The organism is Streptomyces sp. NPDC086519 (assembly GCF_040686075.1).
In the GTDB taxonomy this organism is placed as follows: Bacteria; Actinomycetota; Actinomycetes; order Streptomycetales; family Streptomycetaceae; genus Streptomyces; species Streptomyces shenzhenensis.
The window spans coordinates 1-55,158 of the sequence record NZ_JBFBJL010000054.1 but is presented as its reverse complement, the minus strand read 5'-3'; the positions used below and the strand labels follow the sequence as shown (position 1 = coordinate 55,158).

General features: G+C 70.3%; 61 protein-coding genes (1 of these 61 only partly in view). 50 read left to right on the top strand and 11 right to left on the bottom strand.

From position 1 onward, the window contains the following. From rplW to truA, 28 genes are all read left to right on the top strand, one after another. Window positions 1–225, top strand: the 3' portion of a protein-coding gene (gene rplW, locus AB0P24_RS36340) for a 50S ribosomal protein L23 (RefSeq protein ID WP_181801296.1). It extends 195 nt beyond the left edge of the window; only the last 225 of its 420 coding nucleotides appear in the window; the start codon falls outside the window, past its left edge; it ends in the stop codon at window positions 223–225. Between the two features lie 38 nt (window positions 226–263). Then, the gene (gene rplB / locus AB0P24_RS36335) at window positions 264–1,100 is read left to right on the top strand and encodes a 50S ribosomal protein L2 (protein WP_093499642.1); all 837 of its coding nucleotides are present in this window, start codon (window positions 264–266) and stop codon (window positions 1,098–1,100) included. Window positions 1,101–1,112: 12 nt separating this feature from the next. After that, a complete protein-coding gene (rpsS, locus tag AB0P24_RS36330) occupies window positions 1,113–1,394 on the top strand; it encodes a 30S ribosomal protein S19 (RefSeq protein WP_003948639.1) in 282 nt (93 codons plus the stop codon). A 44-nt stretch (window positions 1,395–1,438) separates the two neighbouring features. Beyond that, window positions 1,439–1,786 (top strand): 50S ribosomal protein L22, encoded by a 348-nt coding sequence (gene rplV, locus AB0P24_RS36325; RefSeq protein WP_003974262.1) that lies wholly within the window; start codon window positions 1,439–1,441, stop codon window positions 1,784–1,786. Continuing rightward, window positions 1,786–2,613 (top strand): 30S ribosomal protein S3, encoded by an 828-nt coding sequence (rpsC, locus tag AB0P24_RS36320; protein ID WP_046732371.1) that lies wholly within the window; start codon window positions 1,786–1,788, stop codon window positions 2,611–2,613. Before rplV ends, rpsC begins: the two co-directional genes overlap by 1 nt. Window positions 2,614–2,618: 5 nt before the next feature. Next, complete coding sequence (rplP, locus tag AB0P24_RS36315) at window positions 2,619–3,038, top strand: 50S ribosomal protein L16 (RefSeq protein WP_007494765.1); 420 nt, start codon at window positions 2,619–2,621, stop codon at window positions 3,036–3,038. After that, entirely contained in the window at window positions 3,038–3,262 is a 225-nt protein-coding gene (gene rpmC / locus AB0P24_RS36310; RefSeq protein ID WP_030174543.1) for a 50S ribosomal protein L29, read from the top strand. Before rplP ends, rpmC begins: the two co-directional genes overlap by 1 nt. Next, the gene (rpsQ, locus tag AB0P24_RS36305; RefSeq protein ID WP_365801615.1) at window positions 3,262–3,576 is read left to right on the top strand and encodes a 30S ribosomal protein S17; all 315 of its coding nucleotides are present in this window, start codon (window positions 3,262–3,264) and stop codon (window positions 3,574–3,576) included. Before rpmC ends, rpsQ begins: the two co-directional genes overlap by 1 nt. 97 nt (window positions 3,577–3,673) lie before the next feature. Continuing rightward, entirely contained in the window at window positions 3,674–4,042 is a 369-nt protein-coding gene (rplN, locus tag AB0P24_RS36300) for a 50S ribosomal protein L14 (RefSeq protein WP_359396279.1), read from the top strand. Between the two features lie 2 nt (window positions 4,043–4,044). After that, on the top strand, window positions 4,045–4,368 hold the full coding sequence (rplX, locus tag AB0P24_RS36295) for a 50S ribosomal protein L24 (RefSeq protein WP_030967306.1): 324 nt from the start codon (window positions 4,045–4,047) through the stop codon (window positions 4,366–4,368). Further along, on the top strand, window positions 4,368–4,925 hold the full coding sequence (gene rplE, locus AB0P24_RS36290; protein ID WP_093499638.1) for a 50S ribosomal protein L5: 558 nt from the start codon (window positions 4,368–4,370) through the stop codon (window positions 4,923–4,925). The genes rplX and rplE overlap by 1 nt, the downstream gene beginning before the upstream one ends. A gap of 5 nt (window positions 4,926–4,930) precedes the next feature. Further along, complete coding sequence (locus AB0P24_RS36285) at window positions 4,931–5,116, top strand: type Z 30S ribosomal protein S14 (protein ID WP_003948630.1); 186 nt, start codon at window positions 4,931–4,933, stop codon at window positions 5,114–5,116. Window positions 5,117–5,329: 213 nt separating this feature from the next. Continuing rightward, a complete protein-coding gene (gene rpsH / locus AB0P24_RS36280; RefSeq protein WP_089099428.1) occupies window positions 5,330–5,728 on the top strand; it encodes a 30S ribosomal protein S8 in 399 nt (132 codons plus the stop codon). 24 nt (window positions 5,729–5,752) lie between these two features. After that, window positions 5,753–6,292, top strand: a complete 540-nt coding sequence (rplF, locus tag AB0P24_RS36275) for a 50S ribosomal protein L6 (RefSeq protein WP_089099427.1) — start codon at window positions 5,753–5,755, stop codon at window positions 6,290–6,292. A gap of 3 nt (window positions 6,293–6,295) precedes the next feature. Beyond that, on the top strand, window positions 6,296–6,679 hold the full coding sequence (rplR, locus tag AB0P24_RS36270) for a 50S ribosomal protein L18 (RefSeq protein WP_365801612.1): 384 nt from the start codon (window positions 6,296–6,298) through the stop codon (window positions 6,677–6,679). A gap of 36 nt (window positions 6,680–6,715) precedes the next feature. Beyond that, complete coding sequence (gene rpsE, locus AB0P24_RS36265) at window positions 6,716–7,321, top strand: 30S ribosomal protein S5 (protein WP_003992370.1); 606 nt, start codon at window positions 6,716–6,718, stop codon at window positions 7,319–7,321. Continuing rightward, complete coding sequence (gene rpmD / locus AB0P24_RS36260) at window positions 7,321–7,503, top strand: 50S ribosomal protein L30 (RefSeq protein ID WP_003974250.1); 183 nt, start codon at window positions 7,321–7,323, stop codon at window positions 7,501–7,503. The genes rpsE and rpmD overlap by 1 nt, the downstream gene beginning before the upstream one ends. Before the next feature lie 2 nt (window positions 7,504–7,505). Beyond that, entirely contained in the window at window positions 7,506–7,961 is a 456-nt protein-coding gene (gene rplO / locus AB0P24_RS36255) for a 50S ribosomal protein L15 (RefSeq protein ID WP_030233862.1), read from the top strand. 187 nt (window positions 7,962–8,148) lie between these two features. Further along, window positions 8,149–9,462 carry a preprotein translocase subunit SecY gene (gene secY / locus AB0P24_RS36250; RefSeq protein ID WP_365801609.1) on the top strand — a complete coding sequence of 438 codons (1,314 nt, stop codon included), beginning with the start codon at window positions 8,149–8,151 and terminating at the stop codon, window positions 9,460–9,462. Continuing rightward, entirely contained in the window at window positions 9,462–10,127 is a 666-nt protein-coding gene (locus AB0P24_RS36245) for an adenylate kinase (protein WP_365801607.1), read from the top strand. Before secY ends, AB0P24_RS36245 begins: the two co-directional genes overlap by 1 nt. A 117-nt stretch (window positions 10,128–10,244) precedes the next feature. After that, entirely contained in the window at window positions 10,245–11,081 is an 837-nt protein-coding gene (gene map / locus AB0P24_RS36240) for a type I methionyl aminopeptidase (RefSeq protein ID WP_365801605.1), read from the top strand. Window positions 11,082–11,365: 284 nt separating this feature from the next. Further along, on the top strand, window positions 11,366–11,587 hold the full coding sequence (infA, locus tag AB0P24_RS36235; protein WP_003948620.1) for a translation initiation factor IF-1: 222 nt from the start codon (window positions 11,366–11,368) through the stop codon (window positions 11,585–11,587). A 61-nt stretch (window positions 11,588–11,648) separates the two neighbouring features. Continuing rightward, window positions 11,649–11,762 carry a 50S ribosomal protein L36 gene (gene rpmJ, locus AB0P24_RS36230; protein ID WP_003998809.1) on the top strand — a complete coding sequence of 38 codons (114 nt, stop codon included), beginning with the start codon at window positions 11,649–11,651 and terminating at the stop codon, window positions 11,760–11,762. Window positions 11,763–11,952: 190 nt separating this feature from the next. Continuing rightward, a complete protein-coding gene (gene rpsM / locus AB0P24_RS36225; protein WP_031167100.1) occupies window positions 11,953–12,333 on the top strand; it encodes a 30S ribosomal protein S13 in 381 nt (126 codons plus the stop codon). A 70-nt stretch (window positions 12,334–12,403) separates the two neighbouring features. After that, complete coding sequence (gene rpsK, locus AB0P24_RS36220; protein ID WP_003956432.1) at window positions 12,404–12,808, top strand: 30S ribosomal protein S11; 405 nt, start codon at window positions 12,404–12,406, stop codon at window positions 12,806–12,808. A 243-nt stretch (window positions 12,809–13,051) separates the two neighbouring features. Continuing rightward, window positions 13,052–14,074 carry a DNA-directed RNA polymerase subunit alpha gene (locus tag AB0P24_RS36215; protein ID WP_003966937.1) on the top strand — a complete coding sequence of 341 codons (1,023 nt, stop codon included), beginning with the start codon at window positions 13,052–13,054 and terminating at the stop codon, window positions 14,072–14,074. A 206-nt stretch (window positions 14,075–14,280) separates the two neighbouring features. After that, window positions 14,281–14,784, top strand: a complete 504-nt coding sequence (rplQ, locus tag AB0P24_RS36210) for a 50S ribosomal protein L17 (protein ID WP_365801603.1) — start codon at window positions 14,281–14,283, stop codon at window positions 14,782–14,784. A gap of 127 nt (window positions 14,785–14,911) precedes the next feature. Further along, window positions 14,912–15,757 (top strand): tRNA pseudouridine(38-40) synthase TruA, encoded by an 846-nt coding sequence (truA, locus tag AB0P24_RS36205; protein ID WP_365801601.1) that lies wholly within the window; start codon window positions 14,912–14,914, stop codon window positions 15,755–15,757. 4 nt (window positions 15,758–15,761) lie between these two features. On the opposite strand, the gene AB0P24_RS36200 is transcribed toward truA, so the two are convergent. From AB0P24_RS36200 to AB0P24_RS36175, 6 genes are all read right to left on the bottom strand, one after another. Further along, entirely contained in the window at window positions 15,762–17,789 is a 2,028-nt protein-coding gene (locus tag AB0P24_RS36200; RefSeq protein ID WP_365801599.1) for an acyltransferase family protein, read from the bottom strand. Between the two features lie 32 nt (window positions 17,790–17,821). Next, on the bottom strand, window positions 17,822–18,922 hold the full coding sequence (locus AB0P24_RS36195) for an NDP-sugar synthase (protein WP_365801597.1): 1,101 nt from the start codon (window positions 18,920–18,922) through the stop codon (window positions 17,822–17,824). 14 nt (window positions 18,923–18,936) lie between these two features. After that, the gene (locus AB0P24_RS36190; protein ID WP_365801595.1) at window positions 18,937–20,163 is read right to left on the bottom strand and encodes a hypothetical protein; all 1,227 of its coding nucleotides are present in this window, start codon (window positions 20,161–20,163) and stop codon (window positions 18,937–18,939) included. Between the two features lie 22 nt (window positions 20,164–20,185). Further along, window positions 20,186–21,637, bottom strand: a complete 1,452-nt coding sequence (locus AB0P24_RS36185) for a glycosyltransferase family 2 protein (RefSeq protein WP_365801594.1) — start codon at window positions 21,635–21,637, stop codon at window positions 20,186–20,188. A gap of 264 nt (window positions 21,638–21,901) precedes the next feature. Beyond that, window positions 21,902–23,281: a glycosyl hydrolase gene (locus AB0P24_RS36180; RefSeq protein WP_365801593.1), complete on the bottom strand. Its 1,380-nt coding sequence runs from the start codon at window positions 23,279–23,281 to the stop codon at window positions 21,902–21,904. Window positions 23,282–23,554: 273 nt separating this feature from the next. Then, on the bottom strand, window positions 23,555–24,433 hold the full coding sequence (locus AB0P24_RS36175) for a hypothetical protein (protein WP_365801591.1): 879 nt from the start codon (window positions 24,431–24,433) through the stop codon (window positions 23,555–23,557). A 370-nt stretch (window positions 24,434–24,803) separates the two neighbouring features. On the opposite strand from AB0P24_RS36175, the gene rplM reads away from it, so the two are divergent. The 4 genes from rplM to AB0P24_RS36155 all read left to right on the top strand — a co-directional run bounded on the left by rplM (window position 24,804) and on the right by AB0P24_RS36155 (window position 29,410). Then, on the top strand, window positions 24,804–25,247 hold the full coding sequence (gene rplM / locus AB0P24_RS36170) for a 50S ribosomal protein L13 (protein ID WP_076087999.1): 444 nt from the start codon (window positions 24,804–24,806) through the stop codon (window positions 25,245–25,247). Window positions 25,248–25,289: 42 nt separating this feature from the next. Beyond that, complete coding sequence (rpsI, locus tag AB0P24_RS36165) at window positions 25,290–25,802, top strand: 30S ribosomal protein S9 (RefSeq protein ID WP_181801315.1); 513 nt, start codon at window positions 25,290–25,292, stop codon at window positions 25,800–25,802. 180 nt (window positions 25,803–25,982) lie between these two features. Continuing rightward, window positions 25,983–27,341 (top strand): phosphoglucosamine mutase, encoded by a 1,359-nt coding sequence (glmM, locus tag AB0P24_RS36160; RefSeq protein ID WP_365801589.1) that lies wholly within the window; start codon window positions 25,983–25,985, stop codon window positions 27,339–27,341. Between the two features lie 137 nt (window positions 27,342–27,478). Next, window positions 27,479–29,410 carry a glycosyltransferase gene (locus AB0P24_RS36155; RefSeq protein WP_365801587.1) on the top strand — a complete coding sequence of 644 codons (1,932 nt, stop codon included), beginning with the start codon at window positions 27,479–27,481 and terminating at the stop codon, window positions 29,408–29,410. Window positions 29,411–29,443: 33 nt separating this feature from the next. Here the strand turns inward: AB0P24_RS36155 and AB0P24_RS36150 are convergent, their stop codons facing one another. Then, a complete protein-coding gene (locus AB0P24_RS36150) occupies window positions 29,444–30,364 on the bottom strand; it encodes a DUF389 domain-containing protein (RefSeq protein ID WP_365801585.1) in 921 nt (306 codons plus the stop codon). A gap of 16 nt (window positions 30,365–30,380) precedes the next feature. After that, window positions 30,381–31,349, bottom strand: a complete 969-nt coding sequence (gene coaA / locus AB0P24_RS36145; RefSeq protein WP_365801583.1) for a type I pantothenate kinase — start codon at window positions 31,347–31,349, stop codon at window positions 30,381–30,383. A 313-nt stretch (window positions 31,350–31,662) separates the two neighbouring features. Here coaA and glmS point away from each other — a divergent pair, with 313 nt between their 5' ends. The 7 genes from glmS to tsaE all read left to right on the top strand — a co-directional run bounded on the left by glmS (window position 31,663) and on the right by tsaE (window position 40,139). Beyond that, the gene (glmS, locus tag AB0P24_RS36140) at window positions 31,663–33,510 is read left to right on the top strand and encodes a glutamine--fructose-6-phosphate transaminase (isomerizing) (protein WP_365801581.1); all 1,848 of its coding nucleotides are present in this window, start codon (window positions 31,663–31,665) and stop codon (window positions 33,508–33,510) included. A 16-nt stretch (window positions 33,511–33,526) separates the two neighbouring features. Beyond that, window positions 33,527–33,898, top strand: coding sequence for a holo-ACP synthase (locus AB0P24_RS36135; protein ID WP_365801579.1), 372 nt, complete (start codon window positions 33,527–33,529; stop codon window positions 33,896–33,898). Between the two features lie 64 nt (window positions 33,899–33,962). Next, the gene (locus AB0P24_RS36130; protein WP_365801577.1) at window positions 33,963–35,414 is read left to right on the top strand and encodes an NAD(P)H-hydrate dehydratase; all 1,452 of its coding nucleotides are present in this window, start codon (window positions 33,963–33,965) and stop codon (window positions 35,412–35,414) included. A 661-nt stretch (window positions 35,415–36,075) separates the two neighbouring features. After that, entirely contained in the window at window positions 36,076–36,927 is an 852-nt protein-coding gene (locus AB0P24_RS36125; RefSeq protein ID WP_365801575.1) for a L,D-transpeptidase family protein, read from the top strand. 141 nt (window positions 36,928–37,068) lie between these two features. After that, window positions 37,069–38,277 carry an alanine racemase gene (gene alr, locus AB0P24_RS36120; RefSeq protein WP_365801573.1) on the top strand — a complete coding sequence of 403 codons (1,209 nt, stop codon included), beginning with the start codon at window positions 37,069–37,071 and terminating at the stop codon, window positions 38,275–38,277. Window positions 38,278–38,398: 121 nt separating this feature from the next. Beyond that, entirely contained in the window at window positions 38,399–39,661 is a 1,263-nt protein-coding gene (locus AB0P24_RS36115; RefSeq protein WP_365801571.1) for an alpha/beta hydrolase, read from the top strand. After that, a complete protein-coding gene (gene tsaE / locus AB0P24_RS36110) occupies window positions 39,627–40,139 on the top strand; it encodes a tRNA (adenosine(37)-N6)-threonylcarbamoyltransferase complex ATPase subunit type 1 TsaE (protein ID WP_365801569.1) in 513 nt (170 codons plus the stop codon). Before AB0P24_RS36115 ends, tsaE begins: the two co-directional genes overlap by 35 nt. 421 nt (window positions 40,140–40,560) lie before the next feature. Here tsaE and AB0P24_RS36105 read toward each other — a convergent pair whose 3' ends face one another. Beyond that, window positions 40,561–41,124, bottom strand: coding sequence for a hypothetical protein (locus AB0P24_RS36105; RefSeq protein ID WP_365801567.1), 564 nt, complete (start codon window positions 41,122–41,124; stop codon window positions 40,561–40,563). 125 nt (window positions 41,125–41,249) lie between these two features. Between AB0P24_RS36105 and tsaB the strand changes: the two genes are divergently transcribed. Genes tsaB through AB0P24_RS36085 form a run of 4 tightly spaced genes read left to right on the top strand, consistent with a single transcriptional unit; the run spans window position 41,250 to window position 43,786 of the window. Next, entirely contained in the window at window positions 41,250–41,906 is a 657-nt protein-coding gene (gene tsaB / locus AB0P24_RS36100) for a tRNA (adenosine(37)-N6)-threonylcarbamoyltransferase complex dimerization subunit type 1 TsaB (protein ID WP_365801565.1), read from the top strand. Between the two features lie 17 nt (window positions 41,907–41,923). Then, complete coding sequence (gene rimI, locus AB0P24_RS36095; RefSeq protein WP_365801633.1) at window positions 41,924–42,448, top strand: ribosomal protein S18-alanine N-acetyltransferase; 525 nt, start codon at window positions 41,924–41,926, stop codon at window positions 42,446–42,448. After that, window positions 42,441–43,529: a tRNA (adenosine(37)-N6)-threonylcarbamoyltransferase complex transferase subunit TsaD gene (gene tsaD, locus AB0P24_RS36090; protein ID WP_365801563.1), complete on the top strand. Its 1,089-nt coding sequence runs from the start codon at window positions 42,441–42,443 to the stop codon at window positions 43,527–43,529. Before rimI ends, tsaD begins: the two co-directional genes overlap by 8 nt. Beyond that, the gene (locus AB0P24_RS36085) at window positions 43,526–43,786 is read left to right on the top strand and encodes a hypothetical protein (RefSeq protein WP_365801561.1); all 261 of its coding nucleotides are present in this window, start codon (window positions 43,526–43,528) and stop codon (window positions 43,784–43,786) included. Before tsaD ends, AB0P24_RS36085 begins: the two co-directional genes overlap by 4 nt. 337 nt (window positions 43,787–44,123) lie before the next feature. Here AB0P24_RS36085 and AB0P24_RS36080 read toward each other — a convergent pair whose 3' ends face one another. Further along, window positions 44,124–46,436 (bottom strand): glycoside hydrolase family 3 N-terminal domain-containing protein, encoded by a 2,313-nt coding sequence (locus AB0P24_RS36080; protein ID WP_365801559.1) that lies wholly within the window; start codon window positions 46,434–46,436, stop codon window positions 44,124–44,126. Between the two features lie 169 nt (window positions 46,437–46,605). On the opposite strand from AB0P24_RS36080, the gene AB0P24_RS36075 reads away from it, so the two are divergent. From AB0P24_RS36075 to AB0P24_RS36055, 5 genes are all read left to right on the top strand, one after another. Beyond that, window positions 46,606–47,637 (top strand): LacI family DNA-binding transcriptional regulator, encoded by a 1,032-nt coding sequence (locus AB0P24_RS36075; RefSeq protein ID WP_365801557.1) that lies wholly within the window; start codon window positions 46,606–46,608, stop codon window positions 47,635–47,637. Between the two features lie 170 nt (window positions 47,638–47,807). Continuing rightward, window positions 47,808–49,115: an endo-1,4-beta-xylanase gene (locus AB0P24_RS36070; protein ID WP_365801631.1), complete on the top strand. Its 1,308-nt coding sequence runs from the start codon at window positions 47,808–47,810 to the stop codon at window positions 49,113–49,115. 95 nt (window positions 49,116–49,210) lie between these two features. Continuing rightward, window positions 49,211–50,266 carry an LCP family protein gene (locus AB0P24_RS36065; RefSeq protein ID WP_365801555.1) on the top strand — a complete coding sequence of 352 codons (1,056 nt, stop codon included), beginning with the start codon at window positions 49,211–49,213 and terminating at the stop codon, window positions 50,264–50,266. Between the two features lie 171 nt (window positions 50,267–50,437). Further along, a complete protein-coding gene (locus tag AB0P24_RS36060) occupies window positions 50,438–50,794 on the top strand; it encodes a YciI family protein (RefSeq protein WP_365801553.1) in 357 nt (118 codons plus the stop codon). A 43-nt stretch (window positions 50,795–50,837) separates the two neighbouring features. After that, window positions 50,838–52,103: a sigma-70 family RNA polymerase sigma factor gene (locus AB0P24_RS36055; protein ID WP_365801551.1), complete on the top strand. Its 1,266-nt coding sequence runs from the start codon at window positions 50,838–50,840 to the stop codon at window positions 52,101–52,103. 6 nt (window positions 52,104–52,109) lie between these two features. Here the strand turns inward: AB0P24_RS36055 and AB0P24_RS36050 are convergent, their stop codons facing one another. After that, complete coding sequence (locus tag AB0P24_RS36050; protein WP_365801549.1) at window positions 52,110–53,297, bottom strand: class I SAM-dependent methyltransferase; 1,188 nt, start codon at window positions 53,295–53,297, stop codon at window positions 52,110–52,112. A 90-nt stretch (window positions 53,298–53,387) separates the two neighbouring features. On the opposite strand from AB0P24_RS36050, the gene AB0P24_RS36045 reads away from it, so the two are divergent. Continuing rightward, window positions 53,388–54,275, top strand: a complete 888-nt coding sequence (locus AB0P24_RS36045; protein ID WP_365801547.1) for a polysaccharide deacetylase family protein — start codon at window positions 53,388–53,390, stop codon at window positions 54,273–54,275. After that, window positions 54,272–55,075 carry a polysaccharide deacetylase family protein gene (locus AB0P24_RS36040; RefSeq protein ID WP_365801545.1) on the top strand — a complete coding sequence of 268 codons (804 nt, stop codon included), beginning with the start codon at window positions 54,272–54,274 and terminating at the stop codon, window positions 55,073–55,075. Before AB0P24_RS36045 ends, AB0P24_RS36040 begins: the two co-directional genes overlap by 4 nt. Window positions 55,076–55,158 lie beyond the last annotated feature (83 nt).

The following is a 55,158-nucleotide window of genomic DNA, read 5'->3' as shown; positions in this document are numbered from 1 at the left end:
AACAAGTACACGTTCATCGTCGACCCGAACGCCAACAAGACCCAGATCAAGCAGGCCGTCCAGGCGGTCTTCTCGGTCAAGGTCACCGGGGTCAACACGATCAACCGCCAGGGCAAGCGCAAGCGCACCCGCACCGGCTTCGGCCAGCGCGCGGCGACCAAGCGCGCGATCGTGACCCTCGCCGAGGGCGACCGTATCGACATCTTCGGCGGTCCGACCGCGTAAGCGGGTCGGATCGTCCGATATCGGACGAGGACTGAGAAATGGGAATCCGCAAGTACAAGCCGACTACGCCGGGCCGCCGTGGCGCCAGCGTCGCCGACTTCGTCGAGGTCACGCGGTCCACGCCGGAGAAGTCGCTGGTCCGCCCGCTGCACAGCAAGGGCGGCCGTAACAACGCCGGTCGTGTGACCGTTCGCCACCAGGGTGGCGGACACAAGCGCGCCTACCGCGTGATCGACTTCCGTCGTCACGACAAGGACGGCGTGCCGGCGAAGGTCGCGCACATCGAGTACGACCCCAACCGCACCGCGCGCATCGCGCTGCTGCACTACGCCGACGGCGAGAAGCGCTACATCCTCGCCCCGCGCAACCTGCAGCAGGGCGACACCGTGGAGAACGGTCCCGGGGCCGACATCAAGCCGGGCAACAACCTGGCCCTCCGCAACATCCCGGTCGGTACCACGGTCCACGCGATCGAGCTCCGTCCCGGCGGTGGCGCCAAGTTCGCCCGCTCCGCGGGTGCCTCGGTGCAGCTGCTCGCCCGTGAGGGCGCCATGGCGACCCTCCGTATGCCGTCCGGCGAGATCCGCATGGTGGACGCGCGCTGCCGCGCCACCGTCGGTGAGGTCGGCAACGCCGAGCAGTCGAACATCAACTGGGGCAAGGCCGGCCGCAAGCGGTGGCTGGGCGTCCGCCCGACCGTCCGTGGTGTCGTGATGAACCCGGTCGACCACCCGCACGGTGGTGGTGAGGGCCGGACCTCCGGTGGTCGTCACCCTGTGTCCCCGTGGGGCAAGAAGGAAGGCCGTACTCGTTCGCCCAAGAAGGCGTCGAACAAGTACATCGTCCGCCGCCGCAAGACGAACAAGAAGCGCTAAGGACGGGTTGAGATGCCGCGTAGCTTGAAGAAGGGGCCCTTCGTCGACGACCACCTGATCAAGAAGGTGGATGTCCAGAACGAAGCCGGCACCAAGAACGTCATCAAGACCTGGTCCCGCCGCTCGATGATCGTCCCGGCCATGCTCGGCCACACGATCGCGGTGCACAACGGCAAGACCCACATCCCGGTGTTCGTCACCGAGTCGATGGTCGGCCACAAGCTCGGCGAGTTCTCGCCGACCCGCACCTTCCGTGGCCACGTCAAGGACGACCGGAAGTCGAAGCGCCGCTAGTAGCGGATCGCATTCAGACACGTAAGTAACTGAGAGGGACAACCATGGAAGCCAGGGCCCAGGCGCGGTACATCCGCGTTACGCCCATGAAGGCCCGCCGCGTGGTGGACCTTATCCGTGGCATGGATGCCACGGAGGCTCAGGCTGTTCTGCGATTCGCTCCGCAGGCAGCCTCCGTGCCGGTCGGCAAGGTGCTCGACAGCGCCATCGCCAACGCCGCGCACAACTACGACCACACCGACGCCGACAGCCTCTTCATCTCCGAGGCATACGTCGACGAGGGCCCGACCCTGAAGCGGTTCCGTCCGCGCGCCCAGGGCCGTGCCTACCGGATCCGCAAGCGGACCAGCCACATCACCGTGGTCGTCAGCAGCAAGGAAGGAACCCGGTAATGGGCCAGAAGGTTAACCCGCATGGGTTCCGGCTCGGTGTCACCACGGACTTCAAGTCCCGGTGGTACGCCGACAAGCTGTACAAGGACTACGTCAAGGAAGACGTCGCCATCCGTCGGATGATGACGTCCGGCATGGAGCGCGCCGGCATCTCGAAGGTGGAGATCGAGCGCACCCGTGACCGCGTCCGCGTGGACATCCACACCGCGCGTCCGGGCATCGTCATCGGCCGCCGCGGCGCCGAGGCCGACCGCATCCGCGGTGACCTGGAGAAGCTGACCGGCAAGCAGGTCCAGCTGAACATCCTCGAGGTCAAGAACCCGGAGACGGACGCTCAGCTGGTGGCCCAGGCCGTCGCCGAGCAGCTCTCCTCCCGCGTCTCCTTCCGCCGCGCCATGCGTAAGAGCATGCAGTCGGCGATGAAGGCCGGGGCCAAGGGCATCAAGATCCAGTGCGGTGGCCGCCTCGGCGGCGCCGAGATGTCCCGCTCGGAGTTCTACCGCGAGGGCCGCGTGCCCCTGCACACGCTCCGCGCGAACGTGGACTACGGCTTCTTCGAGGCCAAGACGACCTTCGGCCGCATCGGCGTGAAGGTCTGGATCTACAAGGGCGACGTCAAGAACATCGCCGAGGTCCGCGCCGAGAACGCCGCTGCCCGTGCCGGCAACCGCCCGGCCCGTGGTGGCGGCGCTGCGGACCGCCCGGCCCGTGGTGGCCGCGGCGGCGAGCGGCGCGGTCGCAAGCCGCAGCAGGCTGCCGGTGCCGAGGCCCCCAAGGCCGAGGCCCCCGCCGCCGCTCCGGCTGAGAGCACCGGAACGGAGGCCTGACCGACATGCTGATCCCCCGTAGGGTCAAGCACCGCAAGCAGCACCACCCGGGACGCAGCGGCGCTGCCAAGGGTGGCACGACGGTTGCGTTCGGCGAGTACGGCATCCAGGCGCTCACCCCGGCGTATGTGACGAACCGTCAGATCGAGGCCGCTCGTATCGCCATGACGCGTCACATCAAGCGTGGTGGCAAGGTCTGGATCAACATCTACCCGGACCGTCCGCTCACCAAGAAGCCCGCCGAGACCCGCATGGGTTCCGGTAAGGGTTCTCCGGAGTGGTGGATCGCCAACGTCAAGCCCGGACGCGTGATGTTCGAGCTGTCGTACCCCAACGAGAAGATCGCCCGTGAGGCGCTGACCCGTGCGGCCCACAAGCTGCCGATGAAGTGCCGGATCGTCAAGCGCGAGGCAGGTGAAGCGTGATGTCGGCCGGTACCAAGGCGTCCGAGCTGCGCGAGCTGGGCAACGAGGAGCTTCTGGGCAAGCTCCGCGAGGCCAAGGAAGAGCTGTTCAACCTCCGCTTCCAGGCGGCGACGGGTCAGCTCGAGAACCACGGTCGGCTCAAGGCCGTCCGTAAGGACATCGCGCGGATCTACACCCTGATGCGTGAGCGCGAGCTGGGCATCGAGACGGTGGAGAGCGCCTGATGAGCGAGAGCAACGTGACTGAGCAGACTGCATCCAACAGCGGCTCCGCCGCGGGCGAGGCGCGCGGTAGCTTCCGCAAGACCCGTGAGGGTCTGGTCGTCAGCGACAAGATGGACAAGACCGTCGTCGTCGCCGTCGAGGACCGCGTCAAGCACGCGCTGTACGGCAAGGTCATCCGCCGTACGAACAAGCTCAAGGCGCACGACGAGCAGAACGCCGCGGGCGTCGGCGACCGTGTCCTCCTCATGGAGACCCGGCCGCTGTCCGCGACGAAGCGCTGGCGCGTCGTCGAGATCCTCGAGAAGGCCAAGTAAGTCTCCTGCGGGGCATTCCTCGCAGGACAGTTCCGCCAGGCTCCGGGGGCCGTTCTGAACGGCCCCCGGGGAACCGGCAGACAATCAGGAGATAGACGTGATCCAGCAGGAGTCGCGACTGCGCATCGCCGACAACACTGGTGCGAAGGAGATCCTTTGCATCCGTGTGCTCGGTGGCTCCGGTCGCCGCTACGCGGGCATCGGTGACGTCATCGTCGCCACCGTCAAGGACGCGATCCCCGGTGGCAACGTGAAGAAGGGTGACGTCGTCAAGGCGGTCATCGTTCGCACCGTCAAGGAACGCCGCCGTCCGGACGGCTCGTACATCCGCTTCGACGAGAACGCCGCCGTCATTCTGAAGAACGACGGCGACCCTCGCGGTACCCGCATCTTCGGCCCGGTCGGCCGGGAGCTGCGCGAGAAGAAGTTCATGAAGATCATCTCGCTCGCGCCGGAGGTGCTGTAAGCATGAAGATCAAGAAGGGCGACCTGGTCCAGGTCATCACCGGTAAGGACAAGGGCAAGCAGGGCAAGGTCATCGCGGCCTACCCCCGCGAGGACCGTGTTCTGGTCGAGGGTGTCAACCGGGTCAAGAAGCACACCAAGGCCGGCCCGACCGCTCGCGGTTCGCAGGCCGGCGGCATCGTCACGACCGAGGCGCCCGTCCACGTCTCCAACGTCCAGCTGGTCGTTGAGAAGGACGGCAACAAGGTCGTCACGCGTGTCGGTTACCGCTTCGACGACGAAGGCAACAAGATCCGCGTTGCCAAGCGGACGGGTGAGGACATCTGATGGCTACCACCACTGCTCCGCGTCTGAAGCTGAAGTACCGCGAGGAGATCGCGGGCAAGCTGCGTGACGAGTTCAAGTACGAGAACGTCATGCAGATCCCCGGCCTCGTCAAGATCGTGGTCAACATGGGTGTCGGCGACGCCGCCCGTGACTCGAAGCTGATCGAGGGCGCGATCCGCGACCTCACCACGATCACCGGTCAGAAGCCGGCCGTCACCAAGGCCCGCAAGTCCATCGCGCAGTTCAAGCTGCGTGAGGGTCAGCCGATCGGTGCCCACGTCACGCTCCGTGGCGACCGCATGTGGGAGTTCCTGGACCGCACCCTGTCGCTCGCGCTCCCGCGCATCCGCGACTTCCGCGGTCTGTCCCCCAAGCAGTTCGACGGCCGTGGCAACTACACCTTCGGTCTCACGGAGCAGGTCATGTTCCACGAGATCGACCAGGACAAGATCGACCGTACCCGGGGTATGGACATCACCGTGGTGACCACGGCGACCAACGACGCTGAGGGCCGCGCGCTCCTTCGTCACCTCGGCTTCCCGTTCAAGGAGGCGTGAGCGAGATGGCGAAGAAGGCTCTGATTGCCAAGGCTGCTCGCAAGCCCAAGTTCGGTGTGCGTGGCTACACGCGCTGCCAGCGCTGCGGCCGTCCGCACTCCGTGTACCGCAAGTTCGGCCTGTGCCGCGTGTGCCTTCGTGAGATGGCTCACCGTGGCGAGCTGCCGGGCGTGACCAAGAGCTCCTGGTAATCCCCCTTTCAGGGATTCCCAGGGCTCTCGGTAAGCAATGGGCGTGTCAGGCGCCCACCCTTTCATGGCTTAGGCTTGGAGGGTTGGGCGCCTGACAGTCGCCCGTACGACTTACTACGCCGTAGGTCCACCGCGCCGCACCCGTCCCGTCTCGGATCGGGGAGAGGGATGGCGCACCAGGAAACCCCGGCGAGAGAGGCCACAGGCCAATTCATGACCATGACTGATCCGATCGCAGACATGCTGACGCGTCTGCGGAACGCGAACTCGGCGTACCACGACTCTGTGACGATGCCGGCGTCCAAGATCAAGTCTCACATTGCGGAGATCCTCCAGCAGGAGGGCTTCATCACGGGCTGGAAGGTCGAGGACGCCGAGGTCGGCAAGAACCTCGTCCTGGACCTGAAGTTCGGTCCCAACCGTGAGCGCTCCATCGCGGGCATCAAGCGGATCTCCAAGCCCGGTCTCCGGGTGTACGCGAAGTCCACCTCCCTGCCCAAGGTGCTGGGCGGCCTCGGCGTGGCGATCATCTCCACGTCGCACGGGCTCCTCACCGACAAGCAGGCCGGCAAGAAGGGCGTAGGCGGGGAAGTCCTCGCCTACGTCTGGTAGCAGAAGGGAACGGAGGAAACAGCTATGTCGCGTATCGGCAAGCTCCCCATCGCGGTTCCCGCCGGCGTGGACGTCACCATCGACGGCCGCACGGTGCAGGTCAAGGGCCCCAAGGGCGAGCTGACCCACACCATCGTGGCTCCGATCGACATCGCCAAGGGCGAGGACGGCACTCTCGCGGTGACCCGCCCCAACGACGAGCGTCAGAGCAAGGCCCTGCACGGCCTGTCCCGCACGCTGGTGGCGAACATGATCACCGGCGTGACCCAGGGTTACGTGAAGAAGCTCGAGATCAGCGGTGTCGGTTACCGCGTGACCGCCAAGGGCTCGAACCTCGAGTTCGCGCTCGGTTACAGCCACCCGATCCTGGTCGAGGCCCCCGAGGGCATCACCTTCAAGGTCGAGGCTCCGACCCGTTTCTCGGTCGAGGGCATCGACAAGCAGAAGGTCGGCGAGGTCGCGGCCAACATCCGCAAGCTGCGCAAGCCCGACCCGTACAAGGCCAAGGGCGTCAAGTACGAGGGCGAAGTCATCCGCCGCAAGGTCGGAAAGGCGGGTAAGTAAGCCATGGCATACGGGCAGAAGATCCTCAAGGGCGACGCCTACAAGCGCGCCGCGATCAAGCGCCGTCACATCCGGATCCGCAAGAGCATCTCCGGTACGGCGGAGCGTCCCCGTCTGGTCGTGACCCGCTCCAACCGCCACATCGTGGCGCAGGTGATCGACGACCTGAAGGGCCACACCCTGGCTTCCGCGTCCACCCTGGACGCGTCGGTCCGCGGTGGCGAGGGCGACAAGTCCGCGCAGGCCAAGCAGGTCGGCGCCCTGGTCGCCGAGCGTGCCAAGGCCGCCGGTGTCGAGGCCGTGGTGTTCGACCGTGGTGGCAACCAGTACGCCGGGCGCATCGCCGCCCTGGCGGACGCCGCCCGCGAAGCCGGGCTCAAGTTCTGAGCCGCTTGTAGCTAGCGGAAAGAGAGAGGTAATCCAATGGCTGGACCCCAGCGCCGCGGTGGCGGTGCCGGTGGCGGCGAGCGGCGGGACCGGAAGGGCCGTGACGGCGGCGCTGCTGCCGCCGAGAAGACCGCGTACGTTGAGCGCGTTGTCGCGATCAACCGCGTCGCCAAGGTTGTGAAGGGTGGTCGTCGCTTCAGCTTCACCGCGCTGGTCGTGGTGGGCGACGGTGACGGCACCGTGGGTGTCGGTTACGGCAAGGCCAAGGAGGTGCCGGCCGCCATCGCCAAGGGCGTTGAGGAGGCCAAGAAGCACTTCTTCAAGGTCCCGCGTATCCAGGGCACCATCCCTCACCCCATCCAGGGTGAGAAGGCCGCCGGTGTGGTTCTCCTCAAGCCGGCTTCGCCGGGTACCGGTGTTATCGCCGGTGGCCCCGTGCGTGCCGTCCTGGAGTGCGCCGGTATCCACGACGTGCTGTCGAAGTCGCTCGGCTCCGACAACGCGATCAACATCGTGCACGCGACCGTGGCGGCCCTGAAGGGCCTGCAGCGTCCCGAGGAGATCGCGGCCCGCCGCGGTCTGCCCCTGGAGGACGTCGCCCCCGCGGCCCTGCTGCGTGCGCGTGCCGGGGCGGGTGCGTGATGGCTCAGCTGAAGATCACGCAGGTCAAGTCCTACATCGGCAGCAAGCAGAACCACCGTGACACCCTGCGTTCCCTTGGTCTCAAGGGCATCAACACGCAGGTCGTCAAGGAGGACCGCCCCGAGTTCCGCGGCATGGTGCACACCGTCCGCCACCTCGTGACGGTCGAGGAGGTCGACTGATCATGGCGGAGCAGAACCCGCTCAAGATCCACAACCTCCGTCCCGCCCCGGGCGCCAAGACCGCCAAGACCCGTGTCGGTCGTGGTGAGGCGTCGAAGGGTAAGACGGCCGGTCGTGGTACCAAGGGTACGAAGGCCCGTTACCAGGTTCCGGAGCGCTTCGAGGGTGGCCAGATGCCCCTCCACATGCGTCTTCCGAAGCTGAAGGGCTTCAAGAACCCGTTCAAGACCGAGTACCAGGTCGTGAACCTCGACAAGCTGGCCGCGCTGTACCCCGAGGGTGGCGAGGTCACCGTCGAGGGTCTGGTGGCCAAGGGTGCCGTTCGCAAGAACGCCCTCGTCAAGGTCCTCGGCCAGGGTGAGGTCTCCGTGGCGCTGCAGGTGACGGTCGACGCCGTCTCCGGCTCCGCCAAGGAGAAGATCACCGCCGCCGGCGGCACTGTCACCGAGCTCGTCTGATTTTTCCGGACGTCTCGATGACGTAAGCGAATCCCGACCGGGGATACCTCACAATGGGGTATCCCCGGTTGGTCGTTCCTAGGGGGGCAGTGCGGCCGGTAAGGTGGCCAGCACTGTTCTTTTCTCATTCGTCGAACCTCAAGACCGTCACCCTTGACGCAGTTGCGCGGGGGTCGCAGGAGGCACCGTGCTCACCGCGTTCGCCCGGGCGTTCAGGACGCCCGACCTGCGCAAGAAGCTGCTCTTCACGCTCGGCATCATCGTGGTGTACCGGGTCGGTACCCACATCCCGATCCCCGGCGTCAACTACAAAGCCGTCCAGACGTGTGTCAGTGAGGCGTCCGGCAACCAGGGCCTCTTCGGTCTGGTGAACATGTTCAGCGGTGGCGCGCTGCTGCAGATCACGGTCTTCGCGCTCGGCATCATGCCGTACATCACGGCCAGCATCATCCTTCAGCTGCTGACCGTGGTCATCCCGCGCCTGGAAGCCCTGAAGAAGGAGGGCCAGGCGGGTACGGCGAAGATCACGCAGTACACCCGTTACCTGACGGTGGCGCTCGCCATCCTGCAGGGCACCGGCCTGGTGGCCACCGCCCGCAGCGGCGCCCTGTTCTCCGGCTGCACGGTGGCCTCCAGCATCGTCCCGGACCAGGCGATCTTCACCACCATCACCATGGTCATCTGCATGACCGCCGGTACGGCCGTGGTCATGTGGCTCGGCGAGCTGATCACCGACCGCGGCATCGGCAACGGCATGTCGATCCTGATGTTCATCTCGATCGCCGCGACCTTCCCGTCGGCGCTGTGGGCCATCAAGAAGCAGGGCACCCTGGCCGACGGCTGGATCGAGTTCGGCTCGGTCATCGCGGTGGGTCTGATCATGGTCGCGCTGGTGGTCTTCGTCGAGCAGGCCCAGCGCCGCATTCCGGTGCAGTACGCGAAGCGCATGATCGGCCGCCGTTCCTACGGCGGCACGTCTACGTACATCCCGCTCAAGGTGAACCAGGCCGGTGTGATTCCGGTCATCTTCGCCTCCTCGCTGCTCTACATTCCGGCGCTCGTGGCGCAGTTCGCCGGCGGCAACTCGGGCTGGAAGGAGTGGATCACCCAGAACCTGACCAAGGGTGACCACCCGATTTACATCGTTTCGTACTTCTTGCTCATCGTGTTCTTCGCGTTCTTCTATGTCGCCATTTCCTTCAACCCCGAGGAAGTCGCCGACAACATGAAGAAGTATGGTGGCTTCATCCCGGGCATCCGGGCTGGCCGACCGACCGCTGAGTACCTCTCGTACGTGCTCAACCGGATCACCTGGCCGGGTTCGCTGTATCTGGGGCTGATCGCTCTCGTGCCGACGATGGCGTTGGTGGGCTTTGGGGCAAGCAACAACTTCCCGTTCGGTGGTACCAGCATCCTGATCATCGTGGGTGTCGGCCTCGAAACGGTGAAGCAGATCGAGAGCCAGCTTCAGCAGCGCAATTACGAAGGGTTCCTCCGCTGATGCGAATCGTCCTCGTCGGGCCGCCTGGCGCCGGTAAGGGAACGCAAGCCGTTCGCCTTGCCAAGGAGCTGAAGATCCCGCACATCTCCACGGGCGACCTGTTCCGCGCCAACATCAGCCAGGAGACGGAGCTCGGGAAACTCGCGAAGTCCTACATGGACGCCGGCAACCTGGTCCCCGACGAGGTCACCATCGCCATGGCCAAGGACCGCATGGAGCAGGAGGACGCCGTGAACGGCTTCCTGCTGGACGGTTTCCCGCGCAACGTCTCGCAGGCCGAGGCGCTCGACGAACTGCTGAAGGCCGAGAAGATCAAGCTGGACGCCGTGCTCGACCTCGAAGTCCCCGAGGAAGAGGTCGTCAAGCGGATCGCCGGGCGCCGCCTGTGCCGTAACAAGGCGGAGCACGTCTTCCACGTGACGTACAGCCCGCCGAAGGCGGAGGGCGTCTGCGACGTCTGCGGCGGCGAGCTCTACCAGCGTGACGACGACTCCGAGGACACCGTCCGCACCCGGCTCGAGGTCTACCACACGCAGACCGAGCCGATCATCGACTACTACAAGGCGCAGGGCCTGGTCGCGACGATCTCCGCCCTGGGGCCGGTGGACGAGGTCACCAAGCGCGCGCTGGACGCGCTCAAGCGTGACGGGGACGACGAGAAGTAGTCCCTCGGCGGTTCTGGCCGCGGTGCCCTGCCGGGTGCCGCGGCCGTACTGTTGTGTTCGTGTTCGTGTTCGGCTGACGCCGACGTTGTCGCGAGTGATGGAGAGCGCAGGCCACCCATGGTGCAGATCAAGACCCCCGAGCAGATCGCCAGGATGCGGGCGGCGGGCCTGGTCGTGGCCGCGATCCACGCGGCCACCCGCGAGGCGGCGGTCCCCGGCGCCAGCACCAAGGACCTGGACGAGGTGGCCCGCAAGGTCCTCGCGGAGCACGGCGCCAAGCCGAACTTCCTGGGCTACGGCGGCTTTCCCGCCACCATCTGCACGTCCGTCAACGAAGTGGTCGTCCACGGCATCCCCTCGGAGGATGTCGTTCTCAAGGACGGCGACATCATCTCCATCGACTGCGGCGCCATCGTCGACGGCTGGCACGGTGACGCGGCCTACACCGCCTTCGTGGGCTCCGGTCACGCCCCGGAGCTGATCGAGCTCTCCCGGGTCACCGAGGAGTCGATGTGGGCCGGCATCGCGGCGATGAAGCTGGGCAACCGCCTGGTCGACGTCTCCCGGGCGATCGAGACGTACATCCGCCGCCAGCCGAAGCCCGGCGGCGGCAGGTACGGGATCATCGAGGACTACGGCGGCCACGGCATCGGCACCGAGATGCACATGGACCCGCACCTGCTGAACTACGTCGACCGGCGGCGGGGCAAGGGGCCGAAGCTGGTGCCCGGGTTCTGCCTGGCCATCGAGCCGATGGTGTCGCTGGGGACGCCCCGCACGGAGGTCCTGCCGGACGAGTGGACCGTGATCACCACGGACGGTACGTGGTCGTCGCACTGGGAGCACAGCGTTGCGCTGACCGAAGAGGGTCCGCTGGTGCTGACGGCGCCTGACGGGGGCAAGGCGAAGTTGGCGGAGCACGGCATCGTCGCCGCTCCGGATCCGCTGGGCTGAGTGCGCCTTCCGGGGTGCGGCCTCGTGCCGTCGGGCGACCGCCGGCACGAGGCAGTTTCTCGCGCCCACGCGGCGGAGCCGCACATCCCAACAGCCCCGCGCCCCTGAGGGGCGCTTCAGCGGGCGGCGCTTAATGATCTGGCCTCCTGGGCAGGCTTTCCCGATTCGTCTTTCCGGGTGCGCTGACGTAGACTGACTCGTCGGCTCTCGTGCATCCGCATGTCCGCATGCGTTCGTAGCGATGCGAGTGAGTCGATCAAGGTAGTCGATTCGAAGGGCGAAGCGTGGCCAAGAAGCAAGGTGCCATCGAGATCGAGGGCACTGTCGTCGAGTCTCTTCCGAACGCCATGTTCAAGGTCGAGCTCCAGAACGGCCACCAGGTCCTGGCACACATCAGCGGCAAGATGCGTATGCACTACATCCGCATCCTCCCTGACGACCGGGTCGTGGTGGAGCTGTCTCCGTACGACCTGACGCGTGGCCGGATCGTCTACCGCTACAAGTAGATCTTGCCCACGTCCCGTGTGAGCGGGGCTGCCGGCAACTGACCCGGAGAACCTCAATCCCATGAAGGTCAAGCCGAGCGTCAAGAAGATCTGCGACAAGTGCAGGGTGATCCGCCGTCACGGTCGGGTCATGGTCATCTGCGAGAACCCGCGCCACAAGCAGCGCCAGGGCTGACGCACGACCGATCCCTCTGCATCCACCGCAGAGATTCGCGCGACGCAAGCTGAATTTGTTCATACGCAGAATCCAGGCGCTGTAGCGCCTGACACCCCCGGTTCGGAGGCCGGGGACCCAGTTCGTACCTGATACGGCGGCTGGGAACCGGTTCTGCGGAAGACCTCCGACGATCACCAGGAGCCATTGAATGGCACGCGTTTCCGGTGTTGACATCCCGCGCGAAAAGCGCGTGGAGGTCGCCCTCACCTACGTGTTCGGCATCGGCCGGACACTCTCGCAGCAGACGCTGGCCGAGACCGGCATCGACCCGAACACCCGCGTTCGCGACCTGACCGAAGAGCAGCTGGTCGCCATCCGCGAGTACGTCGACAACAACATCAAGACCGAGGGTGACCTCCGTCGCGAGATCCAGGCCGACATCCGCCGCAAGGTCGAGATCGGCTGCTACCAGGGTCTGCGTCACCGCCGTGGCCTGCCCGTCCGCGGTCAGCGCACCAGCACCAACGCCCGCACCCGCAAGGGCCCGCGTCGCGCCATCGCCGGCAAGAAGAAGCCGGGCAAGAAGTAGTCCTCAGCGGACAACGCTTCATCAGCGGTCTTCGCTGTAGGACCGACCACCTCCCCGTAGGAGTTACTAGATGCCCCCCAAGGGTCGTCAGGGCGCTGCCAAGAAGGTGCGCCGCAAGGAAAAGAAGAACGTCGCTCACGGCCACGCGCACATCAAGAGCACGTTCAACAACACGATCGTCTCCATCACGGACCCGTCCGGCAACGTGATCTCCTGGGCCTCCGCCGGCCACGTCGGCTTCAAGGGCTCCCGGAAGTCCACGCCGTTCGCCGCGCAGATGGCCGCCGAGTCGGCTGCCCGCCGCGCCCAGGAGCACGGCATGCGCAAGGTCGACGTGTTCGTGAAGGGCCCGGGTTCCGGTCGCGAGACCGCGATCCGCTCCCTGCAGGCCACGGGTCTCGAGGTCGGCTCCATCCAGGACGTCACCCCGACCCCGCACAACGGCTGCCGTCCGCCGAAGCGTCGTCGCGTCTGACGCACGGGCTCATGGCGGCTCGGCTTTCGGCTGGGGGTGTGGGGGTTATCCCCCACATGTCGCAGTACGGCTGCCGTCCGCCGAAGCGCCGTCGCGTCTGACCTCGCTTCGCAGGGCTGCTCGGGCGGTACGGCTCCGTAAGGGCCGTGCCGCCCGTACCCTTGCAGTACCCGCGTCTTTCACGGCGCGGTTCCGTCGGGCGTCAAATAGCGGGCGTCCACGAAAGAAGGATCTGATCCACACATGCTGATCGCTCAGCGTCCCTCGTTGACCGAAGAGGTCGTCGACGAGTTCCGCTCCCGGTTCGTGATCGAGCCGCTGGAGCCGGGCTTCGGCTACACCCTCGGCAACTCCCTCCGCCGTACCCTCCTCTCCTCGATCCCCGGCGCGGCTGTCACGTCGATCCGGATCGACGGCGTCCTGCACGAGTTCACCACCGTGCCGGGCGTCAAGGAGGACGTCACCGACCTGATCCTCAACATCAAGCAGCTGGTCGTCTCCTCGGAGCACGACGAGCCGGTCGTGATGTACCTGCGCAAGCAGGGCCCGGGTCTGGTCACCGCCGCCGACATCGCGCCCCCGGCCGGTGTCGAGGTGCACAACCCCGACCTCGTCCTCGCCACGCTCAACGGCAAGGGCAAGCTGGAGATGGAGCTCACGGTCGAGCGTGGCCGCGGTTACGTCTCCGCCGTGCAGAACAAGCAGGTGGGCCAGGAGATCGGCCGTATCCCGGTCGACTCCATCTACTCGCCGGTGCTCAAGGTCACGTACAAGGTCGAGGCGACCCGTGTCGAGCAGCGCACCGACTTCGACAAGCTGATCGTCGACGTCGAGACCAAGCAGGCCATGCGTCCGCGTGACGCCATGGCGTCGGCCGGCAAGACCCTGGTCGAGCTGTTCGGTCTGGCGCGTGAGCTCAACATCGACGCCGAGGGCATCGACATGGGCCCGTCCCCCACGGACGCCGCCCTCGCCGCCGACCTCGCGCTGCCGATCGAGGAGCTGGAGCTCACGGTCCGCTCCTACAACTGCCTCAAGCGTGAGGGCATCCACTCCGTGGGTGAGCTCGTGGCGCGCTCCGAGGCGGACCTCCTGGACATCCGCAACTTCGGTGCGAAGTCCATCGACGAGGTCAAGGCGAAGCTGGCCGGCATGGGCCTGGCCCTCAAGGACAGCCCGCCCGGATTCGACCCCACCGCTGCGGCTGACGCCTTCGGGGCCGATGACGACGCGGACGCCGGGTTCGTCGAGACCGAGCAGTACTGAGAGCTCGGGCCATCCGGTCCGTACTCGGGTGCGGGTGCGCTGTGGCTTGTCGCGCCCACGCGACGGAGTCGCATGCCGACACCGCCCCGCGCCCCTTCCGGGAGCGCCCCTGCGGGGCTGCTCCCGGATCTCCGACGGGCGACCGCCTGCTCGGATACTGACCCCGGTACCTGATACGGCCGGGGCAGACACACAGGAGAAGAACCATGCCGAAGCCCACCAAGGGTGCCCGTCTGGGCGGCAGTGCCGCGCACGAGAAGCTGCTCCTCGCGAACCTCGCGAAGTCGCTCTTCGAGCACGGCCGTATCACCACCACCGAGGCGAAGGCGCGCAAGCTGCGCCCGTACGCCGAGCGTCTGGTCACCAAGGCGAAGAAGGGCGACCTTCACAACCGCCGTCAGGTGCTCCAGGTCATCACGGACAAGAGCATCGTGCACACGCTCTTCACCGAGATCGGCCCGCGGTACGAGAACCGTCCCGGTGGCTACACCCGCATCACCAAGATCGGTAACCGCCGTGGCGACAACGCGCCCATGGCTGTCATCGAGCTGGTCGAGGCGCTGACGGTCGCCCAGCAGGCGACGGGTGAGGCCGAGGCCGCGACGAAGCGTGCGGTCAAGGAGGCCGAGGAGACCAAGGCCGAGGAGACCGAGGCCGCCGAGGTCGTCGAGGACGCCAAGCCTGAGGGCGAGGAGCCGAAGGAGGCGTAAGGCCGTCCTTTGGCTGCCGGTCCGTCGTGGCTGGTCGCGCAGTTCCCCGCGCCCCTTTCGGGGCGCGTCAGTGGGCCCGTTCCTTATCAGGGACGGGCCCGCTTTCTTGCCCTGAGAGGATTCTCCCGTGAGTGACGAAGTTCAGCCCGGTTACGTCCGCGTCCGTCTCGACCTGTCCTACGACGGCACCCACTTCCACGGCTGGGCCAAGCAGGCCGGTGGGAAGCGGACCGTGCAGGGGGAGATCGAGGACGCGCTGCGGATCGTCACGCGGTCGCAGGGGACGGCGTACGAGCTGACCGTGGCCGGACGGACGGATGCCGGGGTGCACGCGCGGGGCCAGGTGGCGCATGTCGATCTGCCGGCCGGGGTGTGGGAGGAGCAGCGGGAGAAGCTGCTGAGGCGGCTCGCGGGGCGGCTGCCGAAGGACGTGCGGGTGTGGGCGGTCGGCGAGGCGCCGGCGGGGTTCGACGCGCGGTTCGCGGCGCTGTGGCGGCGGTACGTGTACCGGGTCGGGGACCGGCCGGGAGGTGTGGACCCGCTGCTGCGCAACCATGTGCTGTGGCACGACTGGGAGCTGGACGTCGATGTCATGGACGCCGCCGCGAAGTCCCTGACAGGGGAGCATGACTTCGCCGCGTACGCGAAGAAGCGCGAGGGTGCGACGACGATCCGGGAGATCCTCGGCTTCGGGGTGAGCCGGCGCGGCGACGGGGTCGTCGAGATCGAGGTCCGGGCCGACGCCTTCTGCCACAACCAGGTGCGGTCGATGGTCGGCGCGCTGCTGTTCGTGGGGGACGGGCACCGGGGCGTGGAGTGGCCGCGGAAGGTGCTGGACGCGGGGGTGCGGGACAGCGCCGTGCATGTCGTACGGCCGCACGGGCTGACCTTGGAGGAGGTTGCGTACCCGGCGCCCGACCAGCTGCTGGAGCGGCAGCGGCAGGCACGCCGGGTACGGGTGCGGACGGCCTGAGGGGTCAGCTGGCCAGGACCTTTCTGAAGGTCGGCTCCAGGAACGGCTCAAGGGACTTGGCGTAGCCGCCGGTCATGTGGCTGTTGTCCCAGTAGACGACGTGTCCGCCGATCACCGCCGGGCAGTAGCCGTTCGCGCAGAAGGCGGGGAGCGGGTTGATGACCGTGGCCCCGTACTTCTCCGCGACCTGTCGCTCCAGCTTGCGGAACTCGGGCAGGTCCACGGCGGTCTCGGACGGCAGGGTGCACCCGGCGGGGTCCTTGGAGTTCTCGGCCAGGCAGTCCGGGATGTTGAAGGTCGGCTTCGGGGTGTCGGCCAGGTAGACCAGGTCCGAGCCCATGGCCTTGAGCTTCCGAAACGTGTCCTCGGCGCCCTCGCGCACCGTGGTGTACTGGACACGGTTGGCCACCACGATGACGTCCGGCTTCAGCTTCCTGATGTAGGCGAGCGCCGTCTTGCGCCACTTCGGGCACTCCGTGTACTCACGCCCCAGATCCGCGCGGGTGATCTTGTAGACCTCCGGGGAGCAGCCGCTCTTGATGACCGTGACCACCTTGACGTGCAGTTTGAGGCCGAGCGTGTCGAAGGCGTCGCCCCACTGGTAGGCGTGCGAGTCGCCGAGCAGCACCATGGTCCGCTTCGACGTCCGGTCGCCGATCACGCAGTCGTCGTGCGGGCTGAAGCCGGTGACCAGCAGTTGGTCGATGCAGCCGTGGTCGCCCCGGTCGTTCGGGGACTTCAGCAGCGTGCTCTCGCTGACCTTGGGGGCGCCGCGCTCGTTCACCGCCCGCTCCACGGACTTGGTGCCGTTGAAGCCGGTGAGGGCGGCGGCGGTGCCCGCGGTGCCGAAGGACAGGTTGAGCGGCACCTGGAGCGCGACCACCATGGCGACGGCGGAGGTGGCCGTCAGGGTGCCGCCGGTGAGGATGCCCCGCCAGGGGCGGATGACCAGCTTCACGTTCTCCCTGAACCGCTTCTCGACGACGTAGTGCGTCGCGATGGCGATGAGGAAGGAGAGGACCGCCACCCGGAAGCGGTCGGAGTAGCCGAACTCCCAGCCGATGATGTGCGGCCAGAGGATCAGCAGCGGCCAGTGCCACAGGTACCAGCCGTAGCTGACCTTGCCGACGAAGTCGAAGACCGGGTTGTCGAGGAGCCGTTCCACACCGAGGCGGGGATTGGCGCAGCCGCCGGCGATGACCAGCCAGGCGCCCAGCACCGGACCGAGCACGGCGTAGCCGGGCAGCGGGGTGTGCTCCGTGATGAGGAGACCGGTGACCAGGGTGGTGGCCAGGCCCAGCCAGGAGACGACCGCGGCGAGCGCCTGCGGCATGCGGGAGACGAACGGCGCCCAGAGCGCGAGCAGCACGCCGAAGGCGAGTTCCCAGATGCGGGACTGGGTGCCGAAGTAGGCCAGCGGCTGGTTGCTGGTGGTCTCGGTGTATCCCAGGTAGAACGAGCCGCCCACCACAGCCGTCAGAACCGCCCCCACCAGCAGGCGGTTGCGGAACACGAGCCGGCTGAGCCATGCCACGACGAGGAGCACGATCGGGGTGGCGAGGTAGAACTGCTCCTCGATGCCCAGCGACCAGAAGTGCTGGTACGGCGACTGGCTGCCGTCGTTGGCGAAGTAGTCGGTGCCGTTCTCGGCCAGCCGCCAGTTGATGACGCTCAGCGAGGCGGCCAGTCCGTCGTCCATGTAGCTGCGGAAGCTGAACGGGCTCGCGTAGATCCAGGACAGCACGCCGGTGACGACGATGGTGAGGGCGGCGCCCGGTGCCAGACGGCGGAAACGGCGGGCCCAGAACTTGCTCAGGGACACCTTGCCGGTCTTGTCGATCTCGGCGAGCAGTTGGCCGCCGATGAGGAAGCCGCTGAGCACGAAGCTGACGTCCACGCCGCCGTGGATGTCGAGGATGCCGCAGTGCATGCAGACGACCATGATGATGGCGACGGCCCGCAGGCCCTGGATGTCCGGCCGGTACTTGCGCAGACGCTCTGTCTGAGCGGCCGTTGAACGATGGCTGGTCACGTCTCTCCAGTAAGTCCCGCCGGACGGCGGCTTCAGTGGACCGTCGGGCAGGCGACAGCCGTACCGCTGACGCGCACGCCCTGGGCGGGGATGCGGATGCCGCACGACAGCCGTAGCTGGGCGGGGAGTTCGTTCTGGGCGCCGACGTGTGTGTGACAGCCCACGACGGCCTCACGAAGAATCGATTCGCTGCCGATCGAGGAGTCGTGGTCCACCACGGACTCGTGCACTCGGGAGCCGGCGGCGACGGTGACGTCGGCGCCGATGATGGAGCGGTCGACGACCACGTGCGGGCCGATGACGGCGTTCGGGCCGACCGCCGAGCCGCCGGTCACGCGCGCGGTCGGGTCCACCACCGCCGTGGGGTCGATCAGCGCCTCGGCCGGGGGTCCCACCAGGGGCGAGGCCGCCCTTCCGGTTATCAGGTCGGCGGAGCCGTGCACGAAGGCCAGCGGGGTGCCGAGGTCTCGCCAGTAGTCGTCGGTGGTGTGGCCGAAGACCCGCCCGCCGTCCGCCACGAGCCGGGGGAAGGTCTCCTGCTCTACGGAGACCTCGCGGTCGCCCGGGATGGCGTCGAGGACGGACCGGCGGAAGACGTAGCACCCGGCGTTGATCTGGTCGGTGACGCACTCCTCCTGGGTCTTGGGCTTCTCCAGGAAGGAGAGCACCCGGCCCGCCGCGTCGGTGGGGACCAGGCCGAAGGCGCGTGGGTCGGCGACCCGGGTGAGGTGCAGTGTCACGTCCGCGTCCCAGGCCTCGTGCCGCGCCAGCAGGGCGCCGAGGCCGACACCGGAGAGGATGTCGCCATTGAGGACGAGCACCGGGGCGTCCGGCGCGGCGCCGCGCAGCAGGCGGCCGGCGTTGCGGATCGCCCCGCCCGTGCCGAGGGGGACCTCCTCCACGGCGTACGAGATCGCCAGGTCCTGGGAGAAGTCCCTGAACTCCTCCTCGAAGAGGCTCGCGAGATACGAGGTCGCGAAGACGACGTGCTCGACGCCGGAGGCCGTCAGCTTGGCGATCTGGTGCCGGATGAAGGAGGCACCCGCGACCTGGAGCAGCGGCTTGGGGGTGTGGTTGGTCAGCGGTCGCAGGCGGGTTCCCTTGCCGCCCACGAGGATGATGGCTTCCTGCATGATTCCTCGCTCGGTCAGCTCGTGGTGCCGGTGCCGGGGCCCGCGTAGTCGGAGCCGAAACAGCTCCTGATGGCCTTCTCGCTGAGGGGACGGCCTGCGAAGTCGAGCCGGGAGGCCGTCTTGTCGTCGGGCGGCGTGTTCGGGTCGTCCTCGAAGTGGATCGACCACCAGTAGACGCCTTGCATGTGCCGCTCCTGGACGACCTGGCAGACGGCCGTGTACCAGTTGGCCTGCACCTTCGTGTTGACCTTGCGGTGGCTGTAGAAGTCGCCCGGGGCGTGGTAGGCCCCGGTCATGGCCCCGATGCCGGACTCGGAGACGAGGATGTTCGGCAGCGCGCCGGTCGCTTTCCTGTCCAGCCACTTGTCCCAGCCGTCGACCAGGTCCTTGACGGGCGCGGTGTCCGGCACCTTGACGGGGAAGTAGGCGTCGACGCCGAGGTGCTTGACGGGCATGTTGATACGGCCCGTGACGTAGTTGTCCCAGTTGGAGTCGTAGGCGATCTCACCGGAGAAGGTCTTCTCGGCGGAGTCGACCAGGGCGTTCCAGCCCGGGTCGCCCTCCAGGGAGTTGAGCTCGGTACCGATCACGAAGGTGTTCGTCTCCGCCTTGCCGGCGGCTTCGAGGTACGGGGTGAGGAGCTTCTTGTACGAGGCGAACCAGGCGGACCGCGAGGCGGGCTCCACGTCGCCGCGCCAGCCGTCCTCGGGCTTCAGGGACGACTCGTCCATGATCGGGCGCAGCCGGGTGCGGAAACCGGCGTCCTTGAACACCTTCAGCACCCGTTCCAGCCGCTTCGGGGTCGGGGTCCTGGCGCCCGCCCACACCTCGTCGGACGTGCCGTTCTTGGTGTAGAAGGGGAAGGAGACCGACACCGAGTTGGCGCCCAGCCCGATGAGGTACTCGGCGTGCTTGCGGGCCTGCTTCTCGATGAAGTCGTCGGACAGGTTGGTCCTGTCGTCCTCCCAGTAGATCTGCACGCCCCACTGGGGCATGCCCGCCTTCCAGGGCTTGGCGACCTGGAGGGTGTCGGCGGACGCGGAGGGCGAGGCGGATGTCGTACCGGGGCGGGTGCCGTCGTCCGAGGTGGTGGACTCAGCGGGGTCGCCGAGGACGAGCCGGGGCAGGGCCGAGCCCGATTCCCAGCGCACCGGGTGGTCGCCGAGGACGAACGGGGTGCCCAGCACGACGGCGAGGACGGTCACCGGGAAGATGGCGAGCAGGGGCAGTCGCGAACGCATGTCAGTGGTGTCTTCCGAGAGGTCAGGCGGGCTTGGCGATCACGACGAACTTGTTCTCCTCGCGCCGGACGAACTTCATGAAGCCCTTGAAGCCGCCGAGCCCTTCCAGCACGGAGAAGACGGGGATGCAGGCGACCACGACGACCGGCTCCCACCACCTGCGCCGGCCGCTGAGCGACGCGAGCGCGTTCAGCCGCAGACCCTCCCAGTACGTCCAGATGACGTAGGCGAAGTTGAGGGCCCAGAGGAGGACGATGGACTGAGTCACCGGTGAGGTGTTCATGTCGTTGATCAGCCAGCCCACGAGCAGGACGGCGCCGATGTGCTGGAGCGGGCCGAGGATCCAGGTCGCCACGCAGATCGACAGGAACCAGCGGTAGCGCAGCGGCACGGCCCGGTTGAAGCAGAGCGCCACCAGACCCCAGGCCCAGCGTTCGCGCTGCTTGACGAAGTCGGCCGCGCTGGCCGGGGAGGCCCCGTAGCAGCGGCCGTTGAACCAGTCGCTGCGGCCCGGGTACGTGCGGCAGAAGGTCAGGGCGAGGCGGGCGTCCTCGACGATCTCCTTGGGACCGAAGTCCCAGCCGATCTCTGCCTCGATCGACGCGCGTAGTACAAGCAGCTCGCCGTGTACACCGGCTGCGGGAGTGCCGAGGCCGGTCAGGGCCCGGAAGCGGGCGATGTCGTCGGCGGGGCGCACCGCGTCGGCGAGCCAGGTGAAGAGGTTGACCGCGTTCTCGCGGGGGTAGGTCAGGATGCCCTGGGCCATGTGCTTGGCCTCGCCGGGCTGGGCGCGGCGCTGCCGGTTGATGAACTGGGCGAGCGAGGCCGCGGTGTCCGGGCCGACGCCGGTGTCGTCGTCCATGTGCAGCACCCAGACGTATTCGAGGGCCTCGCCCTCCGCGATGCGCAGCTCGTGGGCGTAGTGGTTGGCGCGGGCCTTGAAGCGGGTGCCGTTGGCCGGGACGTAGTCCTTGGGGACGGTGATCACCCGGATGAGCGGGTGGGAGGCGGCGAGCCGGTCGATGTCGGCCGCCGCCTCGCAGCCCTCCTCGGTGAGGATGTCGACCCGCATGTAGGGGAACCACTCCGGCAGGTGCTCGACGTAGGACAGGATCGAGCGCTCCAGGGCCGGGTAGGTGTCGTGGCGGCCGATGGTCGGGCAGAGTGCGATCAGGAAGTCCTGCTCGGCCGGGGCGGGCGGGGTCATCCGGTCGCTCTTGCGGACCCGGCGGCGGATCAGCAGGGCGCCCTGGAGACCGATCAGCACTCCGGCGGCCGGCAGGGACCAGACGACGGTCAGGATCCAGCTCATCAGTGAGGAACTGGGCCGGTAGGACCACAGTCCGAAGACGACCAGCAGGACGAACGGCAGCAGGAACGGCAGGATGCCGGGTTTCCATGAAGCGGTGCGTTTTGCCAGCTTCGCGCTGTGTCGCGAATGCGGGTTTCCCCCGTCGACCACTGTCGATGCCATACGGCTACATGCTCTTCCGTGAGATCGGCGGCCGCCGGACGGCATGGCTCGGTGACGGGTTGCGGTTGACACGAGAAACCTCGTCTCATCCGCCCCGCTCCGGGCTGTGATGGTGCCCCCCGGCGCCTTCTTCGGCGTTCTGCGGCCGGCTCAGATGCCCCCCCGGGCGTCCTGCGCCCCGGCCGTAACAAGAAAACAAATCCTGCCACGTAAGAATCTGCCATGAAACTTCGGTGAGCAAGATGTAGCTGGAAAGTAATAAATCTATGTCTTGTGCAACGACCTCCAGTCGAAACCCGTCCGGCTCGCGCCGGGACCGGCGATGACCTGCGGGGACGAATAAGTCGTTTTCACGTCTTCTGGAGTGTTCTTGCCGGTCGGACTGGAGGCATTGGCGTATGTCAGGGCCTGTCCCCATACCGTCCAGAGCACCCAGGGGGTGTCCGAAAGCGTTCTTGGCTGGGCGGAGCCGAGCGGAACGTAGAAGGATTCGGCCATGACGCGGGGCCGGTCGTAGCGCTCCAGGCCCCGGTACCAGACTTCGGTCCAGCGCCGGCCCCGGTACGGGCGCCGCGGGGTGTCGCTGTAGTCGTCCACGCCCACGACGTCGACGTACCGCCCGCCCGGGTAGTAGGCACTCGGCTCCCGCGCGAAGGTGCCCTCCCAGGCGCTGGGCGCCCACACGAAGAGGAGGTTGTGCAGACCGCGGGTGCCCACCAGGTAGTCGTATGTGACATGCCACAGCTTCCGGTAGGCGGCCGGATCCTGCCCCGCCCACCAGAATCCGTGCCCCAGCCGGGCGTTCATCTCGTGGTACGGCCGCAGCAGCACCGGCACCCCGTGCTCCGCGAGGTACTGCAGATGGTCGGCGAGATAGCCGAGGTCCAGGAGCAGGGCCTGGTGCTCGGCGGTGCCCTGGCTGACCACCCGGCCGAACCAGCCGCCGTCCCGGGCCGCGGGGGAGTTCTGGTAGCGGGTCTGCTCGAAGCCCTTGACGGTGCTGCCCGGGTAGGGCTGGTGGAAGGAGAAGCCCACGATGCCCGCCGGGCCGCCCCCGTTCTGCGGCAGGCTCACCCGGGCCCCGGAGGCGCAGTCGACGTGCGTGCCCGAGGGGTGGTACGACCCGTCCGCCGGCCGTGGCAGCCCCGCCCACACCCCGAGCGCCAGGTCCACCGCGTCCTCGGCGTACCCCCAGTACGTGCGGCAGCCCGGCCACGAGGAGCGGGAGTACGAGCGCGGCTCGCCCACCGCCCAGCCCGGCTGTCCGTACCCGGGCCCCAGGTCCACCTCCACGAACCCCGGGAACCTGCCGGTGATGTCGTGGGCCTTCTTGTAGTAGTAGCCGGGCTGCTTGGTGCCCCGGTAGTCGCCGTACGACGCGTTGTAACGCTCGTTGTGCAGCTCGACGTGCTGGCCGATCACCGTCCGGGACGGCTCGCCGCGCCGCGCCCGGTTCTCCAGGCCGGCGAGCAGGGCGTAGACCCGGCGGGCCGCGGGTGTCGCCCGCGGGTCCCGGGCGCGCAGGTCCACGGGGACCGGGCGCGGACCGCCGTCGGCGGTGTCGGGGCGGGCGGCCCACCATGCGAGGGGGGCGAGCAGCCCCGCCGTCACCCCGGCCCCGACGAGCCGGATCCGCCCACGCATCCGCATATGTCCCCGACCCCTCCCCGGCCACCCTGCGCGTCCGATTCTGCCTCGGAGCGGAAGGGGCCTGCCGATGTGGCCGAGGCGGAGGCGGCCTGGATGCCGTCGGCGCCACGGCCTGCCGAGGGGGCCCGGGGTGGAGGGGTGCGGTGGTGCCTGTTCGGCGGATCCTGCCGATGGCGGGGGCGCGGGGTGCGGTGCGCACGCCGTGCGCACGCGCCGACGCCGGTACGCGGCCGCCGGTTTCCTGTGGCCCGATCCGCCGGGCAGGCCCTAGTTCTGGGCCGCCGCCGACGCCTGGGCCTCGCCGCGGCGGTGGATCTGACGGAAGGTGAACTCCGCCAGGTCGTCACCCGTCTGGAAGACCTTGGTGTCCTTGGTGGTGACGTTCTTGCCGTTGAGGAAGCCCGCGGTGGTGAAGTAGGCGTAGCGGCCGTAGGAATTGGTCGTCGTACGGCAGACGCCGGAGTCGCAGAAGGCCTTCACGCCGGAACCGGCCAAGGCGGTGACGAAGCCCTTCTTGTCGGCCTCGGTCTTGGCCTTGCCCGCCTGCGCCTCGGTGTCGAAGACGGCCACGCCGACCGTGACCGCGACGCCGTCCTTGAAGTAGGTGACCCGCAGCAGGCGGGTGCAGTGGTTCTTGGTGAGGACGGCCGGGAGGGTGCCCTTGGCGGCCGTGGCGCAGTTCTTGGTGTCGGCCGTGGCGCCCTTCTTGTAGACCGTCTCGCCCATGGTCAGCTGGGTGCCCGGGAAGAGGGTCTCGGCACTCAGCGGTGCCGTGTCCTTCTTCACGTTGCCTATGAAGTCCTCCGGGTTCAGCGGCGGCGGCGCGCTGGTCGGCTCGAAGGACGGCGCCGAGTCGGCCGAGTCAGTGGGCAGCGAGGCGCTCGCGGGCAGGTTGGTGGGCGTGCCGGAGGCGTTGTTGTCGCCGCCCGCGGACACCACGGCCATGGCGACGGCCGTGCCTATCGCCAGCGTGGCGACCACACCGCCGCCGATGAACAGCACCCGGCGCCGCTTGTTCCGCGTTTCCGAGGCTTCGGCGAGCGATGCCCAGTCCGGCGTCTGCCCGGTGCCGGTGCTCCAGGGCTGCTGAGACTGCGGTTTCCACGGATCCCACTGGGACTGAGGTCCCCCCTGCCCATAACTCATGGGGCGCATCTTAGACGGGGGCAGGGGGGTGCCGGTGCGACAGTACGAACGGCGGCAGGGGGACCTTTGGGGGCAGGACGGCGCATCCTGGTACGGCGGCGCGCCGACGGTTTCCGCCAATGTCGGGCCAGGCTCGCCGGGACGCGGGGCGGGACCTCGTTTTGACCCGTCCGGGGCCGTCCTTGTACGCTTGCTCTTCGTTGTGTATTGGCTTGCTCATTCTCACGGGACGGGCCCTTACACCGGTCCACCGGGCCGATATGACCAGCGACCCCACTACGCGGTATGCGTCGCCGCCGTGCGGTCCAGGCTGTCGTGATCGTTTCGGTGACCTGTCAGGACCATTCACTCGAAGCGAAGGCTACGAACCGTGCGTACGTACAGCCCCAAGCCCGGCGATGTGACGCGCCAGTGGCACGTCATCGACGCTCAGGACGTCGTCCTGGGCCGTCTCGCCACCACTGCAGCGACCCTCCTCCGGGGCAAGCACAAGCCGATCTACGCGCCGCACGTCGACGCTGGTGACTTCGTCATCATCATCAACGCCGACAAGGTGCACCTGTCCGGCAACAAGCGGACCCAGAAGATGGCGTACCGCCACTCCGGCTACCCGGGTGGTCTGCGCTCCGTCCGCTACGACGAGCTGCTTGACAAGAACCCCGAGAAGGCCATCGAGAAGGCCGTCAAGGGCATGCTCCCCAAGAACACCCTGGGCCGTCAGATGCTCTCCAAGCTGAAGGTCTACCGAGGCGAGAACCACCCGCACGCTGCGCAGCAGCCGGTTCCGTTCGAGATCACCCAGGTCGCGCAGTAAGTCCGGCCACCCCCTAAGACTGAAGAGAATCTGAGGAGCATCGTGGCCGAGACCACTGCCGAGCAGCCGCTCGAAGAGCTTGACATCGACAGCTACACCACGGAGTCGGACGTCCCCGTCGAGGGCGAGTACACCTCCGAGTCCCTCGCGTCCCGTTTCGGCGAGCCGCAGCCGGCCGCCGGCCTGGGCCGTCGTAAGAACGCCATCGCCCGCGTCCGGATCGTCCCGGGCACCGGCAAGTGGAAGATCAACGGTCGCACCCTTGAGGACTACTTCCCCAACAAGGTGCACCAGCAGGAAGTCAACGAGCCCTTCAAGGTGCTGGAGCTCGAAGGCCGTTACGACGTGGTCGCCCGCATCGCGGGTGGCGGTGTCTCCGGTCAGGCCGGTGCGCTCCGTCTCGGTGTCGCCCGCGCGCTGAACGAGGCCGACGTCGACAACAACCGCGGCCCGCTCAAGAAGGCCGGCTTCCTCCGCCGCGACGACCGTGCGGTCGAGCGCAAGAAGGCCGGTCTGAAGAAGGCCCGCAAGGCCCCGCAGTACAGCAAGCGCTAATCACCAGCTGCCTGCACGTACTCCGAACGCCCCGGCGGCACGCCACCTGTGCCGTCGGGGCGTTCGTTTATCCCGGCCAAGGGCGTATAACGACACAAGACGCTCAAAGGCTGGTGTGATCGCATGACTAAGCGCCTGCCATCATGTCCGGGCAGCAAGGACGCTTCTTCAGGAGGACAAGTGGGACGACTCTTCGGCACGGACGGCGTGCGCGGTGTCGCCAACGCGGACCTGACCGCCGAGATGGCGCTCGGGCTGTCCGTGGCGGCAGCGCACGTGCTGGCCGAGGTGGGCACGTTCGAGGGCCACCGGCCGACGGCGGTCGTCGGACGCGATCCGCGCGCGTCCGGGGAGTTCCTGGAGGCGGCCGTGGTCGCCGGCCTCGCCAGCGCCGGTGTCGACGTCCTGACCGTGGGGGTCCTCCCGACACCGGCCGTCGCGTTCCTGACCGGCGACCTCGGCGCCGACCTCGGCGTCATGCTCTCCGCCAGCCACAACGCCATGCCCGACAACGGCATCAAGTTCCTCGCCCGCGGCGGTCACAAGCTCGACGACGAGCTGGAGGACCGGATCGAGGCGGTGTACGAGTCCCACCGGCACGGCGAGCCCTGGGAGCGGCCCACCGGCGCGGGCGTCGGCCGGGTCCGGCCGTACGGCGAGGGCTTCGAGCAGTACGTCACCCATCTCCTCGGCGTGCTCCCGAACCGGCTCGACGGACTGAAGATCGTCCTGGACGAGGCGCACGGCGCGGCCGCGGGGGTCTCGCCGGAGGCGTTCCGCCGGGCCGGGGCCGAGATCTTCACCATCGGCGCGGAGCCGGACGGGCTCAACATCAACGACGGCTGCGGATCGACCCACCTCGGCAAGCTGAAGGCCGCGGTCGTCGAGCACGGGGCCGACTTCGGCATCGCGCACGACGGGGACGCGGACCGGTGCCTGGCCGTCGACCACACCGGCGAGGAGGTCGACGGCGACCAGATCATGGCCGTGCTCGCCCTCGCCATGCGGGAGCGGGGCGCGCTGCGCGCCGACACCGTCGTCGCCACCGTCATGTCCAACCTCGGCTTCAAGCTGGCGCTGGAGCGGGAGGGGCTGCACCTCGTGCAGACCGCGGTCGGCGACCGGTACGTGCTGGAGGAGATGAAGGAGCACGGGTACGCCCTCGGCGGCGAGCAGTCCGGCCACGTCATCATCCTCGACCACGCGACGACCGGCGACGGCACGCTGACCGGGCTGCTGCTGGCGGCGCGGGTCGCCGAGACCGGGCGGTCGCTGCGGGAGCTGGCGGGCGTGATGGAGCGGCTGCCGCAGGTGCTGATCAACGTCCCCGACGTGGACAGGACCCGGGTGAAGACGTCGGGCGACCTGGCGGCGGCGGTCGCCGAGGCGGAGCGGGAGCTGGGGGAGACGGGGCGGGTGCTGCTTCGTCCCTCGGGGACCGAGCCGTTGGTGCGGGTGATGGTCGAGGCCGCCGACATCGAGCAGGCGCGGTCGGTGGCGGGGCGGCTGGCGGACGCGGTGAAGTCGGCGTTGGGCTGACGCGTACGACGCGAACACAGCGCCGAGGCCCTGCCGGACCGCGTCCGGCAGGGCCTCGGCGCAGTGGAGCCGTCCACCGCGTCCGGCGATCGGCTGCCGCCCGTCACGCGCCCGGGCGGGCGGGTATGGTCTGTGGGATGCCGAGAGTCAAGGTCAGTGTCGTCGTACCCGTGTACAACACCGGGAAGTACGTCGACGAGTGCGCGCCGTCGCTGCTGGGGCAGTCCCTGCCCGCCGACGAGTACGAGGTCATCTACGTCGACGACGGTTCGACCGACGACACACTGGCCCGCCTGGAGAAGATCGAGGCGGAGCACCCGAACGTGCGGGTGCACACCCGGCCCAACTCGGGCTGGCCGGGTGCCCCGCGCAACCTGGGCATGAGCCACGCCAAGGGCGAGTACATCCAGTTCGTCGACCACGACGACACGCTCGGCCCCGAAGCGCTGGAGCGGCTGTACGAGCACGCGAAGAACAACGACGCCGACGTGGTGCTCGGCAAGATGTCCAGCACCATGGTCCGGCCCCGCCGGCTGTTCCGGCACACGGTGGACGCCTGCACCATCGAGAACGACGAGCTCATGCAGAGCATGTCGCCGCACAAGATGTTCCGGCGGGCGTTCATCGAGGAGCACGGCCTGCGCTTCCCCGAGGGTCCCTGGATCCTGGAGGACCTGCTCTTCGTCAGCGCCGCCTACCTCAAGGCCGAGCGGATCTCGGTCCTCGCCGACTACCCCTGCTACTACTGGATGAAGCGGGACGACGGCGGCAACAACACCCAGCACCGCTTCAACCCGCGGCACGGATTCTGGGACAACTGCCGCACCATCGTCCGCCAGATCAAGGACGGCACACCGGCCTCCGACGACATCGACGGCCTCCAGAACCGGCTCCTGCACCGCCTCTACCACGTCGAGATCCTCTCCCGCACCCGCGAGCCCGAGATCCTGCGCGAGGATCCGGCCGAGCAGCGGCAGCGCTTCGGGGCGGCCCGCGAACTGGCGCTGGCGGAGTTCCCGGCGGCCGTACGCGAGGGCCTGCCCACCGTGTCCCGGCTGCGCGCCGAACTCCTCGAACGCGGTGACTTCGAGGGGGCCTTGGCGCTCGCCGAGCGCGCCCGCGAGGTGACGGCCCGCAGCGAGGTCGGCGCCCTGCGCTGGGCGGACGGCCGGCTGGTCGCCGACGTGACGCTGAGCCTGCTGCGCGGGGACGGTGAGCCGCTGGTCCTGGTCGAGCGGGACGGGAAGCAGTGGCTGGACCCCGAGCTGCTGGCGGGCGTGCCCGGCACCGGGGACGGCTGGGAGGTCCGCGACCCGTTCCGGATGGCGTACGCGGAGCTGGTGGTCAAGGACCGGGACCGGGAGGACTGGTGGTATCCGGAGGGCGACCTGGAGGTGCGCCTGGAGCCGCTCGGCGAGGGCCGCTCGCGGCTGGTCGCCTCCGGGCGGCTGATCCTCGACCCCGAGCGGCTCGCGGGCGGCCGTCCGCTGGAGCGCGGGGTGCACGACGTGTGGGCGTACGTCCAGCTGCTCGGCCTCGACCGCATGGTCCGGGTCACCGGCGACGGCGTCCCGGGTGCCCCGGCCACCGGCCCGGCGCTGACCGGCGGGCGGCTCGCGCTGCCGTACTGGACGGGCAGCGGCCAGCTCGCCCTCGACATCGACCAGCGCCAGCGCAGGCTCGGCCCGGACACGGCCGACGCCGCGGCGCGGAACGCCGAGCGCGGCGCACGCTCGCTCCCGTTGCCCTATGTGGCGGCGACGGAGGGCGCGCGGGCCAAGGTCAAGGTCACCGTGGCGGCCCTCACCGTGGACGCCGACCTTGCCCCGGCCACGGGCGGCACGACGGCCGAACTGCGCCTGCCCGCCCGCTTCAGGCTCCCCTCCGGCCGCCACCCGGTGACCCTCCCGAAGACCGACACCCCCCTCGCGTACGCCGTCGTCCGTGACGGCGCCCTGCTACGGCTGGAGGGCCCGGCCTACGCGGCGGGAGCCGGACGCCGACTGGTGGACGCGCTCGCGGACAACGGCGGGGTGCGGAAGGCACGGCGCCGGCTGCGGCGGGGCTGACGCGGCGGGCGGCCGGCCGGACGGCCGCCGGAGCTAGACGGCCTTCCGCCACACCCACTTCTGCACCAGCAGGGTGCAGATGCCGGCCAGGACGATGCCGAAGAGGTTCAGCAGGAGCTGTTCCGACGAGCGCCCGGCCTGGTTGGTGTCGCTGTAGATCAGGGCCACGGCCGCGTTGGCGGCTGCGGGCACCGTGGTGACCGAGATCGCGACGCCGACCAGGGCGCCGGACTTGGCGGAGGTCAGGGAGAGCGTGCCGGCGGCGCCGGCCAGGAGGGCCACGACGAACGAGAACCAGTCCGGCGCGTAGATGAAGCCGGTGTTGGGGCGGTCGGCCTCCAGCTGGGCCCTGGTGAACAGACCGACCGCGTCCATGAACAGACTGAACCCCGCCGTCACCGCCATCGCCGCCGCGAACCCCACCAGCAGCGCCGTCAGGGAGCGCAGGGCCAGACGCGGGGCGCGCTGCACGACGGCCGTGCAGATGCCCGCGAGCGGCCCGAACTCCGGCCCCACCGCCATCGCGCCCACGATCAGGATCGCGTTGTCCAGCACCACACCGCAGGCCGCGATCATCGTGGCCAGCGTTATGAAGGCGACGTAGGTGAACGAGAGCGTCGACTCCTCGTGCGTCGCGTCGGTGAGGTGCTCCCACAGAACGGCGTCGGCGCCCTCGCCGGGCGCCTCCGCCTCGGCCTTGTCGGCGCGCTTGGACAGGCTCAGATCGATGTTCTCGACGGCGATGGATCCGGTGCGGTCGAGGCCCAACTCCTGTAGCCCGGTGAGCAGTTCGTCACCCGCCTCCCGGGCCACGTCGCACATCACCACGTCCCCCACGGGGTTGCGGGCGGCGCCCGGCAGCACGACCAGATGCGTGGTGCCGATCGTCTTCTCGATCAGACGGACCACGTCGTCGGTCGTGGCGGACGGCGTGATCAGGCGCAGGTGCAGCATGGGGGCAGGCTAGCGGTCAGAGTTTGCGCAGCCGCAGCCGCTGCACCTTGTGGTCCGGGCCCTTGCGGACGACCAGGGTGGCCCGGCCGCGGGTCGGGGCGATGTTCTCCACCAGGTTGGGCTTGTTGATGGTGCGCCACTGCGTACGGGCGTAGTCCAGGGCCTCTTCCTCGGAGACCTGGGTGTACGTGCGGAAGTACGAGTTCGGGTCCTGGAAGGCGGTCTGGCGCAGCTTCTTGAAGCGGTTGAGGTACCAGCTCTCCACGTCGTCGGCGTTCGCGTCGACGTACACGCTGAAGTCGAAGTAGTCGGCGAGGCCGACCCGGGTGCGGCCGTCCTTGCCGGGCAGGGCCGGCTGCAGGACGTTCAGGCCCTCGACGATCAGGATGTCGGGCCGCCGGACCACGAGCTTCTCGTCGGGGACGATGTCGTAGATCAGGTGGGAGTAGACGGGCGCGGTGACCTCGTCCTTGCCTGCCTTGACGTCGGCGACGAACCGGGTCAGCGCCCGGCGGTCGTACGACTCGGGGAAGCCCTTCCGTGACATCAGCCCGCGGGCCCGCAGCTCCCTCGTCGGCAACAGGAAGCCGTCGGTGGTCACCCGTTCCACGCGCGGGTGCTCGGGCCAGCGCGAGAGGAGGGCCTGCAGCAGTCGTGCCACGGTCGACTTTCCGCAGGCCACCGAGCCGGCGATGCCTATCACGAACGGGGTGCCGGACTGGGAGCCCTGTTCGCCGAGGAAGGTGTTCAGGGCGCCTCGGAGGCCGTCGGTCGCGCCGACGTACAGGTTGAGGAGCCGCGACAGCGGGAGGTAGATGTCCCGCACCTCGTCGAGGTCGATCACGTCGCCGAGACCACGCAGCTGCTCGACCTCCTGCGCGGTCAGCGGCAGCGGTGTCTTGTCGCGCAGCGCGCTCCACTCGGAACGGGTGAGGTCGACGTAGGGAGTCGCCTCCGGCCTGTGCCGGTGGGCGCTCCTGGGCATCGGGGAGACCGGAGAGATCACATTCCATTGTTAACGGAGTTTGAACGGGGCGGGGGGTGGGGTCGGTCACGTGGACGTCGCGGAGCGCGAGGCTTCTGCCTGCCGTCCGCGTGAGCGGCTTGGCGCGTGCGACGAAGATCTCCGGGTCGTCCGTCCTGGCGGTCACCGCGGTGGACGATGCCCGCGGTGATGTCTCCCTTTGCGTGGTCATCCGCGATAGAGGCCTCCTGGTGGGCGGAAAGCCCGGTTTGATTTCCGATTTCGGGCATGCTGAGCCGTGTTCGGGTGGGGTTCGGGTCTTAGGCTGCCGCCCATGTGTGGAATCGTGGGATACGTGGGGGCGCAGTCGGCGCTCGATGTGGTGGTCGCCGGCCTCAAGCGGCTGGAGTACCGGGGGTACGACTCGGCGGGCGTCGCGGTGCTCGCGGACGGTGGGCTGGCCTCGGCGAAGAAGGCCGGGAAGCTGGTCAACCTGGAGAAGGAGCTGACGGAGCGGCCGCTGCCGACCGGTGCCACCGGTATCGGGCACACCCGCTGGGCCACGCACGGCGGGCCGACGGACGCCAACGCGCATCCGCATCTGGACAACGCCGGCCGGGTCGCCGTCGTCCACAACGGGATCATCGAGAACTTCGCCGCGCTGCGGGGGGAGTTGGCCGAGCGCGGCCACGACCTCGCCTCCGAGACGGACACCGAGGTGGTCGCGCACCTGCTCGCCGAGGAGTTCTCCGGCACCGCGGATCTCGCCGAGGCGATGCGGCTGGTGTGCCGGCGGCTGGAGGGCGCGTTCACGCTGGTCGCGGTGCACGCCGACGATCCGGACGTGGTCGTGGGCGCGCGCCGGAACTCCCCGCTCGTGGTGGGCGTCGGGCAGGGCGAGGCCTTTCTCGCCTCGGACGTCGCCGCGTTCATCGCCCACACGCGGTCGGCGATCGAGCTGGGCCAGGACCAGGTGGTGGAGCTGCGCCGGGACGGCGTGACGGTGACGGGCTTCGACGGCGCCCCGGCGGACGTCCGCTCGTACCACGTCGACTGGGACGCGTCGGCAGCGGAAAAGGGGGGTTATGACTACTTCATGCTCAAGGAGATCGCCGAGCAGCCCAAGGCGGTCGCCGATACGCTCCTGGGCCGCATCGACGCGGGCGGCTCGCTGACGCTGGACGAGGTCCGGATCGGCGCGGCCGAGCTCCGGGAGATCGACAAGGTCGTCATCGTCGCGTGCGGTACGGCCTTCCACGCCGGCCTGATCGCCAAGTACGCCATCGAGCACTGGACGCGCATCCCGTGCGAGGTGGAGCTGGCGAGCGAGTTCCGCTACCGGGACCCGATCCTGGACTCGCGCTCGCTGGTCATCGCCATCTCCCAGTCCGGCGAGACCATGGACACGCTGATGGCCCTCAGGCACGCCCGTGAGCAGGGCTCGAAGGTCCTGGCGATCTGCAACACGAACGGCTCCACGATCCCGCGCGAATCGGACGCGGTGCTGTACACCCACGCCGGGCCGGAGGTCGCGGTCGCCTCGACGAAGGCGTTCCTGACCCAGCTGGTGGCGTGCTACCTGGTGGCGCTGTACCTCGGTCAGGTGCGGGGCACCAAGTGGGGCGACGAGATCAGCGCGGTGATCCGGGACCTGTCCCACATCTCCGGCGAGGTCGAGCGGGTCCTGGAGACCATGGAACCGGTACGGGCGCTGGCCCGGTCGCTGGCGGACAAGAACACCGTGCTCTTCCTCGGCCGGCACGTCGGCTACCCGGTCGCCCTCGAAGGCGCGCTGAAGCTCAAGGAGCTGGCGTACATGCACGCCGAGGGCTTCGCGGCGGGCGAGCTGAAGCACGGGCCGATCGCGCTGATCGAGGAGGACCTGCCGGTCGTGGTCGTGGTCCCGTCCCCGCGCGGGCGCTCCGTCCTGCACGACAAGATCGTCTCCAACATCCAGGAGATCCGGGCCCGGGGCGCCCGCACGATCGTGATCGCGGAGGAGGGTGACGAGGCGGTCGTACCGTACGCCGACCACCTGATCCGGATCCCGGCCACCCCGACCCTGCTCCAGCCGCTGGTCGCCACGGTCCCGCTCCAGGTCTTCGCCTGCGAACTGGCCACCGCCCGGGGCAACGAGGTGGACCAGCCGCGCAACCTCGCCAAGTCGGTCACCGTGGAGTGACCTTAGGGTGCTGACCATGAGCATCATCGGGGTTGGCATCGACGTCGCCGAGATCGACCGGTTCCGGGAGTCGCTGGAGCGGACTCCCGGGCTGGCCGGGCGGCTTTTCATCGAGCGCGAGTTGTACCTGGCGAGCGGCGAGCGGCGCGGTGTCGCCTCGCTCGCGGTGCGGTTCGCGGCCAAGGAGGCGTTGGCCAAGGCGCTCGGCGCCCCGCCCGGGCTGCTCTGGACGGACGCGGAGGTGTACGTCGAGGACAACGGGCGGCCGCGGCTGCGGGTGAAGGGCAGCGTGGCCGCCTGCGCGGCGGAACTCGGCGTGCGGTCGTGGCATGTGTCGCTCAGTCACGACGCCGGTGTGGCGTCGGCGGTGGTGATCGCGGAGGGGTGAGAGGGGCGGCACGACGGGGGCGGGGCGGATGCGCGCCTCGCCGGTTCCGGGGGAGACTCGGGGCATGCGGACTGCTTACAGCGTGGAGACGGTACGGGCGGCCGAGCGGGAGTTGATGGCTCGGCTGCCGGAAGGGGCGTTGATGCAGCGGGCCGCCGCCGGGCTGGCCGCCGCCTGCGCCGACCTGCTCGGCCGGGTGTACGGCAGCCGGGTGGTGCTGCTGATCGGCAGCGGGGACAACGGCGGCGACGCGCTGTACGCCGGGGCGCGGCTCGCGCGCAGAGGGGCGGGGGTCGCGGCGGTGCTGCTCGCGCCGGAGCGCGTGCACGGGGGTGGGCTGGCGGCGCTGCGCCGAGCCGGCGGGACCGTCGTACGGGACGGTGGCGCCGAGGAGTCGCTCCTGCGGGCCGACCTCGTCGTCGACGGGATCGTGGGGATCGGCGGGAAGGGCGGGCTGCGGCCCGAGGCGGCGGAGCTGGTGGCGGTCGTGGAGCGGTCGCGGGCCGCCGTCGTCGCCGTGGACCTGCCGAGCGGGGTGGAGGCGGACACCGGTGAGGTGCGGGGGGCGGCCGTACGGGCGGACCTGACCGTGACCTTCGGGACGCACAAGCCGGGGCTGCTGATCGATCCGGCGCGGGAGTACGCCGGTTCGGTACGGCTGGTCGACATCGGGCTCGAACTGCCCGAGGAGGCCGAGCTGGAGGCGTTGCAGGACGCGGACGTGGCGCGGCTGCTGCCGGTGCCGTCGGCGGAGAGCGACAAGTACCGGCGGGGGGTGGTGGGCATCGCGGCCGGGTCGGCGCGCTATCCGGGGGCCGCGGTGCTCGCCGTCGCCGGGGCGTTGCGGGGCGGGGCCGGGGCCGTACGGTACGTCGGGCCGGCCAAGGACGAGGTGCTGGCCCGCTTTCCCGAGACGCTGGTGTCGGACGGGGGGCCGCGGAAGGCCGGGCGGGTCCAGGCGTGGGTGGCCGGGCCGGGAGTCGGGGACGACGCCGAGGCCGTCGCCGAGGTGCTGGCGGAGGACGTGCCGGTGCTGGTCGACGCCGACGGGCTGCGGCTGGCCGGCCGGGAAGCGGTACGCGCCCGTACGGCGCCGACCCTGATGACACCGCATGCCGGGGAGGCGGCGGCCCTGTTGGGGGTACGCCGGGAGGAGGTCGAGGGCGGCCGGCTCGCGGCGGTGCGGGAGCTGGCGGCGGCCTATCGGGCGACCGTGCTGCTGAAGGGGTCGACGACGCTGGTGGCGGAGGCCGGGGGAGGGTCCGCCGTCCGGGTGAACGCGACGGGGACGCCCTGGCTTGCCACCGCCGGGAGTGGGGATGTCCTGTCGGGGCTGGCGGGGTCGTTGCTGGCGGCGGGGCTGGACGGGCGGGACGCGGGGAGTGTGGCGGCGTATCTGCACGGGCTCGCGGGGCGGTTCGCGGCGGAGGGGGCGCCGACGGTCGCCCATGCGGTGGCCGCACAGTTGCCGTCGGCCTGGCGGGGCGTCTACCCACCCACCCACCCGACTCGGTAGGCCAGAACCGCACCGCCACGGGGCTCCGCCCCGGACCCCGTCGGCGTCGGGCTCGTCCGACTCGGTAGGCCGGAACCCCACCGTCGCGGGGCTCCGCCCCGGACCCTGTCGGCGTCGGGTTTGTTCGACTCGGTGGGTCGGGGGCGCAGTGTGGCGGGGTTTTGCCCTGGGCCCCGTCGGCGTCGGGCTTGTTCGACTCGGTGGGTCGGGGTCGCACGGTCGCGGGGCTCCGCCCCGGACCCCGGCGGCCTGGACGGCCTGGTCCTCGAACACGGGACGGGGGTGGAAGGGCAGGGGGTGGGCGGCTCGGACGCGGGGTGGGTGCGGGTGCGGGTGCGCTGTGGCTGGTGGCGTCCGCGCGGCGGCAGCCGCACATCGATACGGCCCCGCGGCCCTACGGCCCCGCGGCCCTACGGCCCCGCGGCCCTACGGCCCCGCGGCCCTACGGCCCTACGGCCCCGCGGCCCTACGGCCCCGCGATGCGGCCGTAATTCCGTTCCTCTGGTACCGCCGGAGGCCCGTGCATCCCCCGGGTGACCCCGCCGCGCGGCTCCCCGGAAATCCGGGCCCTGAGGGGTTGTCTGATCGCATGATCAGTGGACGAAGCGTGCGTCATCGGCGTGGTCGGGTGCGGGGGGTCGCGGAGGGGTTCGTCGTTGCCGTGACCGGGCTCTGCCTCGGGGCCGGGACCGGGGTCGCGGAGTCCGCCGTCTCCGGGCCTTCCGCAGCCGTCCCGGAGTCGGAACTGGTGCGGGGGGTCGCGCCGGGGCCCTCGCAGCCTTGGCAGATCGACACTCCCGACCGGATGCCGGCGCCCAGGGTGTACGTGCCCAGCGCCGAGGAGGACGCCGTCGAGCCGAGGGCGGCGGTGCCGGGGACGTACGACCTCGTCGAGTACGTGCCGCTCAGTGATGTCGTCGTCAAGGTGAGCTGCTCCAGGCTGACCGGGCCGTACCAGAAGCAGATCGAGCAGTGGCTGAGGCTGAAGGCGGACGGGAAGCAGTCCGCCGCCGACTGCAAGGCCGTCCAGAAGTTCCAGAAGAAGTACCGGATCAAGCCGGCGACCGGGTTCGCGGGGCCCGTGACCTGGTACCAGATGATGCTGCTCTCGGCGAAGAAGAACCCGAACGCCAAGAAGGACTGCCCCGTGAAGTCGTACCGGGTCGCCTGTGTCGACCTCAACCGGCAGGTCACCTGGGTGCAGAAGGGCAACAAGGTGGTCTACGGGCCGGTGCAGATGCGCAGCGGGCGGAAGGGGTACGCGACCCGGGCCGGGTGGCACACCGTCTACCGGCGGCACAAGAACCACTGGTCGACGCTGTACAACTCGCCCATGCCGTACGCCCAGTTCTTCGACGGCGGCCAGGCCTTCCACGCGGTCTACGGCTCCATCTACACCACCGTCGGCTCCTGGGGCTGCGTGAACCTCAAGCTGGGCGATGCGAAGAAGCTGTGGAGCGTGCTGAAGAAGGGCGACAGGGTGTACGTATGGGGGCACCGGACCGGTAGCTGACCCGGTGTGCCGCCCGGCGTGTCACCCCGTGCGCGGCCAGGTGCGCGAGTCCGTGTCCGGCGGGTACCCGCGGGCGGCCGGCAGCCGTACCGGGGGCTGCGCCGGAGGGCTGTCGGAGCCCTCTGAGACACTGGGGGCGCGATGAGAGAGACAGCGACTGCACCGACCGCGCCCCTGCGCGCCCGCGCCGAGATCGACCTGGCGGCCCTGCGGGCCAACGCGCGGACCCTGCGTGCCCTCGCGCCGGGCGCGGCCCTGATGGCCGTGGTGAAGTCCGACGCGTACGGCCACGGGGCCCTTCGGTGTGCCCGCGCGGCTGTGGAGGCGGGCGCGAGCTGGCTCGGTACGGCCACCCCGGAGGAGGCGCTGGCGCTGCGCGCGGATGCCGGGCTGCCGGCGGACGTGCGGATCATGTGCTGGCTGTGGACCCCGGGCGGGCCGTGGCGCGAGGCGGTCGAGGCGGATCTCGACGTGTCGGTGAGCGGGATGTGGGCCCTGCGGGAGGTGTCCGAGGCGGCCGGGGAAGCCGGCCGCCCCGCTCGCGTGCAGCTCAAGGCCGACACCGGGCTGGGACGCAACGGCTGTCAGCCCGCCGACTGGCCCGAGCTGGTCCGCGAGGCGCTGCGCGCCGAGGCGGCGGGGCTGGTCCGGATCACCGGCCTGTGGTCGCACTTCGCCTGTGCCGACGAGCCCGGCCATCCCTCCATCGCCGCCCAGCTCACCTGCTTCCAGGAGATGCTCGGGTACGCCGAGCAGCAGGGCGTGCGCCCCGAGGTGCGGCACATCGCCAACTCGCCGGCCACCCTCACCCTCCCCGAGGCCCACTTCGACCTCGTCCGCACGGGCATCGCGCTCTACGGCCTCTCGCCCAGCCCCGAACTGGGCAGCGCGGCCGACTTCGGCCTGCGCCCCGTGATGACGCTGTCCGCCTCCCTCGCCCTGGTGAAGCACGTACCCGGCGGGCACGGTGTCAGTTACGGGCACCACTACGTCACCCCCGGCGAGACCACCCTCGGCCTCGTCCCCGTCGGCTACGCGGACGGCATCCCGCGCCACGCCTCCGGCACCGGCCCCGTACTGGTCGGCGGCAAGTGGCGGACGGCCGCCGGGCGCATCGCCATGGACCAGTTCGTCGTGGACCTCGGCGGCGACGAACCCGAAGTCGGCGCCGAGGCCGTGCTGTTCGGTCCGGGCGACCGGGGCGAGCCCACCGCCGAGGACTGGGCCCAGGCCGCGGGCACGATCGCATACGAAATCGTCACCCGCATCGGAACCAGGGTTCCCCGCGTCCATGTGAACGAGGGGCCGAGTGGGCAGGAACCAGGGGACGGGCCGGGAACCGGCGACTGACCTCCGGGGTTCGGCGGCGGCACAACCCGGTTACATCTGTATCAACGAAAGACAGCAATCTCGTCGGCGTCACCCGTGTCACCTGACCGGCGAACTGTAGTACGGCGAAGAGGAGCGGTACGTGAGCGAGAGCAGTGCGGAGGCCGTAGCGGAAGCCGCCGCGGCGGCCGTCGTCGCCTCGGCCACGGAGGCGGCCTCCGGCAGCTGGCGCAAGGTGACCGGCGTCGCCGGAGCCGCCATAGGAGTGCTCGCCGCCGGGGCGGCCGCCGGGGTCGCCCTGGAGCGGATGACCGTCGGCCGCGGGATGCGTCGCAAGGCCCGGCTGGCACTGGACTCGGCGGGCCCGTACGGCACCCTGCGCGGCGCGCCCGGCAAGGCGTACGCCGACGACGGCACCGAGCTGTACTACGAGGTCGACGAGGTGGATCCCGACCTCGGCGCGGCCGTCTCGCCGCGCCGCCGCCGGCTCTTCGGCCGCAAGGCGCCCGCCCCCGTCACCGTCGTCTTCAGCCACGGCTACTGCCTCAACCAGGACTCCTGGCACTTCCAGCGGGCGGCCCTGCGCGGGGTCGTCCGCACCGTGCACTGGGACCAGCGCAGCCACGGCCGCTCCGGGCGGGGCGTCGCCCAGCACGAGGACGGGGTGGAGCTCACCATCGACCAGCTGGGCCGGGACCTGAAGGCCGTCCTGGACGCGGCCGCGCCGGAGGGGCCGCTGGTGCTGGTCGGGCACTCCATGGGCGGGATGACGGTGATGGCGCTGGCCGCGCAGTATCCCGATCTGATCCGGCAGCGGGTGGTCGCCACCGCCTTCGTCGGTACCTCGTCCGGGCGGCTCGGCGAGGTCAACTTCGGGTTGCCGGTCGCCGGTGTCGCGGCCGTGCGCCGGGTGCTGCCGGGCGTGCTGAAGGCGCTGGGGACGCAGGCCGCGCTGGTGGAGAAGGGGCGGCGGGTCACCGCGGATCTCTTCGCCGGGATCATCAAGCGGTACTCGTTCGCGTCCAAGGACGTCGACCCGGCGGTGGAGCGGTTCGCGGAGCGGATGATCGAGTCGACGCCGATCGACGTGGTCGCCGAGTTCTACCCGGCCTTCACCGACCACGACAAGACCGCCGCGCTCGCCTACTTCCAGGATCTGCCGGTGCTGGTGCTGGCCGGGGTGCAGGACCTCGTCACGCCCAGCGAGCACAGCGAGGTCATCGCCGACCTGCTGCCCGACGCCGAACTGGTGCTCGTCGCGGACGCCGGGCACCTGGTCATGCTGGAGCACCCGGAAGTGGTCACGGACCGCCTGGCCGACCTGCTCACCCGCGCGGGTGCCGTGCCGGCAGGGGCTACCGTAAGTGGCTATGGAAGCACCAGCAGCACGGCACAGCCAGGCTGAGATCGAGTTGACCGTCACCTCTCCCGAGCAGATGGGGGAGCTGGGCCGCCGACTGGCGAAGTTGCTGCGCGCCGGTGACCTCGTGATGCTCAGCGGGGAGCTCGGTGCCGGCAAGACGACGCTGACGCGCGGGCTGGGGGAGGGGCTCGGCGTGCGCGGCGCCGTCACCTCGCCGACCTTCGTGATCGCACGCGTCCATCCGTCCCTGGGGGGCGGGCCGCCGCTCGTCCACGTCGACGCGTACCGCCTGGGCGGCGGGCTCGACGAGATGGAGGACCTGGACCTCGACGTCTCGCTGCCGGAGTCCGTGATCGTCGTGGAGTGGGGCGAGGGCAAGGTCGAGGAGCTGACCGAGGACCGGCTCACGGTCCGGATCCACCGGGCGGTCGGGGACACCGCCGACGAGGTACGGCACGTGACCCTGGCGGGGCTGGGGGAGCGGTGGGACGGCGTTGATCTGGGGGTGCTGTCGGCCTGAGGAGCGTGTGAACGTTCCGACAAGGCGTCGGCAAGATGTTGCGCCGGACGTATCGGGCGTGGTCACATGGTATCCAGTCCGTGGTTAGGTCTGCCTAACCACGCCCGCCCCCGCACCTCAGGAGGCGCCCGTGTCCGTGTCCCAGTCCGAGGAGCGGCGACCGGTCGCGGTCGCCGTGGCTCCCGGGGTCTCCATGCGTGAGCTACTGGCGTCCTGTGCGGCTGCCGACGCGGTGTCCCGGCCGCCGAGAGCGCCGGAGCCGGTGATGTCGACGCCGGTTGAGCAGGGACGTAGAGCCGCCTAGGCGGGTTCGGCCGGTGGGTGGCTGCGGGTGCGCTGTGGCTGGTCGCGCCCACGCGGCGGTGGCCGCACATCGAACACGGCCCCGCGCCCCCGAGCGGCGGCTGCGCCGCCGAGCCGCTCAGCGGATCACGACCACCTTCACCCCGATCGTCGCGAAGTTCCACATCGCGTCGCCGTCCCTGCGGGTCTCCCGGATGCCGCCCGTCCTGACCGTCGGGTCGGGCGATTCGGCGGCGCGTCGGGCGGTGACGGCGCTGAAGCCGATGGCTGAGCCGTCCTTCGTGGTGGCGAAGCGGACCACGTGTTCGATGGGGAGGCCGTCGCTGCCCGTGACGGCCTTCGAGCGGGACGTCACCCAGTAGATGCCCACGGGCGGGTCGATGGCGCCGGGGGTGACCTTGAAGGTGCGCTCGACCCGGCCCCGCTCGTTGACGAGCCAGACCCGGTCGTCGTCCACCGAGTACACCACCCGTTCACCCGTCCCGGAACTGTTCGGCAGGGCGGTGGGGTGGCGGCGGTCCCGGGGTGCCTTGGCGGCCGGCGCGCCGGGTGCGGCGCTCGCCGACGGCCGGCCGCCGAGGCCGGGCGGTACGGTGGCCGAGGCCTGGTAGGCGAGGAGTCCGACCACCCCGACGGCCGCCGCGGTGAGGCCGGCCACGACTCCCGAGCTGGTCCCTGCCACGTGCGCCACCTCTGCCTCGCCGTAGTGCATCGCCGTATATGTCGTACTTCGTACCGACCGTAGCAGTCCGTGACCGCGCGACCCGGCCGGGCGTGCTCGCGGCGCCGGAGCCGTAGGCTGTTCGCGTGCTCTTGCTCGCTCTGGATACCGCCACCCCCGCCGTCACCGTCGCCCTGCACGACGGTACGGCCGTCATCGCCTCGTCGAGCCAGGTGGACGCGCGCCGGCACGGCGAGCTGCTGCTGCCGGCCGTCGACCGCGTCCTCACCGAGGCGGGGGTCAAGCTGGACGCCGTCACCGGGATCGTCACAGGGATCGGTCCCGGCCCCTACACCGGCCTGCGGGTCGGCCTGATGACCGCGGACACCTTCGGGCTCGCGCTCGGCGTGCCCGTCCACGGCCTGTGCACGCTCGACGCTCTCGCCTACGCGGCCGACATCGAGAAGGGCCCGTTCGTCGTCGCGACCGACGCCCGCCGCAAAGAGGTCTACTGGGCGGTGTACGAGGACTCGCGCACCCGGCTCACGGAGCCCGCGGTCGACCGGCCCGCCGACATCGCCGAGAAGGTGGCCGGGCTGCCCGCCGTGGGCGCCGGGGCGCTGCTCTACCCCGACACCTTCCCCGTCGTGCACGAGCCCGAGAACGTGTCCGCCGCGGCCCTGGCGTCGCTGGCCGCCGAGAAGCTGGCCGCGGGGGAGGAACTGCCCCCGCCCCGGCCGCTGTACCTGCGCCGGCCGGACGCCCAGGTGCCCAAGAACTACAAGGTGGTCACCCCGAAGTGACCGCACAGTTGCGCGAGATGCGCTGGTGGGACATCGACCCGGTCCTGGAGCTGGAGAAGGACCTGTTCCCCGAGGACGCCTGGTCACGGGGGATGTTCTGGTCCGAACTGGCGCACGCGAGGGGGCCCGCGGCGACCCGGCGGTACGTGGTGGCCCTGGAGGGCGGCCGGATCGTCGGGTACGGGGGGCTCGCCGCCCAGGGCGGCGCGTCCGACAGCGGCTCCGCCGCCATAGGCGACATCCAGACCATCGCCGTGCGCCGTGACCAGTGGGGCACCGGGCTCGGCGGAGAGCTGCTCACCGAGCTGCTGCGGGCCGCGACCGCTTTCGAGTGCGCCGAGGTCATGCTCGAATGCCGGGTCGACAACATCCGCGCCCAGAAGCTCTACGAGCGGTTCGGCTTCGAGCCCATCGGGTTCAGACGCGGCTACTACCAGCCGGGGAACGTGGACGCCCTGGTGATGCGCCTGATGACCGGGCAGCCCGGCAGTGGCTCCGCCTCCGGGCCCACCTTCGAACAAGGAACCGAGATCAATGGCTGACGAACCCCTGGTCCTGGGGATCGAGACCTCCTGCGACGAGACCGGCGTCGGCATCGTCCGGGGCACCACCCTGCTCGCCGACGCCGTCGCCTCCTCCGTCGACGAGCACGCCCGCTTCGGCGGGGTCGTCCCCGAGGTCGCCTCCCGCGCCCACTTGGAGGCGATGGTTCCCACCATCGAACGCGCGCTGAAGGAAGCGGGCGTGAGCGCGAGAGACCTGGACGGCATCGCGGTCACGGCCGGTCCCGGCCTGGCCGGGGCGCTGCTGGTCGGCGTCTCCGCGGCGAAGGCGTACGCGTATGCCCTGGGGAAGCCTCTTTACGGCGTGAACCACCTGGCCTCGCACATCTGCGTGGACCAGCTGGAACATGGTCCCCTGCCCGAACCGACGATGGCCCTCCTGGTCAGCGGCGGTCACTCGTCGCTGCTCCTGTCCACGGACATCACCTCCGACGTACGTCCCCTCGGCGCGACCATCGACGACGCGGCCGGTGAGGCCTTCGACAAGATCGCGCGAGTGCTGGACCTGGGCTTCCCGGGCGGCCCGGTCATCGACCGCTACGCCCGCGAGGGCGACCCGGCGGCCATCGCCTTCCCGCGCGGTCTCACGGGTCCGCGCGATCCCGCGTACGACTTTTCCTTCTCCGGTCTGAAGACCGCCGTGGCCCGCTGGATCGAGGCCAAGCGGGCGGCGGGCGAAGAAGTGCCGGTCCGGGATGTGGCGGCCTCCTTCCAGGAGGCGGTCGTGGATGTCCTGACCCGCAAGGCCGTCCGTGCCTGCCGTGACCAGGGCGTGGACCACCTGATGATCGGCGGCGGTGTGGCCGCCAACTCCCGCCTGCGCGCCCTGGCCCAGGAGCGCTGCGAGGCGGCCGGCATCCAGCTCCGGGTGCCACGTATGAAGTTGTGTACGGACAACGGCGCGATGGTGGCCGCACTCGGCGCGGAGATGGTCGCGCGCAACCGGACCCCCTCCGGCTGGGACCTCTCGGCGGACAGCTCCCTGCCGGTGACGGACCCGCACGTCCCGGCAAACCACGACCACGTGCACGAGGTCAGCAGGGAGAACCTCTACCGGTGACGGTCGCGTTGATGTGGGAGGCGCGGGCGGTGCCGGGCGGGGGCGCCGAACTCCTGGCGTGGGCGCGGGAGCAGAGGCTCGCGCAGGAGCCGGTACGCCGGGAGACCTTCCGGGCACCGCAGGACCGGGTGCTGGTGATCACGTGGTGGGAGGCGTCGTACGACGCCACGGACATCCCCGAACTCGCTGATCCGCCGGGCGACTTGGTCACCCGTCCGGTACACCGGTGGCGCTTCGAGTCGGTTGGCGAGGGCTAGTGTGACGCGCCGGAGATTTCGGCTGTAAGCCCGTACGCTGCTGCGCCGCGGGCGGGACGAACACTCAGGGCGCCGCCGAACTCGGCATCGCGCCGGGCGTGCTCCGGGGCGGCCGCGGAGCAACTGCGCCTCGACCGCCTCGTGGCCCGGGGACGCCTGCGGACCAAGGGCGAGCCCGCCGCATCACCACGGGGCCTCTGGCCGGGGCGCCGTGGGCACCGGCCGGCGATCAGGCCGAGTAGTCCTCCTGCCCCGCACACCTGGGCCGTGACCAGCGCCCTCGGCCCCCGCCGCCTGGGGCCCCTTCATCTCGCATGCGGCGGACTCGGTCTGACGGTCACTCCACCTCCGTCTCGCAGCGCAGCACCCGGTCCGGGCCCAACCGCCGTACCGGACCCGTCAGCCGGAGGCGGGTCACGGCTCGTACCTCCGCGCTCGACGCCGCCACCCGCAGCTCCAGGGCTCCCGGCTCCACCACCCGCACCCCGTCGCGGTCCGTGAACGCCGACAGGTCGGCGTGGAAGTGGAAGGTCAGGCTCCGGGATTCGCCGGGGGCGAGGTCCACGCGCTGGTAGCCGATGAGGCGGACGTCCGGGCGGGTCACCGAGGCCACCGGGTCGTGCAGGTAGAGCTGGACGACCTCGGTGCCGGGGCGGTCGCCGGTGTTGCGGACGGTGAGGGTCACGTCGTGGGAGGCGTCCGTGGGGAGCTCGGCCGACGGAGGCGACGTCGGCTCCCAGGCGAAGCTCGTGTACGAGCGGCCGTGGCCGAAGGCGTACAGCGGGGTCGGGTCCAGGTTGCTGACCTCGCCCGCGAGGCCCAGCGGGGGCTGGAGGTAGGTCCACGGCTGGCCCCCCGGCACGCGGGGCACGCTCACCGGCAGGCGGCCCGACGGGTTGACGCGGCCCGACAGCACTCCCGCCACCGCCGGGCCGCCCTCCTCCCCGGGGAAGAACGCCTGCACCACCGCGCCGAGCCGGCCGTGCCATCGGCCCAGTGCGTACGGGCGCCCGGTGAGGAGGACGAGGACCACCGGGACGCCCGTGGAGAGCAGGGCGTCCAGCAGGCCGGCCTGCACGCCGGGCAGGTCCAGGTCCGTCACGTCGCAGCCCTCGCCCGAGGTGCCCCGGCCGAACAGGCCCGCCCGGTCGCCGAGGACCGCCACGCACACGTCCGCCTCCGCGGCGCGCGCCACCGCCTCCTCGAAGCCGGAGGTGTCGGGGTCCGAGACGTCGCAGCCCTCGGCGAACGTCACCTTCGCGTCCGGGAGTTCGGCCCGCAGGGAGTCGAGGACGGTGGGGATGGCGATGCCCAGGTCGACCCCGGGATGGTGGGTCAGGACGTGGGAGGGGAAGGAGTAGCAGCCGAGCATGGCGAGGGCGTCGGCGGCTCGGGGGCCCACCACGGCTATGCGGGTGTCGGGGGCGAGGGGGAGGGCGCCGTCGGGGTTGTCCAGCAGGACCACGGATTCCTCGGCCAGACGGCGGGCCAGGGCGCGGTTCGCCGTCGAGTCGAGGTCGATCGGTCCCTCCCGCGCGGGCTCCGGGGTCCAGTCCTCGTCCAGCAGCCCCAGCTCGCACTTCTGGAGCAGGACCCGGCGGGCCGCCCGGTCCACCAGGGCCTCGGGGATCACGCCGTCCCGCACCGCCGCCACCAGCGGACGCCCGTAGCACTTCAGCGTCGGGAGTTCGACGTCGATGCCCGCCGCGAGCGCCAGGTGGGCCGCCTCCGCCTCCGTGCCCGCCACCCTGTGCAGGGTTTGCAGGAAGCCGATGCCGAAGTAGTCGGCGACCACCGTGCCCTCGAAGTCCCACTCCTCGCGCAGGAGTTCGGTCAGGAGACGGGGATCCGCAGAAGCGGGGACGCCGTCCGTGTCGTTGTACGCCGCCATCACCGAGCGCGCCCCGCCCTCGCGCAGCGCCATCTCGAACGGCGGAAGGGTGACGTCCGCGAACTCCCTCACGCCCGCCCGGACCGGGGCCAGATTGCGGGCGCCGGTGGAGGAGGCGTAGCCGGCGAAGTGCTTGAGGGTGGCGATCACCCCGGCCGACTCCAGACCCCGGACGTAGGCGGAGCCGACCGTGCCGACCAGGTACGGGTCCTCGCCGATCGTCTCCTCGACCCGCCCCCAGCGCGGGTCGCGGACCACGTCCAGGACGGGGGCCAGGCCCTGGTGGACGCCGACCGAGCGGAGGTCGTTCCCGATGCGCCGGCCCAGCTCCTCGGCCAGCGGCGGGTCGAAGGCGGCGCCCCAGGCGAGCGGGACCGGATAGGCCGTGGCCTGCCAGGCCGTGAAGCCGGCCAGGCACTCCTCGTGGGCGATCGCCGGGATGCCGAAGCGGCCGGCCGCGATGATCCGGCGCTGGGCGCGGGCCAGTGCTCGCGCGCCCAGCGCCGGGTCCACGGGGGCGGTGCCGAAGGAGCGGGTCAGCTGGCCGAGGCCGAGGGTGACCAGCTCGGACCATTCATAGTCGAATGAGCCGGCGGTCATCTCGCGTTGCAGCGGGGCGACCCCGTCGCCGTCCGTGGCGGCGCCCACCCACACGCCGTACAGCTGGGCGGTCTTCTCCTCCAGCGTCATCCGGGCGAGCAGGTCGTCGACGCGGGTGGCGGCGGGCAGTGCGGGGTCGCGCCAAGGAGCGGTGGTCATGAAACTCCCGTCTCTGCTCTCTGCTGCGCGGCTCCGCTGTGAAGCCCGCTGCGAGGTGCTCTGCTACGAACGCTGCTACGAATGTTTCGTACCACACACCGAATGTTCCGGGAACCTATGGCGTGCGAAGGTCTTCGTCAAGGGGGAGCCCGGGGATACGATCGCGGTCATGACGCCTCCGAAGCCCGCAGAAACGCAGACGGCGACCCTCGCCGAAATCGCCCGTGAGGCCGGGGTGTCCGCTCCGACTGTTTCGAAGGTCCTGAACGGGCGTGCCGATGTCGCCCCGGCGACCCGCACCCGTGTCGAGGAGCTGCTGCGCGCCTACGGCTACCGGCGGCGACGCGCCGAGGCCTCCCGCTCCCCGCTGATCGACCTGGTCTTCCACGAGCTGGAGAGCGCCTGGGCGATGGAGGTCATCCGGGGGGTGGAGAACGCGGCCCGGGACGCCGGCCTGAGTGTCGTGCTCAGTGAGAGCGCGGGGCGGCACACCCCCGGGCGGACCTGGGCCGACCAGGTGGCGGCGCGCCGGCCGCACGGAGTGGTGCTGGTGCTGTCGGGACTCGACGAGTCGCAGCGGGCGCTGCTGATGAGCCGGTCGATCCCGTTCGTGGTGATGGACCCGGCGGGGGACCCGGGGCCCGACGTGCCGTCCATCGGGGCCACCAACTGGCAGGGCGGGCTCGCCGCCACCCGGCACCTGGTCGAGCTGGGGCACCGGCGCATCGGGGCGATCAGCGGGCCGTCCCGGATGATGTGCAGCAGGGCCCGGGTGGACGGGTACCGGGCCGCGCTGGAGACCGCCGGGCTCCCCGTCGACCCGGCCCTGATCAAGGTCGGCGACTTCCACCACGAAGCCGGCTACCGGCTCGGCCTGGAGCTGCTGCGCATGCCGGACCGGCCGACCGCGATCTTCACCGGCAACGACCTCCAGGCGCTCGGGCTCTACGAGGCCGCGCGTGAGCTGGGGCTGCGCATCCCGGAGGACGTGAGCGTCGTCGGGTTCGACGATCTGCCGCTGGCCCGCTGGGTGGGGCCGCCGCTGACGACCGTACGGCAGCCGCTGACCGAGATGGCCGAGGCGGCGGCGCGGCTGGTGCTGGAGATGGGGCGGGCGGAGGAGGCGACGACCGCGACGCGCGTCGAGCTGGCGACGAGCCTGGTGGTGCGGTCGAGCACGGCGGCGCCCGCGACCGCGTGAGGGGGGCCTGGCCGGAAGCTGACGTATTGACGGGTGGTGCGGGCGCCTCCACACTCCTCCGAAGTCAATCGGTTGCACAACCGAAACTTTCGGAGGCCACCCGCATGAGAACCTCCAGAACCTCCAGAACCTTCGGCAACCTGTTACGGGCCGGGCTGGCCGGCCTGGTCATGGGCGTCGGCCTGTTCGCCGCCGGCACCGCTCCCGCGCACGCCGCCGACACCCCGCTGCGCGACCTGGCCGCCGCGAAGGGCAAGGTCATCGGCACGGCGGTCACCGGCTCCAAGCTCACCGGCACCTACGGCGACCTGGCCGGCAGCCAGTTCAGCTCGCTGACCCCGGGCAACGCCATGAAGTGGGGGACGGTCGAGCCCACCCAGGGCAGCTTCAACTGGACCGAGGCGGACCAGATCGTCGCCTTCGCCCAGGCCCACAACCAGCAGGTGCGCGGCCACACCCTGGTCTGGTACAGCCAGAACCCCAGCTGGCTGACGAACGGCACCTGGACCTCGGCCCAGCTCAGCAGCCTGCTGCAGAACCACATCAGCACCGAGGTCGGCCGCTACAAGGGCGAGATCGCCGCCTGGGACGTCGTCAACGAGCCCTTCAACGAGGACGGCACCTACCGGTCGACGATCTGGTACAACGGCCTCGGTTCCGACTACATTGCCAACGCCCTGACCTGGGCGCACGCGGCCGACCCGGACGCCAAGCTGTACATCAACGACTACAACGTCGAGGGCGTCAACGCGAAGAGCACCGCCCTGTACAACCTGGTCAAGGACCTGAAGAGCCGGGGCGTCCCGATCGACGGGGTGGGCCTTCAGGCCCACCTGATCCTCGGCCAGGTGCCGTCCACCCTCCAGCAGAACATCCAGCGCTTCGCCGACCTGGGCGTCGACGTGGCGATCACCGAGCTGGACATCCGGATGGCACTGCCCTCCGACAGCACCAAACTCGCCCAGCAGAAGGCCGACTTCAAGTCGGTGGTGGCCGCGTGCGTGGCGGTGAGCCGCTGCGTCAACGTCACCGTGTGGGGCTTCGCCGACTCCGACTCCTGGGTGGACAGCACGTTCCCGGGGTACGGGGCGGCGACGCCGTACGACGCGAACTACGCGCCGAAACCGGCGTACTACGGCATCGCCGAGGCGCTCGGCGGCACCACGACCACCCCGCCGCCGACCGGTGCCTGCACCGCCGCCTACAGCGTCGGCAGCCAGTGGAACACCGGGTTCACGGGCCAGGTGACCGTCTCCTGCTCGGGTGCCTCGCTCTCGTCCTGGCGCGTGAGCTGGACGTACGGCGCGGGACAGCAGATCACGCAGGCCTGGAACGCCACCTGCACCCAGTCGGGCGCCGCGGTGTCCTGCGCCAACGCCTCCTACAACGGGACGGTGGCGGACGGGAGTTCGGTGACCTTCGGGTTCAACGCGTCCTGGAGCGGGAGCAATCCGGTGCCCGCCGTCACCCTGAGCTGAACCCGGAGTGAGAAGGGTGAGATTTTCCGAAGAAAACCTCTTCGCGGTGCTCGCGCTAACAGTCCGCTAATAATTCGGACTTACGTTCCTGCCTTGTGACGGGACACGAGGAGCACGGCGGCGCGGGCAGACGGGTGGGCCGGCGGTCGAGAGCGCTGAAGATCGCCGGCCTCACCCTGGCGGGGGTCATGACGCTCGGCATCGCCGGCGCGGGGTGGGTCTACTGGCATCTCAACGACAACATCAAGAGCGTCGACATCAACAGCGCGCTCGGGGACGACCGCCCGGCGAAGGCGGTGACGACGCCGGCGGCCACCGCGTCCGCGTCCGCCACCCCGCTGCCCACCGGTTCGGTGAACATCCTGGTGCTGGGCTCGGACTCGCGCAGCGGCAAGGAGAACAAGAAGCTCGGCGGCGGCAACAGCTCGGGCGCCCGCTCCGACACCGCGATGGTCGTCCACATCGACGCCGGCCGGACGTCGGCCACCGTCGTCAGCATCCCGCGCGACACCCTGGTCACCCGGCCCTCCTGCCCGCTGTCCTCCGGCGGCTCGACGTCCGTCGCCTACCACGCGATGTTCAACAGCGCCTACTCGTTGGGCGGGGCGGTGTGCGCGGTCAAGACGGTCGAGTCGATCACCGGCGTCCGCATGGACCACTACCTGGAGATCGACTTCTCGGGCTTCGCGAAGCTGGTCGACGCGCTCGGCGGGGTGACCGTGACCACCGACCAGGACATCGACGACGTCGACAGCCACCTGCACCTGAAGAAGGGCACCCACCACCTGAACGGCACCCAGGCCCTGGCGCTCGCCCGCACCCGGCACGGCATAGGCGACGGCAGCGACCTGGGCCGGATAGGCCTCCAGCAGAAACTGGTGAAGGCCCTCCTCGACCAGATGGCCGCCGGCAGCCTGCTGACCGACCCGGCCAAGCTCTACGCGGTCGCCGACGCGGTCACCTCCAGCCTCACCACCGACACCGGCCTGGACTCGCTCAGCGAGCTGATGCGGCTGGGCCAGAGCCTGAAGGGCCTGACCTCCGACCACGTCAGGACGGTGATGATGCCCGTGGTGACCGCGCCCTCCGACCCCAACCGGGTGATCGCGAAGGAGCCGGCGGCGAGCGACCTGTGGAAGTCCTTGCGGTAGGCGCCCCGCCGAGCTGCGCGGCCGGCCGACGGGCCGGGTCGCGCTGACGCCTCCAGAGGGCGGTGGAAAAAACTTCGGGGAATTCAGGCGAGCGTGTCGATGCGGGGGAGGGCCGTTCGACGCAAGGGTGAGATGCGGGGAGAGACCCCGCCGGAAACCCGAGGAGTCACCATGCCCCGTTACCTGTCGCTCGTGCGGATCGACGAGACCACCGCTCCCGCCGAGGGGCCCAGCCAGGAGCTGATGCAGCGGATGGGCGAGCTGATCGAGGAGATCACCAAGGCCGGCGTGATGCTGGACACCGCGGGGCTCACGCCTACCTCCCAGGGCACGCGGGTGCACTGGGAGGGCGGCAGGATCTCCGTCACCGACGGGCCGTTCACCGAGGCCAAGGAGGTCATCGGCGGTTACGCGATCATGCAGTGCAAGGACAAGGCCGAGGCCCTGGAGTGGACCAAGCGGTTCCTCAAGGTGCACGAGGAGTTCTGGACCGTGACCTGCGAGGTCCGGGAGATCGCGGAGGGCTGACCCTCCTGGCGTACGTCCGACGGTGGGTGTTGCATGGGGGGCTGTGAGCACACAGCCCCCCGAGGCCGACCCCCGCCACGCCATCGAGACCGTCTTCCGGCTCGAAGCGCCCCGCGTGATCGCCGGGGTCGCCCGGATCGTCCGGGACATCGGCCTCGCGGAGGAACTGGCGCAGGACGCGCTCGTCGCCGCCCTGGAGCAGTGGCCCCGGGACGGCGTGCCCGGCAACCCGGGCGCCTGGCTCATGGCCACCGCCCGCCACCGCGCCGTCGACCTCGTCCGGCGCCGGGAGAACTACGCCCGCAAGCTCGCGGAGATCGGCCGCAGTACGGCGACGGCGGCCCCGCCCGAGGAGCCCGCCGACCCGGACGACATCGACGACGACCTGCTCCGCCTGGTCTTCACCGCCTGTCACCCGGTGCTGTCGCCCGAGGCCCGCACGGCGCTCACCCTGCGTCTCCTCGGCGGCCTGACCACGGCCGAGATCGCCCGCGCCTTCCTCGTCCCCGAGCCGACGATCGCCCAGCGCATCGTCCGCGCCAAGCGCACCCTCGCGACGAGGAACATCGCCTTCGAGGTGCCGTACGGGCCCGACCGTGAGGCCCGGCTCGGCTCGGTCCTGGACGTCATCTACCTGATCTACAACGAGGGGTACGCGGCGACGGCGGGCGACGACTGGCTGCGCCCGTCGCTGTGCGAGGACGCGCTGCGGCTGGCCCGCGTCCTGTCGGGGCTGATGCCGAAGGAGCCGGAGGTGCACGCCCTCACCGCCCTCCTCGAATTCCAGTCCTCCCGCACGGCCGCCCGCACCGGCCCCGACGGCGAACCGGTTCTCCTGCGGGACCAGAACCGCCGCCGCTGGAACCGCATGCTCATCGCGCGCGGCATCAGGGCCCTGGCCCGCGCGGACGCCGTGGCGACCGGGGCCCCGGGGCCGTACGCCCTCCAGGCGGCCATCGCGGCCTGCCACGCGCACGCGTACACGTACGAGGAGACCGACTGGGCGGCCATCGCCACCCTGTACGGCCTGCTGGCCGCCCGGTCGCCGTCCCCGGTCGTCGAGCTGAACCGCGCGGTGGCCGTGTCCATGGCCGAGGGCCCCGCGGCGGCCCTGGCGATCGTGGACCGGCTGACCGCCGAATCCGCCCTGAGGGACTACCACCTGCTGCCGAGCGTGCGCGGCGACCTGCTGATCCGCCTCGGGCGTACGGCCGAGGCCCGTGCGGAGTTCGAACGGGCCGCGGGGCTGGCGCGCAACGAGCGGGAGCGGGAGCTGCTGCTGGCCAGGGCGCGGGAGTGCGCCGCGTAGCCGGGCTCAGGACGGCCCGGCGGCCGGCCGCGCGGGGGTGCCGACGAGCATGGTGGGCGCCCCCGCCACCCGGGTCAGGAACACGGTCGCCGCGTTCGGGCCCTGCGGCTTGACCTTCCTGCGCAGCTCCTCCGGTTCCACGGCCGAGCCGCGCTTCTTCACGGTCAGGTTGCCGACCTCGCGCTCCCGCAGCAGGGCCTTCAGCTTCTTGACGTTGAAGGGGAGTTCGTCGGTGATCTCGTACGGTGTCGCGTAGGCGGTGGTGCGCAGGGTGTCGGCCGTGACGTAGGCGATCGTCGGGTCGATCAGTCCGCCGGTGAGCTCCTCGGCCACCTCGGCGACCAGGTGGGCGCGGATGACGGCGCCGTCCGGCTCGTAGAGGTAGCGGCCGACCGGGCGGACGGCGGGGTCGGGAAGACCGCGGCCCAGCAGGGTGCGGGGTCCGGGCAGGAGGGTGGCGCGGACGGCCCCCGGGGCACCGGTGCCGAACCACAGGACGGCTTCCTTCACGTCCCCCGCGTCCGAGATCCACTCCGCCTCGGCGTCCGCCGGGACCGCTTCGTGCGGGATGCCTGGGGCGATCTTCAGCGCGGCGGTCCGTGCAGCCCGGGCCGTCCCGACCGCCCAGGACAGGGGCGGTGAGTAGGCCTCCGGGTCGAAGATGCGGCCACGGCCGCCGCGCCGGGCCGGGTCGACGAAGACGGCGTCGTGGCCGGCCGTGTCCACCTCCTGGACGTCCGCCTCCCGGACCTCGATCAGGTCGGCCAGCCCGAGCGCGTCGGCGTTCGCCCGCGCGGTGGCCGCCGTCACCGGATCCCGGTCCACGGCGAGGACGCGGATGCCGGCCCGCGCGAGCGCGATCGCGTCGCCCCCGATCCCGCAGCACAGGTCGGCCACCGAGGTCACCCCGAGCGCCTTCAGCCGCTGGGCCCGGTACGTGGCGACACTCGCCCGTGTCGACTGCTCGACCCCGTTCGGCGTGAAGAACATGCGGCCCGCGTCCGCCGCCCCGAACTTCGCCGCCGCCCGCTGCCGCAGCCGGGCCTGGGCCAGCGCCGCCGACACCAGCTCGGCGGGGTGTTCACGGCGCAGCCGGGTGGCGACCGCGAGCTCGTCGGCGGGTGCGGTGCCGCGCACCTCGTCGAGGAGGGCGCGGCCCTCGGGGGTGAGGAGGGGGGAGAGGTGGTCGTTCACCGGGTCATTGTCGGCCAGTCGGTGGATGGTTCGCCGCCGGCCGCGGTGTCTGCCGGGGTTCCGGGGAGGTGGCTGGAAGGATCCGGCACCATGCGAGCAGTCGTACAAAATGACAAAAATAGGGTGACTTTGGCCATCGCCGCCCTCACCGTCGCAGCCGCCGTCGCCGTCTCCGGCTGCGCCGGACCGGCGGACCAGGCCGAGGTCCGTCCCGCCGCGGGCCAGCAGGCCCACCGGGCCGCCGCCCCGGACTCCCACGCCGCCCTGGTCGCCGCCGCCCGGCGCTGGGGGCTGGACGCGGTCCCCCTGCGGCCCCCGGCCCCGCCCAAGCACAGGCCGAGGATCACCGCTCGCGACGGCTTCGAGGTGGACGGCCAGGTGGAGGACGACCTGCCCCCGGTCTTCACCACCGTCCCCACCAAGAAGAAGATCGTCTTCCTCACCATCGACGACGGCGCCGAGAAGGACCCGGACTTCCTGCGGATGATGAGCGAGCTGCGGATCCCCTACACCGCGTTCCTCAGCAACTACCTGGTCAAGGACGACTACGGCTACTTCCGCCGGATGCAGGCCGAGGGCCACACCCTCAACAACCACACCCTCACCCACCCCTATCTGCCCGGTCTGACCTACGACGAGCAGAAGCACGAGATCTGCGGCATGCAGGACATCATGAAGAGGCAGTTCGGCAAGGCGCCGACGGTCTTCCGCCCGCCCTACGGCAACTACAACGGCGACACCCTGCGCGCCGCCAAGGCCTGCGGCATCAAGTACGCGCCGATCTGGGACGAGGAGGTGTACGTCGACCACTGGGAGTACCGCGAGTGGGACCGCGGACTGCACCCCGGAGACATCGTCCTCACGCACTTCCGGGGCCGTGACGACTGGGACGGCACCATGGTCGACGACATGCGCCGCTTTCTGAACAAGGTCACCCGCGACGGTTACGCGGTGGCGCGCCTGGAGGACTACCTGTGAGCCGACCGAGGGCGGCGGCCGTGCTCCTGGCCGCCGCCCTCCTGCTGTCGGCCTGCGCGCCGTCCGTCGACCCCATCGAACGGCTCGGCAGGAAGGCGGCCGACCGGGTGCACCCGCACGGCCCGGCGGGCGAGCCGGCGTACCGCCGGTGGGGGCTGGCCGCCCCGCTCTCCCCGGCCCCGCGCCCGCCGCTGCACCCGCTGTCCTTCCACACCGCCCGCCCGCCGGTCGTCGACCACATCCCCACGTCCGACCGGGTGGTCTTCCTGACCTACGACGACGGCGCCGAGAAGGACCCCCGCTTCGTGGACATGGTCCGCGAACTGCGCCTGCCGGTGAGCATGTTCCTCACGGACAGCGTGGTCGGCCCCGGCTACGGCCACTTCGCCCGCCTCCAGTCGGTCGGCGCGAGCGTCCAGAACCACACCCTCGACCACCCGGCCATGCCCGGCCTGCCGTACGCCGGCCAGCGCGCCGAGATCTGCGGCCAGCAGGAGAAGCTGAAGTCCCGCTTCGGCATCCGCCCCCGCCTCTTCCGCCCGCCCTACGGCACCTACGACGCCACCACCCTGCGCGCGGCGGCCGACTGCGGTGTCACGGCGGTGGTCCTGTGGCGGGCGGCGATGACCCCCGACGGCATCACCTACCGGCACGGCGACAAGCAGCTCCGCCCCGGCGACATCATCCTGGTGGGCCCCGACGAGGCCCTCGGCCCGCCCCTCAGGGAGCGCACCACCCGGCTGCTGCGCCGGGTGCAGGCGAGCGGACTGACGGTGGGCCGGCTGGAGGACTACCTGTAGCACCCGGCTCGGCCACCGAATCCAACCCGTCCGGCGTTTGAGGACGAGGCCGAAGGCCGAAAGCGGGGTGGCGGCCGAGATCG

Coding starts and splice junctions, on each gene's coding strand:
- rplB (WP_093499642.1), top strand. CDS start 264: ATGGGAATCCGCAAGTACAAGCCGACTACGCCGGGCCGCCGTGGCGCC.
- rpsS (WP_003948639.1), top strand. CDS start 1,113: ATGCCGCGTAGCTTGAAGAAGGGGCCCTTCGTCGACGACCACCTGATC.
- rplV (WP_003974262.1), top strand. CDS start 1,439: ATGGAAGCCAGGGCCCAGGCGCGGTACATCCGCGTTACGCCCATGAAG.
- rpsC (WP_046732371.1), top strand. CDS start 1,786: ATGGGCCAGAAGGTTAACCCGCATGGGTTCCGGCTCGGTGTCACCACG.
- rplP (WP_007494765.1), top strand. CDS start 2,619: ATGCTGATCCCCCGTAGGGTCAAGCACCGCAAGCAGCACCACCCGGGA.
- rpmC (WP_030174543.1), top strand. CDS start 3,038: ATGTCGGCCGGTACCAAGGCGTCCGAGCTGCGCGAGCTGGGCAACGAG.
- rpsQ (WP_365801615.1), top strand. CDS start 3,262: ATGAGCGAGAGCAACGTGACTGAGCAGACTGCATCCAACAGCGGCTCC.
- rplX (WP_030967306.1), top strand. CDS start 4,045: ATGAAGATCAAGAAGGGCGACCTGGTCCAGGTCATCACCGGTAAGGAC.
- rplE (WP_093499638.1), top strand. CDS start 4,368: ATGGCTACCACCACTGCTCCGCGTCTGAAGCTGAAGTACCGCGAGGAG.
- AB0P24_RS36285 (WP_003948630.1), top strand. CDS start 4,931: ATGGCGAAGAAGGCTCTGATTGCCAAGGCTGCTCGCAAGCCCAAGTTC.
- rpsH (WP_089099428.1), top strand. CDS start 5,330: ATGACCATGACTGATCCGATCGCAGACATGCTGACGCGTCTGCGGAAC.
- rplF (WP_089099427.1), top strand. CDS start 5,753: ATGTCGCGTATCGGCAAGCTCCCCATCGCGGTTCCCGCCGGCGTGGAC.
- rplR (WP_365801612.1), top strand. CDS start 6,296: ATGGCATACGGGCAGAAGATCCTCAAGGGCGACGCCTACAAGCGCGCC.
- rpsE (WP_003992370.1), top strand. CDS start 6,716: ATGGCTGGACCCCAGCGCCGCGGTGGCGGTGCCGGTGGCGGCGAGCGG.
- rpmD (WP_003974250.1), top strand. CDS start 7,321: ATGGCTCAGCTGAAGATCACGCAGGTCAAGTCCTACATCGGCAGCAAG.
- rplO (WP_030233862.1), top strand. CDS start 7,506: ATGGCGGAGCAGAACCCGCTCAAGATCCACAACCTCCGTCCCGCCCCG.
- AB0P24_RS36245 (WP_365801607.1), top strand. CDS start 9,462: ATGCGAATCGTCCTCGTCGGGCCGCCTGGCGCCGGTAAGGGAACGCAA.
- map (WP_365801605.1), top strand. CDS start 10,245: ATGGTGCAGATCAAGACCCCCGAGCAGATCGCCAGGATGCGGGCGGCG.
- rpmJ (WP_003998809.1), top strand. CDS start 11,649: ATGAAGGTCAAGCCGAGCGTCAAGAAGATCTGCGACAAGTGCAGGGTG.
- rpsM (WP_031167100.1), top strand. CDS start 11,953: ATGGCACGCGTTTCCGGTGTTGACATCCCGCGCGAAAAGCGCGTGGAG.
- rpsK (WP_003956432.1), top strand. CDS start 12,404: ATGCCCCCCAAGGGTCGTCAGGGCGCTGCCAAGAAGGTGCGCCGCAAG.
- AB0P24_RS36215 (WP_003966937.1), top strand. CDS start 13,052: ATGCTGATCGCTCAGCGTCCCTCGTTGACCGAAGAGGTCGTCGACGAG.
- rplQ (WP_365801603.1), top strand. CDS start 14,281: ATGCCGAAGCCCACCAAGGGTGCCCGTCTGGGCGGCAGTGCCGCGCAC.
- AB0P24_RS36195 (WP_365801597.1), bottom strand. CDS start 18,922: ATGCAGGAAGCCATCATCCTCGTGGGCGGCAAGGGAACCCGCCTGCGA.
- AB0P24_RS36190 (WP_365801595.1), bottom strand. CDS start 20,163: ATGCGTTCGCGACTGCCCCTGCTCGCCATCTTCCCGGTGACCGTCCTC.
- AB0P24_RS36185 (WP_365801594.1), bottom strand. CDS start 21,637: ATGGCATCGACAGTGGTCGACGGGGGAAACCCGCATTCGCGACACAGC.
- AB0P24_RS36180 (WP_365801593.1), bottom strand. CDS start 23,281: ATGCGTGGGCGGATCCGGCTCGTCGGGGCCGGGGTGACGGCGGGGCTG.
- AB0P24_RS36175 (WP_365801591.1), bottom strand. CDS start 24,433: ATGAGTTATGGGCAGGGGGGACCTCAGTCCCAGTGGGATCCGTGGAAA.
- AB0P24_RS36155 (WP_365801587.1), top strand. CDS start 27,479: ATGCCGAGAGTCAAGGTCAGTGTCGTCGTACCCGTGTACAACACCGGG.
- AB0P24_RS36150 (WP_365801585.1), bottom strand. CDS start 30,364: ATGCTGCACCTGCGCCTGATCACGCCGTCCGCCACGACCGACGACGTG.
- coaA (WP_365801583.1), bottom strand. CDS start 31,349: ATGCCCAGGAGCGCCCACCGGCACAGGCCGGAGGCGACTCCCTACGTC.
- glmS (WP_365801581.1), top strand. CDS start 31,663: ATGTGTGGAATCGTGGGATACGTGGGGGCGCAGTCGGCGCTCGATGTG.
- AB0P24_RS36135 (WP_365801579.1), top strand. CDS start 33,527: ATGAGCATCATCGGGGTTGGCATCGACGTCGCCGAGATCGACCGGTTC.
- AB0P24_RS36130 (WP_365801577.1), top strand. CDS start 33,963: ATGCGGACTGCTTACAGCGTGGAGACGGTACGGGCGGCCGAGCGGGAG.
- alr (WP_365801573.1), top strand. CDS start 37,069: ATGAGAGAGACAGCGACTGCACCGACCGCGCCCCTGCGCGCCCGCGCC.
- tsaE (WP_365801569.1), top strand. CDS start 39,627: ATGGAAGCACCAGCAGCACGGCACAGCCAGGCTGAGATCGAGTTGACC.
- rimI (WP_365801633.1), top strand. CDS start 41,924: ATGCGCTGGTGGGACATCGACCCGGTCCTGGAGCTGGAGAAGGACCTG.
- tsaD (WP_365801563.1), top strand. CDS start 42,441: ATGGCTGACGAACCCCTGGTCCTGGGGATCGAGACCTCCTGCGACGAG.
- AB0P24_RS36080 (WP_365801559.1), bottom strand. CDS start 46,436: ATGACCACCGCTCCTTGGCGCGACCCCGCACTGCCCGCCGCCACCCGC.
- AB0P24_RS36075 (WP_365801557.1), top strand. CDS start 46,606: ATGACGCCTCCGAAGCCCGCAGAAACGCAGACGGCGACCCTCGCCGAA.
- AB0P24_RS36070 (WP_365801631.1), top strand. CDS start 47,808: ATGGGCGTCGGCCTGTTCGCCGCCGGCACCGCTCCCGCGCACGCCGCC.
- AB0P24_RS36060 (WP_365801553.1), top strand. CDS start 50,438: ATGCCCCGTTACCTGTCGCTCGTGCGGATCGACGAGACCACCGCTCCC.
- AB0P24_RS36045 (WP_365801547.1), top strand. CDS start 53,388: ATGCGAGCAGTCGTACAAAATGACAAAAATAGGGTGACTTTGGCCATC.